Below are 55,635 nucleotides of genomic sequence, written 5' to 3'. Positions count from 1 at the left end.
AGCCTGGCATCGCAGGGCAAGTACAGCGCAGCCGAGGAGAAGAAGGCCGGCTGAGCGGCATCGGGCTGCCGGCAGCATGGAAGGGCCGCTCGCGAGCGGCCCTTTTTCGTGTGCCCGGCCGGAATGACCGACAATAGCGCGCTGGCCCACCGCACGGACGCACGATGCTGAACACCGGATCACCGAATGCCGTTCCGATCAGGCTCGCCCTGGCGCTGACGGTGTTCAACTTCATCGGTGCCAATGCCATGCGCGTGCTTGCCACGCTGTACGTGCTCGAGCTGGGCGCGGCGCCCTGGGTGGTCGGTGTCGTCGGCGGCCTGCTGTACCTGTTCCCGCTGCTGCTGTCATGGCCGATCGGTGCGATGGCCGACCGACGCTCGGCGCTCGGCATGCTCGCCTTCGCCGCGGTCTGCGCCATCGTCTCGCTGCTGCTGATCTACCTGTTCCCGGTGCTGCCGATGTTCTTCGTGGCGGCCGCGCTGAACGGGCTCGCGCTCGCGTTCTACCACGTGACGCTGCAGAACCTGATCGGCACCCTGAGCACGGCGGAGGACCGCGCGGCCAACTTCGCCAACTTCAGCCTCGCCGGTGCGCTGACCAGCTTCGTCGGGCCGCTGATCGCCGGCGTGTCGATCGATACCGTGGGTTATTCGTGGGCCTGCCTGATCATCGCCGCGACCTCGGTGATCGTGCTGGTCCTGCTGGGCATCTGGGGCAAGACCCTGCCGCGCCCGCAGCCCAGGGCACAGCGCGAGGCGGCGGCGCGGCTCGTGTTCGACCGCACGCTGGTCGTGATGCTCGTGGTCAGCGGCCTCGTGCAGCTGGGTTCCGACCTGTTCCAGTTTTTCGTGCCCGTGTTCGGTCACCAGATCGGATTGTCGGCCTCGGCGATCGGCGTCGTGCTCGCGTTGCACTCGTCGGCGTCGTTCATCGTGCGCTTCTTCCTGCCGCGGATGATGAAGCGGATATCGGCGAACCAGCTGCTCGTCTGGGTGTTCGCGACCGGTGCCGTCGGGTTCGTGCTTTCGACCTTCGCCGAGGGCGTGGTCACGCTGGGCATCACGGCCTTCCTGTTCGGGCTGGGCATGGGGATCGGCATTCCCCTGACGGTGATCCTCATGTACGAGGCGTCGTCGAAGGGCCGTTCCGGCCAGGCGCTCGGCGTTCGCCTGACCGCCAACAACCTGGTGCGCATGGGCGGGCCGATGGTGTTCGGCGCACTGGGCGCGGTCGTCGGCGTCAGTGGCGTGTTCTGGATCCTCGGCGGCGTGATGGCGATCGGCTGTCTGCTGGCCCGCTCGCAGCGGGCACCATCGCCTTGAGCCACGCGCCGGCGACCGCCAGTCCGTTGCCGGTTCAGCCCGATACCCCGGCCTCGCCCCGCGCGGTGGCCATTGCTGCCGCGGCAGCCGCTGTGTCGATGGCGATGGTGTTCGCGCCGGCGCCCGAGGGCCTTCCGGAAGCGGGCAAGCGGGTCATCGCAGTGGCCGTACTGGTCATCGCCCTCTGGTGTACCGAGGTGGTCCCGGCCGCGCTGACCAGCCTGATCCTGGTGGTAGCGCTGGTGCTCACCGGTGCGGTCCCGGGCTTCGCGCAGGCACTGGTCGGATTCGCCGATCCGGTGGCGTACTTCCTGATCGGCGTGCTCACCATCGGCCTGGCCGTGTCGCACAGTGGCCTGGCCGAGCGAGTCGCGCACTTCTTCCTGCATCGCTCCCGCGGCAGCGCGCACTCGCTGTTCATCCAGTTGCTGCTGGCCTTCCCCCTGATGACCCTGCTGCTGCCCTCGGCCACCACCCGCACCAGCATCCTCGTTCATGTGTACGAAGAAGCGCTGCAGCTCGGGGAGGTCCCGAAGCGCCACCCGCTGTCGCGCGCGATCATGATGGCGCTGAACTCGATCAACCGGCTGGCCTCGACCATCATCCTCACCGGCGGCATCTCGCCGATCGTCGCCGCCGCGCTGATCGGCGGCATCGACTGGAGCCGATGGCTGCTGCTGATGAGTGTGCCCTACCTCGCACTGCTGGCGATCGGGTCGCTCCTGATCTGGCTGCAGTACCGGGGCGGGTTCGGCATGACGCTGAAACAGGCACCCGCCGCCGAGCGGAAACCGCTGACTGGCCTGGAACGGCGCACGCTGGCGATCACCGCAGGCGCATCGCTGCTATGGCTCACCGATTCGCTGCATCACCTGCATCCGGTGGCACCAGCGCTCATTGCCTGGATCCTGCTGCTGTCGCCCCGCATCGGCGTGCTGAGCTGGGGCGACTTCGAGCGCCGGATCGGCTGGGGCAACTTCTTCGTGATCGCCTCTTCGCTGTCGCTCGCCCGTGCGCTGATCGACAGCGGTGCCAGCGGCTGGATCGCAGGGCTGATTGCAGGGGCGGTACCGCAGTTCTCCGGGCAACCGGTACTGGTGATCGTGATCCTGATGGCCGCGTCGGTACCGGTGCGCGTGCTGATCCCGAACATCACCGGCTTCCTGGCGACGACCATCCCGATCGCGATGTCGATCGGGACTGCGACCGGCGTCAATCCCGTGGTCTGCGGACTCGCGGTGATGATCGCCGGCGATGCGGTGCTCTACTACCCGGCACAGAGTGCGTCATCGCTGGCCGTCTACGAGCGCGGCTACCTGACGGCGCCGGAAATCTTCCGCTTCGGCGTGTACATGACGCTGGTCGCCTTCCTGGTGGTGGTGCTGGTCGCACTGCCGTACTGGAACGCAGTCGGCGAGCCACTGCGGGCATGACGATGCCAGCCATGGCCACCGGGCACCGCAGGCTGGCGATTGTTGTATAAAGCGGTGTGTTCCGTGCAGCGAGCAGAAATGGAAACGTCGAACGCGCGCAGCAAGTTCCGCCGCAACCTGGGTTACGGTCTGTCGGCGATCGCCATCGCGGTCGGGCTGAAGTACGGCTTCGACTTCGGCAACCAGATCAGCGGACCGCTGATGGGGGTTGTCGGAGCGATCAGCGGCGCGGTCTTCTGCGCGCTGACGCTGGACTTCATCATCGAGCTCGTCTTCCCTGAACGCAAAGACCGCCAGTAGAGTCAGTAGAGCCGGTGGGCCGGCCCGGCCAGTTTCGGCCAGGCCGACACAGTCATTGCTTCCGGCGGTTGTGCGCGCTGAACATGTTCAGAAGCCACATCGCGCAGACGACTACCCATGCCAACAACAGCAGTTGCCCGATTTCCACTCGAATCTCCTCATCCACGTTGATTGACTGATCACGATCCCGCGAAGGACACCCTGCGCTTGCCGCCGATGAGTGGGAACATCACGACCACCGTGGCAATGAGAAGTGCGATCTCGATGCAGTAGACCGCCATGTAGCCCGTGCTCGGGGCGGCCAGGCCGGCCCCGAACACCTCCCGCGCCGCCAGGGCGGCAACGAGATCGCGGATGATACCGCCAAGCGCGACGGCGACGCCGGCTGCGGTGGCCTGTGCGGCACCCCAGGCACCGAGCGCGAGGCCGATCTGGTCGCGGGGCGCGAGGTTCATGCTGGCAGTCAGCGTGCCGTGGCCGAAAACGCCGCTGCCGAAGCCGAGCAGGAACACACCCGAGACGAACGCGGCCAGGGAGTGCAGCGGACCGGCCGCGATCACCAATCCGAGGGCCGGGATGCCGATCAGCGCGGCCGCGACCGACATCCGGAACGGGTCCGAGCCACGGCTGAGCGTACGCGAGGCGAAGGCGAACCCGATCAGGCCGCCGCCGGCGAGCGTTGCGGTGAGCAGCGTCGTCTGTGCGACGGTCATGCCGAGCACCTGGCCACCATAGGGTTCGAGCAGCACGTCCTGCATCGTGAAGGCCATGGTACCCAGCGCGATGGCGGCCAGTCGGCGGATCGCATGGTCGCCAGCGATGAAACGGCGCCACGCAGCCTGGAAGCTCGGGGTAGCCGGGGGCGCGGCTGCCCCCGTGTTGCGCGGCGGCCGTCGCGTCTCCTGCTTCCACAGGGCGACCGTGTTGAGAACGAGCGTGGCGACGGCCGAGCCCTGGATCACCTGGATCAGCCGGCCCGGGCTGAACTCTTCCAGCAGCACGCCGAAGATGACCGCACTGATCACGGTGCCCAGCAGCAGCATCACGTACATCAGGCCGACGACGTTGGGCTGCGACTCGGCAGGCACCAGGTCGGTCGCCAGTGCGAGTCCGGCCGTCTGTATGGTGTGCAGACCGGCGCCGACCAGCAGGAAGGCCAGCCCGGCACACAGCGGGCCGATCCACGAAGGCCAGGCTGCGGCATTGCCACCGCCTGCCAGCACGAGCAGTGCGAACGGCATGATGGCCAGTCCGCCGAACTGCATCATCGTGCCCATCCACATGAACGGCACGCGCTTCCAGCCCAGTGCTGACCGATGGGTATCCGAGCGGAAGCCCACCAGCGTGCGGAACGGCGCATAGAGCACCGGCAGCGAGATCATCACCGCCACGACCGAAGCCGCGACGCCGAGTTCGACGATCATCACCCGGTTGAGCGTCCCGACGACCAGGACCAGTGCCATGCCGACCGAGACCTGGAACAGGGAAAGGCGCAGCAGGCGCGACAGCGGCACATCCGGCGTGGCCGCATCGGCGAACGGCAGGAAGCCGGACCCCAGCCCGGCCCAGGCGCGCATCACCTTCTGGCTGATCGAGTTCATGGTCCCTGGCGCAGGGTACGGATACCGCGTCCGGTACAGGGCTTCACGGGGGGTGTGCAGGAAATCGGGCGCAACGGCCAGCCTGGGCCGGCGGTTGCAGGACGCGCGGGACCGGGAACAACGGCTACCCGGTCACCGCGCAGTCGACGCGACAGCTACTTCTTCGCTGTCGGCGCGGCAGGAGCGCCAGCTGCGGAGCCCTCCGCCACCACCGTCTTGGTGTTGCCGTTCAGAAAGGCCTTCACCCAGGTGGTGTTCGTGAGCAGTGCGTAGTGCACTGCGAAGGAACCGATCGCACATGCGCCCAGGAACAGCGGCACACCCACGGACGGCTTCACTACGAGCCACAGTTTTCCATAGATCATTTCGTATGCCTCCGATTACTTGAGCCAGGGGGAATAGATGTACGCCAGCAGGTGCGCCAGCGCGGCGATCATCCCGAAAATCTGCGTGCCCTGGATGATGTTCCGGTGCAGCTCTTCCGATTCCCCAACAGTCAGCCCCGTCGGCCACACTTTATTTGGGTCGTCCATCGTGCGATCTCCTTAAGACAGTTGATTTCGTGCGGCGAGCCGCACGCGGGCAATCCGGAGCCATGCTGGCAACAGACCTGTGCCCGACTAGAACTTACTACGCACATGCGACAATGTCACTTGATCTTTACTATTTGTCGTGTCAGATATATATGACACCGAAGTCATTAAGGCGACTCCCGGCCCAGAAGCTGCGGCAGCAGAGCGAGTTCTCCCTAGGAGCGGGCCATCCCCGCTCTGCTCGCAGTGCCGAACCAGCCGTGGAGGCATTTTTGCAACAGGCCAGGCCACGGCGCAGTCCATGACGGGGCGTCGCCCGAGATCGCTGCCGGGCGGCAGGTCCTGCGCAAGCGGTGAAGGACGTCGACGATCCGCCGCATCGCCGAGGTCCTGGGCCTGCGCGGCGTGGTGGACCTGGTCGAGTCGCGCGACGACTCGACCGACCTCGCGCGCGGCTAGAAGGGTACCGAGCCCCTCAGGGTGGTGCGTTCCATCCGCCGCCGCAGCGGCAACTCGTAGTCGATCACGGCGCGATGCTGGGTCGCACAGTTGTCCCAGATCAGGAAGTCGCCCGGCGCCCAGCGGTGGCGGTAGACGAAGCGGTCTTCCTTGAGGTGCTCGAACAGCTTCGCGAGCAGGCTGCTGCTCTCCTCGGCCTCGAGCCCGACGAGCTCCGTCGTATAGGCCTCGCACACGAACAGGCACTTGCTGCCCGTCGCGGGATGGGTGCGTACCGCCGGGTGCAGCATGTCCGGCACCTTCGCGCGCTGCTCGGCGGTCAGTGCCGCGCGCGGCGCGCCCTTGCGCTCGCGCGTGTAGCCGGCAAAGTACGAGTTGACCGCCTTGCGGTCTTGCAGCGTGCGCTTCGTCTCGTCCGGCAGCGCGTCGTATGCGGCGGTCATGCTGGCGAACAGCGTATCGCCCTTCGGCTGGCCATCCTGCATCGGGATCTCGTGCGCATAGAACAGCGAACCCCGGCTCGGTTCGGCCGCGTAGCAGAGATCGGAATGCCAGAAGAACCCGGCGTCGGTGCTGCCGATCGGCTTGCCGTTCTCGATGATGTTCGACACCACGAACAGTTCGGGGTAGCCGGGGCGGCAGCGGTCCTGCCGCAGATGGTGTTCGAGTTCCCCGAACTGCCGGCTGAACGCGATGTGCTGCTCGGGCGTCAGCACCTGTCCCGGAAACACGACGACTTCATGCTCGTGCAGCGCATCCTCGATGGCCTTGAAGGTCGCCGCATCCACCGGCTTCGACAGGTCCACGCCGGTGATGCGTGCGCCGAGCGCGGCGCCGCTGGGAGTGACGGTGATCATCGGTTGCCTCCGGGATATCGTACGGACAGGCCGGTATTGTGGATCAGCTTGCGCCGGCATGCCCGGGCCAGCGCAGCCACCGGGCCAGTGCACCGCCCATGATGGCCTCGACGGACGCGCCGTCGAGCCACGGCATGTGCGCCGTCCACTGCAGCACGCTGTCGCGGTAGCCGCCGGGCAGCCGGGAGACATCCGAACCCCAGAACACGCGCTCGGGACCGTAGGCGTCGACGATCGCGCGCAGCGGCGCGTGCAGGCCGCGATGCGGGAACGGGTCGGTGGCGTAGGCCGGCATGCAGGTCGCCTTCACCGCGATGTTCGGATGGCGTGCCAGCGCCAGCAGGCCCGGCAGGTGTGCGAAGGCGGCGTCATCGGTCGCGCCCTGCGGGATGGCCAGGTGGTCGAGCGCCAGCTGCAGGCCTGGATGGCGGCTGGCGATGTCGGCGACCACCGGCAGCATCGGCGGCAGCGCCCGGATCATCAGCGGTATCGCATGCCGTTCAGCTGCCGCCCATACGCTCGCCATCGCCGGCTCCAGCAGCAGCGCGCCGCCGCGCGCCGAATGGAACGTGAAACGTACGCCGAGCATGCCTGGCTGGTCGCGCCAGCGTTCGAACGCTTCGAACGGGTTGCCGAGCAGCGGATCGAACCGGCCCATCACCGCGAAGCGGCCGGGGTAGTCGGCTGCCGCCGCCAGCGCGAGGTCGTTGCGCTCGCCTTCCCAGCCCGGCGGCACGATCACCGCGGCGTCGATGCCGGCGGCATCCATCCCGGCAATCAGCTCGGCAGCGGTCCAGGGCTCGGCCCGATGCGGCTTCGGGTTGCCGCCGCCAGGCCACGGGCGCGCGGGCGTATCGGCGCCCCAGACATGTACCTGGGCGTCGATGACCTTCATGCCGAAGGCTGCGCACCCCTGGCGCCGACGCGCAGCGCCACGAGGAAGCGCGACACCAGGTTGTATGCGCCGACGGTGGCGGTCAGCTCGACCAGTTCACGGTCGTCGAATGCGTCCCGCACCGCTGCGTAGACAGGGTCGGGTACGTCGATGCTGCGTGTCATCGCATCGGTGTAGGCGATCACCGCCATCGCGGTCGCATCGAAGTGGCCCTGCACCGCGCCGCTCGCCAGCGCGTCGATCTGCACGCTGCTGAGCCCGGCCTGCTCGGCATGGTGGCGGTGCGCCTCGAACTCGTAGGGCGCGCCGTTGAGCACGGCCACGCGCAGGATGACCATCTCGCGCAAGGCCGCCGGGAGGGTGGATTCTCGGCGCACCGCGGTGAGGAAATGCAGCCAGCCGTCCGCGATCGGCGGGCTGTGCAGCAACGTCCCGTACAGCGCGGACACGCGGCCGCGCTGCGCCTGGATGCGCGAGAGCAGGTCGGCATCGACGCTCGCGGCGGGATCGGCAACCGGCAGCAGCCGGGCGGGCAGGTCGGGACCGCTCATCGGGGTGTACCTTTCAGGGTAGATCGCCGGAGGTTCCGGCATCGGCGATTGTCCAGCCCGGTACCGCCGGCTGCAATCGCGAGAAGCGCGCGGGAAATGAACGCACCTTCGTGCGAACCTGCGCCTGATCGTGCGCAGACCCGGCCTCGCGCAGCAGGCCCAGGCTGGCGACCTGCGGATGCGCGATCGTCTCGTCGGCGCGCTGGTACACCGCGGCATTGCCGCTGTGCTTGCGGATCAACGCGACAAGGTCGGAGGCCCGATGGTTCTGGAATACCGCCTCATACAGCGGCCGCAGCGCGTTCACGTCGACGCCATGGCCGGTGGAGTTCCGGCCGTTGCGGTCGAAGCGCGGGTCTTCGCACATCCAGCCGCAACCGAGCTCGGCCACGAAGTCGGACCAGCCTGCCCGGCCTTCGGCACCGACCGAACCGCCGAACGCGAAGAAGATCGGTTCGTCGGCGGTCGCCCACCCGCGCTCCGGGGGATAGTTCGCGCCGCCGACCCTCGGTCCCGCGTAGACATCGGGATCGGTCTGCGCCGCGAGGTGGATGCTCTTCATCGACACCAGCGAATTGAGCAGCGACACGTCGACCCGCTGGCCGAAGCCGCTGCGGCTGCGTTCGAGCAGCGCGGCCAGGATGCCCTGTGCCAGGAACAGCCCGGTGCCGACCGATGCGACGTCCGCGCCGAGGCGGCGTGCCGGCCCGCCATGCTGCCCCAGGTAGCGCGTGTAGCCGGCCATTGCCTGCGCGACGAGTTCTGAGCCCGGCAGTGCGGCCAGAGGGCCCTGCCTGCCGAACGCGGACACGCTCGCGCGCACCAGCCGCGGCAACAGGGGTGGCTGCACCTGAGCGACGAGGCAGTCCAGGCCAAGCCCGGCGAGGCGCGGATCGTTGCCATCGAACACGACCACATCGCTCGCGGCCAGCAGCCCCGCCACCGTTGCCCGATCCGCATCCGGAACGCCGCTCAGCCGCACCAGCGCCTTGCCGCGGTTCAGGTCGCTGAACAGTGCGCTGCAGGCGGTTGCCGGCACCTGGGGCTGCGCGGTCCGCAGGTAGTCGCCGCCGGGCCACTCGACGCGGGTCACCGTCGCGCCCAGTTCCACCAGCCGCAGCCCGGCGAGCGGACCGGCGATGCCTTCGGCCAGCTCGACCACCTGCATGCCTGCGAGTGGCAGTGGCGCGTCATCCGGAACGCCGGCGCTGGCCTGCGGGGCCATCGCGTCGCCGCTCGAGCGCGCCGCCGCAGCCGTGGCCAACGCCATCGCATCGCGACCGAAGACCTCGTCCATGTGCTCGGCCGGCTTCGGTGCCCGCGTCACCTGTGCCGGCGTGTCGGAGAAGTGCCACGGCGGCCCCGCAACCGACAGCACGCCCCAGTCGCCGGTATCGACTTCGGCGATCATGCCGTTGGCGACGACCTGCGCGTGGTGGCGGAACGTCTCGAAGAAATGCGCCAGCCCGCACGGCACGCCGGCCCGTTGCAGCACGCGCAGCCACCAGATCGCGGGCCGGCCGCGCAGCACCGGTTCGAGCAGCGCATCGAGCGCGTCGCGATGGGCGACCCGGGCCGCGTTGTCCGCGAAGCGCGGGTCGCCGGCGAGCGCGTCCTGGCCGATCGCCTTGCAGAACGCGCTCCACGCGGCCGGGCGCTGCACCGAAACGAACAGTTCATGGTCGAGGGTTGCGTAGGCCCGGTCGGGCGCGAACGACGGGTTCGCACTGCCCATCGGCACGGGACGCAGACCGGCACCCAGCAGTTCGGCGAGGCGCGTGCCCTGGATCTCGAGTGCGGCCTCGAGCATCGATACCTCGACCTTCTGGCCCAGGCCGGTGCGGTCGCGATCCAGCAGGGCCGCGAGGATCGACATCGTCGCCACCGAGGCGGTGGTGAGGTCGAGGAAGCCGGTGAAGCGGAAGGCCTCGACCGGATCGCCCGGTGCGCCGTTGGCGCGCGCGAAGCCGGAGAACGCCTGCATGATCGGATCGGCACAGCCTGCTTTCGCCAGCGGCCCGGTCTCGCCGAAGCCGGAGATCGCGCAGTAGACCAGACGTGGGTTGGCCGCGCGCACCACGTCGTAGCCCAAGCCCAGCCGCTCGATCACCCCGCCACGGAAGTTCTGCACGAACACGTCGCAGGTGCCGAGCAGCTCCATGCCCTGCGCCCGGCCCTCGGGCGTCTTCAGGTCGATGACCACGCCCTTCTTGTTCACGTTCATCGACAGGTAGTTGGTGCCCATCCCGCGCTGGGTCGGCATCACCCATCGGGTACCGTCGCCGGCCGGCGGCTCGACCTTGATCACCTCGGCACCGAGCATGCCGAGCAGGGCCCCGGTCCACGGTCCCGCGGCCATGATGCTCACGTCCATCACGCGCAGGCCGGCCAGCGGCCCTGCACTCCGGGCGGGGCCGCTCACGAGCATGACCGGGACTGGAGCGGCGCGCTCACAGCGCCTCGAGCGCCTCGATGACCTTGCGCTCGACGACGATGCCTTCGACCCGGCGCCGCTCGCGCTCGCGGCGGGCACGCTCGGACGGGATGCGGATCTCGTCGACCCCGGGCTGCTTCGGCGTGGCCTTGATCTTTCGCACCAGTTCCGACATCTGCGTCTCGAAGTCCGGTTCGGTGAACATGATGGCCGGGTCGACCACCCAGAACAGGAAGCCGTAGTCCTGCACCTCGCCGCGCGCGAACGTCGCGCCGGCCAGCAGGCCCATGGCCTGGACCGCGAACGACAGGCCGTAACCCTTGTGGCCGCCGAACGGAACCACGCCGCCCTTGAGGGTCTCGCGCGCGTCGGTGGTCGCGCGTCCATCGGCATCGAAGCCGATGCCTTCGGGCAGCGGCTGCCCGAGGTGCGCATGCAGCAGCACGTCGCCCCACATCAGCGCGGCCGTGCCCATGTCGAAGATCACAGGGCCTTCCTTCGACGGGAAGCCGAAGCACAGCGGGTTGGTACCGAGCGCCGGGCGCGCACCGCCGACCGGCAGCACGCGCGGCTTGGCGCTGGCGATGTGGATCGCGACCAGGCCTTCGCGCGCGACCTTCTCGACGAAGTAGGCGTTGCGGCCGCTGTAGTAGCTGTTGTACGCACCCACGCAGGCGATGCCGCTGGTGCGCGCCTTGGCGATCGCGACCTCGGCCGCGCGGTAGGCGACGATGTAGCCGATCTCGTTGCCGCCGTCGAGCAGCGCCGATACCGGCGTCTCGCGCACGGTGGTGATCGGCTTGCGGCCGTGGCGCGCCTTCTCGTCGCCGGCGATTGCCATGATGCGCGGCAGGCCGGCGAAGCGGTAGCCGCACAGCGAGTTGTCGACCAGCTGGTCGACGATGATCTTCGCATCAGCCGGCTCGTAGCCGATGCGCCCGAGCGCCTTGATGCCGATCGCGCTCGCTTCCTCCGGGGTCAGGCGGACGGTCTCGGGGGAGTCCGCGTCGAGGAGTGGACCACTGCCTGCCGTGCTGCTCATGCCTGCTCCTTCGCCGGGCGGAACTGTACCAGCGTGATGTCGCCGGGGATCTCTTCGTAATCGACCTCGACCGGCATCCCGATGCGGATGTCGGACAACGCGCAGCCGAGCAGGTTCGTGGTGAGGCGGGGCCCCTCTTCGAGCTCGACCTGGACCACCGCGTACGGCACCCGGCTCTCGAAGTACGGCGTCCAGGCCTTGTGATAGACGACGTAGTTGTGCAGGGTGCCGCGGCCGCTCATCCGGCTCCAGTCCCACTTCGTCGAGAAGCAGTGCGGGCAGGCGGGGCCGATCGGATACCACGCGCGTCCGCAGCCGCCGCAGCGCTGCAGCACCAGTTCATGGCGGCGTGCGGCTTCCCAGAACGGCAGTTCTTCCGGGTAGACGAACGGCAGGTAGCGGCCGGTCTGCTCGTCGAGCATCTTGTATGCGGGCTTCATGCTCATCTCCGGAAGATCACCGATTCGCCCAGGAAGCTGCCGTACTGGATCACCTGCGCATCCTTCACCTGGCGCGGCCCGCATTCGTGGCGAAGCTGGCGCACCGCCTCGATGAACAGGTTCCAGCCGATCATGTGGCCCTCGGACAGCAGCCCGCCTCCGGTGTTGATCGGCAGCTCGCCACCGAGCTCGATGCGGCCGTCCTTCACGAACTCGCGCGCCTCGCCCGGACCGCAGAAGCCGAAGCGCTCGAGCGCAAACAGCACCAGCGGCGAGAAGGCGTCGTAGGTGATCAGCGCGTCGATGTCTTTCTGGGTGACGCCGGCCATCTCGTACGCGTAAAGGTCTTCGCGCGTCGGCCGGTAGGGGAAGACATCCTGCTGGGCGACGCCCAGCCCCGGCAGCGTGAGGTTGTGCAGCTGCCGTCCGGCGTGCACGCCCTGCATGCCGGAGATGTAGACCGGCGGCTTGCGCAGGTCGCGCGCGCGCTCGGCCGAGGTGACGATGATGCAGGCGCCGCCATCGTTGTTCTGGCAGCAGTCGAACAGCCGCAGTGGCTCGATGATCCAGCGCGACTTCAGGTAGTCGTCGCGGCTCATCGGGTCCTTGCGTACCGCGATCGGGTTGAGCTGGGCATGCTTGCGGAAGGCCATCGCGATCGGCGCGAGGTCTTCGTTGCTGCCGCCGTACAGGTGGAAGTAGCGCTGCGCGGCGATCGCAGCGCCGAAGGCCGGGCCGAGCGCGCCATAGGCCGGCGACTCGCCGTGCGGACCCAGGCCCTGCCGCCACATCTCGTGGTCGGCGGTCTGTCCGTAGGCCTTGCTGCGGCGGCCGTGCACGATCGCCACCGCCTTCGCCATGCCGGTGGCCACGGCCATCGCGGCATGCTGCAGCATCGGCGCGACGAAGCGGCCGTGGCTCCACCCCTGGTAGGCATAGCGCACGTCGGCACCGACCGCCTCGAGGAAGCGGTCGTAGTCGTAGCCGTAGGACAGCTGGATGATGCCGTCGACATCCTTGCGTTCAAGGCCGGCATCGGCGAGCGCGATGTCGTAGGCCTCGACCGCCAGCGACAGCGAGGTTCGCTCCGGGTACTTGCCGAGCAGCAGTCCGACGCCGCTGACGGCAGTCCTGTCACGCATGGCCTGCGCGGTTTCGGTCATCCGGGTCCCATCCGTGTCTCCTCCGGGCCGGGGCGCCTGGCAGGCGCCTCTCGAGGCTCCGATCAGCCGATCGTATGCGGCTACTTTACTGTCGTCAAGTTAGCGGATGTTTGGCGCAGGCCCCGACTTGCGCTAACCTGCGCCCCATGATGGGCAAGATCAGGGACAGTGCTAGAACCCGGGAGGCCGTGCTTGCGGCGGCCGCCGAGGAGTTCTGCGAGAAGGGCTTCGACGGCGCGACCACCGCGGGCGTGGCGCGCCGCGCCGGCGTGAGCAAGCAGCTGATCAACCACCACTTCGGCAGCAAGGAAGCGCTGTTCCGCGAAGTGCACGACCTGCGTTTCCGCCCGGGCATGACCTGGGAAGAGCCGATGCCGGACGACCCGCGCGACCTGATCGCCGAGCGCTTCGCGAAGCGGGTCGACGACCTCGATTACATCCGCTTCCTCACCTGGGAGGCGGCCAGTGGTCAGGCGCGCCGGGTGCCCGGGCGTGCAGGGCGGCAGAAGCGCATCGCGGACTATGGCAAGGCCCTGCAGCAGTTGCAGGCCGACGGCAGCCTGCCCGGCGATGTCGACCACCGCATGCTGCAACTCGCGATCCTGTCGCTGGCCACCTATCCGATCGCTTTCCCGCAGATCACGCTGCTGGTGACCGGCCGGGCCGCGACCGGGGCCGGCTTCCAGAAAGACTGGCAGGAATGCCTGCGCTGGATCGGCCGGCGCATCCTGGCGCCCGAAGCCGCACCGGCAAAGCCGAAGCGCAACGCGGCCGGACCCGCGCGCAAGGCGGGTGCCACGGCCCGCAAGACCGTAGCGCCTGCGAAGGTCGCGGCCAGGGCCGCGCCGCGCAAGCGGGCTGCCGCTACTCCGGCTTGATGCCCGCGCTCTTGATGATCATGCCGTAGCGCGCCATCTCGGAGCGCGTCAGCTGGTCGAGCTGTTCCGGCGAGCCCGGCCAGGGATCGATACCCATCGCCGCTCCGCGCGTCCTGAGATCGGGCGACTCCAGTGCGCGCAGCGCCTCGCGGTTGAGCCGCGCCACGACGTCCTGTGGCGTGCCGGCCGGGGCATAGAGGCCGTACCAGATCGACATCAGCAGCTTCGGATAGCCGGCTTCCTTCGAGGTCGGCACGTCGGGGACGGTCGACACCCGCGACTCGGACAGCACGACGAGCGGCCGGACCTTCTTCTCGTTGATCAGCGGCAGTACCGAGGCGACCGACACGATGACCTGGTCGACCTCGCCGGTGACCGCAGCCATCGTGGCCTGGGTCGCGCCCTTGTAAGGCACGTGCACCATCTCGATCTTCTCGAGCGTGCGCAGCAGCTCGTTCGCGAGATGGTTGGTCGTACCGCCACCGCCAGAGCCGTAGTTGAGCTTGCCCGGGTTGTTGCGCGCCAGCGTGATGAACTCCTTGAGCGTGCGTGCCGGTACCCGCGGGTTGACCAGCATCACGTTCTCGATCGTGGCCAGGCGGGCCACCGGCACGAAGTCGCGGATCGGGTCGAACGGCAGCTTCGCGTACAGGTGCGGGCTGAGCGAGATCGTCGGCGAGGTGATCAGGATGGTGTAGCCGTCCGCCGGGGACTTGGCGACGATGTTCAGCGCGAGCGTGCCGCCGGCGCCGACGCGGTTGTCGGGGACCACCCCCACGCCGAGGAACTCCCCCATCTTCTGCCCGACCAGCCGGCCGACCAGGTCGCTCGGCGCGCCCGGCGGGAACGGCAGCACCAGCCGGATCGGCTTCGACGGCCAGGCCTGTGCCGCCACGGTGCCTGCGCACAGCGCAGCCGCGACGGTGGCCGAGGCCAGGGCCAGCGCGCGCGCGGCGCGCGTCGTTGAACGCATCGTTGCTCCTCCTTCGCGCCCGGCATCGCGGGCTGCCACGCGGCGCCGGGTCGCGCGGACCCGCCGCTGGCGGCATCGACAGGCTCTCGCGCCCGCCTTGTTTGACGTCGTCTGCAGGTATCGTACCAGTGACTTTACGCGCGTCAAGTTATTGCGTATCGTCGCCCGACAGTCATGCACGACGGATCCGCCGCCCTCGCAGGCCATGCCCCTGCGACCCATGGCAGGCGAGTGTCCGCACGAAGGAGGAGCCAGTCATGCGACGGATGCGCTGCGTCCCGGAGGTCGTCCCGTCGGCGCCTTGCGCCAGGGTAGGGGCAGGGGCCGTGCTTGCACTTGTGCTCGTCCTTGTCCCGCCGCCGCCCGCATTGGCTCAGGCGTTCCCCGCGAAGCCGATCCGGATGGTCGTTCCGTTTGCTCCCGGCGGCCCGGTCGACATGATCGCGCGGGTGGTTTCGTCGCGCCTGACCGAATCGTTCGGCCAGACGGTAGTCGTCGACAACCGTGCCGGCGGCGGCAGCACGATCGGCACCGAACTGGTCGTGCGATCGCCCGGCGACGGCTACACCGTGTTGCTCACCAGTTCGTCGATCGCGATCAACCCGAGCATCTATCCGCAGATCACCTTCGATCCGGTGCGCGACCTCGCGCCGGTGACCTGGGTGGCGGCTTCGCCGCTGGTGCTGGTGGTTCATCCGTCCCTGCCGGTGAAGAGCGTGTCCGACCTCATCCGCCTCGCGCGCAAGCGTAACGGCGAGCTGGTGTATGCCTCCTCCGGCAGCGGCAGCGCTCCCCACCTCGCGGGCGAACTGTTCGCGTCGATGGTCGGCGTGAAGCTGGTGCACGTGCCGTACAAGGGGGCGGGCCCCGCCACCGGCGACCTCCTGGCTGGCCACGTGCAGGTCATGTTCAACAACATGCTCAATGCGGTCCCGAACGTCCAGTCGGGCAAGCTGCGCGCGCTCGGTGTCACCTCCGCGCAGCGCAGCCCGGCGCTGCCCGATGTACCGGCGATCGCCGAGGCAGGCGTGCCCGGCTATGAAGCGACCACTTGGTATGCCTACTTCGCGCCTGGCGGCACGCCACGGGCGCTGGCCGACCGCCATCATCGCGAGATGGCGGCCGTGCTCAAGCAGCGTGAGGTGCAGGGTCGCCTGTCGGCCCAGGGCGTCGACCCGGTGGGTGCCGGCCCCGACGAGCTCGCGCGCCACCTCGACATCGAGATCCGCAAGTGGGCGAAGGTCGTGAAGGCCTCGGGCGCCCGCGCCGAGTAGCATCGCCTTCGCCGCACGCCCCCCTGCAACAGGACATCGCATGACCCGCACCGACCGGACTGCCGGCGACACGCCGACCACCCTCTCCAGCCTGCTCTCGCCGCGCTCGATCGCGATCGTCGGAGCCTCGGACGACCCCGCCCGCCCCGGCCACGAGACGCTCAAGGCACTGATCGCGATGGGCTACCCGGGTGCGGTGTATCCGATCAACCCGAAGTATCCGGAGCTGCTCGGCAAGCCCTGCTTCCCGTCGCTCGATGCAGTGCCCAGTCCGGTCGACCTGGTGGTGATTGCTGTGCCGGCCGCCGCGGTGCCGGGCGTGATGGAACAGGCTGCGCGCCGGCAGGTGCGGATGGCGGTCGTGATGAGCGGCGGCTTCCGCGAGACTGGCGACGCCGGCGCGGCCCTCCAGGACCAGGTGGTGGCGACCGCACGCGCCGCCGGTATCCGCCTGATCGGCCCGAACTGCCTCGGCTTCGCGAACATCCCCGATCGCGTCTGTGCCGCGTTCGGCAGCATCAGCCGCGTGCCCAGGCTGGAGGCAGGCACGGTGTCGCTGGTCACCCAGAGCGGCGGTTTCGGCTACAGCCTGGCGCTCGCCTGTGCGGAAGAGTCGATCGGCTTCCGCTACGTGATCGCCACCGGCAACGAGGCCGACCTCGGCTGCGTCGACCTGATCGATGCGCTGCTCGACGATCCCGGCACCGAGATCGTGATGACCTACCTCGAAGGCCTGCCCGATGCGCGCGCGCTGATGCAGGTCGGGCGCAAGGCGCTTGCGCTGGGCAAGCCGCTGCTGGTCTGGAAGGGCGGCGTGACCGAGCAGGGCGCGCGCGCCGCCGCCACCCACACCGGCAGCATCGTCGGCCGGGCCGACGTCTACCGCGCGCTGTTCCGCCAGGCCGGCATCGTCGAACTGAACGAGATGAGCGACGCCCCCGACCTGGTGAAGGCGTTCCAGTGCCATGCGCGCTATCCCGGCATGGGCAGCGGGCGTCGCGCGGCGGTGATCGGCGGCTCCGGCGGATCGGCGATCGTGTTCTGCGACGCGGCGTCGCAGGCCGGCCTCGCGTTCGCCGAGTTCCAGCCGGCCACGGTCGACAGGGTCGCAGCCCTGCTGCCGCCGATCGGATCGCCGACCAACCCGGTCGACCTCACCGCCGGCTACATCGGCATCCGCGGGCCGAAGGCCTATGCCGACGTGATCCGCGCGGTGCTCGACGACTCGGGGGTCGACACGCTGTGCCTGAACTTCGCCAGTTCCAGCCCTGGCGGTACCGTCGCCGGCGCGAAGTTCCTGGTCGACATGGCCGCCGACCTGCGCAAGCCGGTGTTCGTGTTCTCGTCGATGCACAAGTCGCTGGCGCTCGAGGCGCACACGATGCTGCGCGACATTCGCCTGCCGATGCTGCCCTCGCCGGTACGGGTCGCGAAGGCGATGGGTGCGCTCGCAACCTGGGCAGCCGCTCGGGAGGCCGCAGCCCGGGCACCGACGGCAGGCCAGGCGCCAGCCGACGGCGGTGCCGCAGTCGCGCCAGTGTCGTTGCTGCAGGCCGACGGCCGCGCCCTCGACGAAGTGTCCTCCAAGGCGCTGCTGCGCTCGATCGGCGTGCGTACCCCGGGCGAGGTGATGGTGCCGGTCGATGCGCTGGCCGAGGCGTTGCACCTGGCGCGCGACATCGATGGCCCGTATGCGGTGAAGATCGTGTCGTCCGACATCCCGCACAAGAGCGACATCGGCGGTGTCAGGCTGTCGGTGCCGGCCGGCGCACCGCTGCAGGCGGCGATCGACGGCGTGGTGGCCGCCTGCCACGAGCGCGCGCCGACGGCCCGGCTGCAGGGCGTGCTGGTGTCCGAGATGGTCGCCGACGGCTTCGAACTGCTGGTCGGCGTGGTCGACGAGCCGGCGGTCGGCCCGGTGATCGTGCTCGGCCAGGGCGGCGTGTTCGCCGAGGCGATGGGCGACTCCACCTGCCGCGTCGCGCCGATCGATGCCGTCGAGGCACGATCGATGATCGACGAGCTGCGCTGCGCACCCATCCTGCGCGGCACGCGCGGGCTGCCGGCGCTGGACATCGATGCAGTCGTCGAGGTCCTCGTCAACGTGTCGGCCTTCGCCTGGGCGCATCATGGCGTGCTCGCCGAACTCGACATCAATCCGCTGTTCGTGCGGCCGGCCGGCCGCGGTGCGGTGGCTGCCGATGCGCTGGTGGTGACCCACGCGTCCGTGCAGTCCGCGCACTGAACCGTCTCCAATCCCGCCCCGACCCCGACCGGAACCCCGATGACCGACCACCTGCTTGTCGAACTCGATGGACACGTGCTGCGGCTGACGCTGAACCAGCCGCACAAGAAGAATGCCTTCAGCCCGGAGATGGTCGGTGCCCTCGCCGACACGCTCGACAGCGCGCTGAGCGACGATGACGTGCGCGTGGTGGTGGTGACCGGTGCCGGCGATGCCTTCTCCGCTGGCGGCGATCTCGGCCGCCGCGCACAGGAAGTCGCCGGGGGCGAGACGCCGACGCCGTTCGACCGGATGAACCGGCTGCAGACCGGCACGCACCGGCTGGCGCGCGCGATCGAGCAGTTCGACAAGCCGCTGATCGCGGCAGTGAACGGTGCGGCGGCCGGCGCCGGCATGGACCTCGCGCTGATGTGCGACATCCGCTTCGCCTCGACCAATGCGCGCTTCTGCGAGGCCTACATCCGGGTCGGCCTGATCCCGGGCAACGGCGGCTGCCACTTCCTGCCGCGGCTGATCGGCACCGGCCGCGCGCTGGAACTGTTATGGACCGGCGACTGGCTGTCGGCCACCGATGCGGAACGGGTCGGCCTGGTGAACCGCCTGCATGCGCCCGAGGCGCTGCTCACCGAGACACTTGCCTTCGCGCACCGGCTGGCCGGCGGGCCGCCGATCCAGCAGCGGCTGATCAAGCGGCTGGTACGCCATAATGAGCGCAGCGACCTGAAGTCGAGCCTCGAATACACCGCCGCCGCGATGGCCGCGGCGCAGGGTACGGCCGACTACCGGGAAGCGATCGAAGCCTACAAGGAGAAGCGGCCGGGACGCTACGAAGGCAAGTAGCGCGGCTGCATGCACGCGATGAGCCAGATGACCGACTACGGGATCGACCCGCAGGCCACGGCGCCTGCCGACTGGACGGCGCACGACCTCGAGCACGACCGCGGCTGGGTGTTCCGTCTCGATGACGATGCCCGCCACGACCTCGCGGCGGCGGTGCGCCAGGCGTACGATCCGGCGCGCACGCTGCTCGACTACCGGCGCGACGAATTCGACCTCGGTGCGGCCGCACGGCCGATCGCGGCAGCGGTGGCTGAAGCGCGCCGCGGCCGCGGGCTCTCGCTGGTCAAGGGCCTGCCGCGCGAGGGCCTCGACGAGAAGCAGTTCGAGCTGATGACCTGGGCGATCGGCCTGCATGTCGGCGTCGGCCGCCCGCAGGGCAAGGCCAGCCACTACCTGTCGGCGGTGCGCGACGTCGGCACCAACTACCGCACCTCGACCGGGCGCGGTTACTCGTCGAACGCCGAGCTCGACTTCCATACCGACTCCACCGATTTCGTGGGGCTCAGTTGCTACAACCAGGCGATCTCCGGCGGCATGAGCATCGTGTCGAGCTCGGTCACCGCGCATGCACGGATGGCGAGCGAACATCCCGACCTGGTCGACTACCTGCACCAGCCGATCCATTTCAGCCGCCAGGGAGAACAGGCCCCGGACGAAGAGCCGTCGTATCCGCACCCGGTGTTCGACGTCGAAGGCGGCCTGCTGTTCAGCAAGTGGAACCGCAACCGGGTGAACGGCGCGCAGACGATCGAAGGGGTACCGCGCATCCCGCCACGTCACCTAGAGGCGCTGGAGAAGTTCGATGCGCTGGTGCGCCGCCGCGACCTCGCCTACACGATGTTCCTCGAGCCGGGCGACCTGCAGCTGATCAACAGCCATGTGACGCTGCACTCGCGCACCGACTTCACCGACCATGAGGCACCGGAGAAGAAGCGCCTGCTGTTCCGGCTGTGGCTGTCGACGCCCGATGGCGATCGCCTGCCGGCCAGCTGGCTGCCGGTGTTCAAGACCACCGAGCCGGGCACGGTGCGCGGCGGCATCCTCGGCCAGCAGCACGACGCGCGCTGCAAGGCCTTCGAGCGGCGGCAGGCCGAGGCGATCGGGATGCGCGTGGTGGCGTGACGCCTTCGCTTGTCGGAGGCGCCTGCAGCTACTGCCGCAGCAACTCTTCGGCCATGCCATCGAGCCGCGCCTTCAAGGCGCGCCATCCCGGCATGTGCCGATCAAGCAGCCTGTAGAACCGAGCGCTGTGGTCATGGCTGGCCAGATGGCACAACTCGTGCAGCACCACGTAGTCGATGCACTCCCTCGGAGCCTGGACCAATGCCGGGTGCAAGGTGATTCGTCCGTGCGGCGAGCAACTTCCCCACTGGACCCGCATCCACTGCAGGCGCATCGGCGGCGGCTCCTTGACCCAGCGCAATCCACTGGCCACAGCATCGAGGCGATCGCGCAGCACCTCGCGGGCACGGTGGCGCAGCCACCCCGCCATCTCTGCCTGCACGTCCTGGGCAGCCCTGCGCTGGACAGCAACCTCCAGGTACGCGCCGCGCAGCCGGCAGGCGGGCGCTGCCGCTGGGTCCACCGTGACGCGCAGACGGTAGCGCCTCCCCAGGTAGTGAACGGACTCGCCACTCGTGTATTCCCGATGACGGACGTGCTCCAGGCGAGCCCTGGCCTGTGCCACGTGTTTCGCGATCCACGCCGCGCGCTTCCTCACGGCTTGTGCCACGGCCGCCTGTGTGGCGCCCACCGGCGCATCGACCAGGACGCGCCCGCTCGGCTCTACGTGGATGGCCACTTTCGAGGGCTGGCGCTGCGGCTGCAACCGCAGCGTGTAGGCGATGACGTCCTCGCCATAGCGAATGCTGAACCGGCCCGCGCTCGCGAGCCGATCAGCTACACCATCGCTCATTGCGATTTCCCGAGGCCGAGACGGGTGATCTGCACGATCTGCTCGACAGCCTCCTTGGCCCGGTCCAGCCCGAGCTTGCCGTACAGCAGCGGCAGCAGCCCTTTGCGAATGGCCGCTTCGATGCTCTGCGGGCTGAGCGAGTTCTCGGCTACCGCCGTCCGGACGACCTCGTCGATCGACAGGGCCTGCGACACCAGCGCCTCGCGCGCGGTATCGTCCATGGCCTCTGCGGCATCTTCGCCCAGTACGAGGCGCAGCACCCCGAAGTAGGCTCTCGCGTGCGGCTTGTCCGCCAGCAGGTCCGGTGTACCGGGCGGCTGGCGCGATTTCACCTGCTCCTCGAAGTCCTTGAACAGTGCGTACTGCTTGAGCGGGTGGTCGAACATCGCCTCGGCCTCGGCGATCGCCTGGCGCAGCAGCTCACCAAACACCTTCTGCGCATAGGGGTCGTCCGCCAGGTCCTGCTCGATGGTCTTGCGCAGCCGCGTTCGAATCAGGTCCGTCTCGTTGCGCGTCTTCTCCTCAGACCAGTCCTTCGGATCCTCGGCCTGGCCCAACTGGTGCACGAGGTACACCCCCTCGGATTCGCGAACCTCTTTACCGATCACCTGCTTGTCGACCAGCTTGCGGATCTGCTCTTCGTAGGCGCTGTAGTCCACCACCTCCATCGCATCGCGGCGGGCGGTCATGCGCAGTTCGGTGAAGAAGCGCAGGTCAGCCTTGTAGCGTGCGATCTGTGCCTCGGAGAAGCTTTTGTCCTCGAAGAAGCTGCGGCTCGACAGCGCCGTCTGCAGGCACAGGCCGAAGTCGGTCACAGCACCGCAGAACTCGTCGCGCAGCTTCTGCCGCTCGTCATACTCCTCGCCGTCCGGCGCCTTCACGAACCTGGGCGTCAGCACCTGCCGGAACTGTTCCCGGTCCAGCTTGTTCGCCACGTCCTTGAAGAACGACCACATACGGTCGTGCAGCCCCGGCAGGCGCTTGTACTCGGTATCGACGTTACGGTAGAGGCCCTCGATGTCGGCCACGTCAAAGCCGCCCTGGGTGCGCGTCTCCAGGTCCTGGTAGGCACGGATCGCCGAGTCCAGCTCTTTCAGGATGCCCCGGTAATCCACCAGCACGCCATAGCGCTTGTCGTCGTGCAGCCGGTTCACGCGGGCCACGGCCTGGATCAGATTGTGGCCCTTCAGCGGCTTGTCGATGTAGAGCACCGTGTTGCGTGGCTCGTCAAAGCCCGTCAACAGCTTGTCCACCACGATCAACAGGTCCGGTCCGTCGTCGGTGCCGAAGTCGGCCACCACCTGCTTTTCGTAGGCCTCGGCATCCAACCCGCTCGCCACCACCGTCTGCTTCCACCACTTCTGCACGTCAGGCAGGCTCTCCTCGTCCACCTCGGCGTTGCCCTCACGGGTGTCCGGCGGCGAGATGACGATCGCGCTGGTGACCAGACCCGTGTCGTCCAGCGCCTTCTTGTAGCGGATGGCATCGCGCTTGCTGTCGGTGGCCACCTGTCCCTTCAGGCCCAGGTCCAGCTTCTTGATGTTCTCGCTGAAGTGCGTGGCGATGTCCCACGCGATCAGCTCGATGCGCCCTGCTGCGCCATAGACAACGCCCTTCTTCGCGAGCTTCTTCTTCAGGTCGCCACGCTGGGCGTCGCTCAGCCCGGCGGTGATCTTGTCGAACCAGCGGTTGACGGCTTCCTCGTTGATCGTCAGCTCGGGCACGCGCTCTTCGTAGAGCAGCGGCGCCACGGTCTCGTCTTCCACAGCCCGTTGCATGGTGTAAGCATGCACGATGGGGCCGAACTTGTTGGACGTCTTTTCGTCTTTCAGCAGCGGCGTGCCGGTGAAGGCGATGTAGGCCGCACGCGGCAGCGCCTTCTTCATGCGCTCGTGGGTCTCGCCGCCGTGGCTGCGGTGGCCTTCGTCCACCAGCACGATCAGGTTAGGTGAGGGGTTCCGGCACTCCGGCAGCTTGGAGGCTGAGTTGAACTTGTGGACCAGCGTGAAGGTGATGCGCTCGGTGCCGCTGCCGATGCGGCGAGCAAGGTCACGACCGGTCATCGCCCGGCTCTTCTCGCCGTCCTTCAGCGATGCGATGGCCGATCCGAAGGCCCCACCGGAGATGAAGTTGCGCGACAACTGGCCTTCGAGGTCGACCCGGTCCGTCACCACCACCACCCGGCACTCCGCCAGCGTGTCCACCAACAACAGCGCCTTGGTGAGGAACACCATCGTGAAGCTTTTGCCCGAGCCCGTGGTGTGCCAGATGACCCCCCCCTCGCGCCCACCGTCGGGGCGCAGTTGCTGGATGCGCGCCAGCAATGCGCGTATGCCGAAGAACTGTTGATAGCGCGCGACGATCTTCCCCACCTTGCGGTCGAACAGCACGTAGCTGCGCAGGAACTCCAGCAGACGGGCCGGGGTCATGAGGGCGACCAGCAGGCGGTCTTGGTCGGTCGGCTCCATGGGCTGGGCCCACAACGCATCGAAGTAGCTTGCCAAGGATGCCGGCTTGCCGTCGAACAAGCTCGCGCGTACGGCCGCTGGCAGCACCGCGTTCTTGACCGAGGCCTGGTGGGCCGAGCCGAACTCTTCTTCGCGCCAGCGGGCCCAGAACTTGGCGGCGGTGCCCGTGGTGCCGTAGCGGGCTTCAGTCTGGCTCACGGCAAGCAACAACTGGGCGTAGCCAAAGAGCTGCGGGATCTCGTCGGGGCGCTGATTGCGTAGATGCTGACTGACACCTTCATCGACCATCGCCTTGTCGAGCCTGCCGGACTCCGGCCGCTTGGCCTCGATCACCACCAACGGCAGGCCGTTGACGAAACACACTAGGTCAGGTGTGCGGTGATGCGTGCCCTGGGCCGACAGCACCTCCAGCTCTTCAGTCACGTCCCAGCGGTTGGCCGCCGGGTTGGCCCAGTCGACGACGGGAATCGTCGGCTGGTGCTTCTTGCCGTCCGGCATGAATTCGGTGACCGTGACGCCCAGCGCCAGCTTGCCGTACAGCCGCTCGTTAGCGGGCAGCAGACCCTCGGCCAAAGTCAGCGCCGACAGCTCCCGCACGATCTGCTCGATGCCGCTGCTGGAAAGTGGGTACCACTGGCCCTTGTACTCGTAGCGGCGGCTTTGAAGTACCTCGACCAGACGCGAGCGGAGGATCACCTCACGCGTGCCGCCGCGCATGGCCAGGGCCTGGGCGGTGGTCAGGAAGCTCCAACCCAGGTTGCACAACAGGTGCAGGGCCGGGAGATGGGCGGCGTATTGTTCCTTCGAGTTGGGTGTGGCGGCGCTCATGGTGTGCTGTCTCCGTCGGAAACGCTGACGCGGCGCTTGCCAGTGAGTAGCTGCTGCATCAAGGCCTGCTTCTCGGAGCGCAGTGCATTCAGGCGCCGTAGTTGCAGCCGCTCCTCGGCCTTTGCTGTGTTGATGACTGTCGCGATGGCACCTTGCTCCTCGGCACCAGGAACGTGGAGCCGCAGCTTGAAGAAGTCGCCGATACCGACATTCAGCAGCCCGTGGTTGCGGGCTCCCTCTTGGGCGATGCCGCCAATGCCTTCGTTGAGCATGCCGCCCTCAAAGTAGTGGCGGAAGAAGTCGAACCTGGCATTGGCGCTGGGTCGCAGCCGAAAGCACAAGTACAGACTCGAGACCACACCCGCGTCATAGGTCATCAGAGGCTTGATAGCACCCATTGGGTAGCCAGCCGAATAGCTCTTGTTGTAGGCAAACTCACCGCGATGCAGCAGGGTGTATCCGGACAGATCGGCGCTGGCCACCGACTTGTTGAAGTACTCGCGCTGGCTGATGAGGCCATGCTCTCCAGAGATCGTGAGCACGTTGTCGTTGCCTGTTGTGTTCTTGCGTGCTACCCGTTCAAACACCTCATCGAAGTCGAGGTAGGTCCAACGGCTCGAGCGTGTTGCGAGCCGGCGCCTCCCGGACAAGAGAGAAGTCGTCAATGATCGATTTCGCTTCTGCGACGCAGAAACAATCTTCTCAGCCTTGATGATGGCCTCATCCCACACGCCGACGACATGCGCAATTCGCCGTTGCACCTCGATCGGCGGAACGGGCACCTCCACTGTTTTCAAGATGCCGCCGCTCAGATTCTGCTGAGTGCCAGCATTCCCCAGTTCCCGGATCGACTCGTAGTGCGCCGACAGGTATTGGAAGTAGAAGTCTGCATCGTGGCCTTCGTGGAGCAGGATCGCAGCGCAGGCTTGGTTCGTAGCAGCTTCGACGCCCAACTTCGCCACCTGTCCCCGTGTCTTGCCTTGTCCGTACATCGCCATCAGCAACGTACCCGGCGGGAACCGTTTGGCCGACGAGTTCTTGAGCCCGGCTTCGGTGATCTTCTCGACCGTATCAGTGATGGTGTTGAACTGGATCTCGCCCGTGGTCACCCAAGGGACCGAGCCGCCCCAGTAGCTGGCCTCGGAACGATCCGGCGTACCGCCTGACGTGATGCGGGCGATCTCGCCCAGCGTGCTTCGGCGCCATCCATCAGGCAGCATCGCCGCTCCCTTTCTTCGGTTTGCGCCCACGCTGTTCCAGATTCTCCAGCGGCGCAGAGGCGCCTTCACTGCCACCCGCCACCAGCCGATCAAAGTCTGATTGGAACAGCCGGTCCTGCACGATGCGGTACTTCTCGAACTCGCTCTCGGCATGGGCTCGCGCAATCTCGGCCGTGACCTTGCCCGCGTCCTGCAGCACCGCCCGGTCCGTGGCGGCGATGAATCGGTTCAGGCGCGTCTCCCAGTCCTGCATGGTCATCGGGATCCGGCGCAGGGCCATGTCTTCGGCCAGGTCCAGGTAAGCGGACACCAGGCGCTGCAGTTGCGCCATCTCGCCCTCGGTCAGGTAGTTCTTCGCCACGACGACATCGAACTTCTGGATCTTGCCCAGCGGCGCGTCCTTCCATGAGGTGAGCCCCATGTGGTCCTTGCTGGCGTCGGCGCGGCTGACGATGACTTCGGCTGCCGTCTGCCCGTGGATGGCCCAGTGCAGCTTGTTCTGAACCGTGGCGAAGAAGCGTTGCGTGGCTTGGGCCTCGCCGTCGTAGTCGATCGCCGTGGCGTACAGGTCGGTGATCTTCTGATAGAACTTGCGCTCGGAGAGGCGGATCTCCCGGATGCGCTGTAGTTGCTCTTCGAAGTACTGCTTGGTCAGGACGGAGCCGTCGTTCTTCAGCCGCTCGTCGTCCATCGCGAAGCCCTTGATGGTGAAGGACTCGACGATGGCGCTGGCCCACTTGCGGAACTGCACCGCGCGCTCGGAATTGACCTTGTAGCCCACCGCGATGATGGCGCTCAGGCTGTAGTGCTTGGTGTCGTAGCCCTTGCCGTCGGCGGCAGTTATTCGAAAACTTCGAATAACTGCCTCCTCGGCCAGCTCGCTGTCGGCAAACACCTTCTTCAGGTGGTAGTTGATGGTCTGCGTCTCGACGTCGTAGAGCAGGCCCATCATCTTCTGGGTCAGCCAGACGTTCTCGTCGGCATAGATCGCTTCCACCCCGCCTTGGCCGGCAGCCGCGACGAAGGTCAGGTACTCCGCTGCCGACGAGCGCATGAGGCTGCGACCTTGGTTCAAGGCCTTGCGATGGGGCTTGCCGGTACCACCTGAGCCCTCACTCATACCCCAGCTCCTTCAGGTACGCATCCATCTGGGTCTCGAGCCTTGCCAGTTCGGCCTTCAACTGCTCGCGCTCGCGCCGTACAGCCATCAGGTCGATCTCGGCCTCTTCCTCGAAGGTGTCGACGTAGCGGGGGATGTTCAGGTTGAAGTCGTTCTCGGCGATCTCGGCTGGTGTGGCCAGGTGGGCGTAGCGCTCCACCGGTTGGCGGGCTGCGGCGGTGTCCAGGATGCGCTGCAGGTCGGCCTCACGCAGCATGTTCTGGTTCTTGCCAGCCTCGAAGTCGCGGCTGGCGTCGATGAAGAGCACCTTGTCGTCGGCCTTGCTCTTGCGGAAGACCAGCACCGCCGCTGGGATGCCCGTGCCATAGAACAGCTTCTCGGGCAGACCGATGACCACGTCCAACAGGTTCTCTTCGATCAGCTTCTGGCGGATGCGCCCTTCGGCCGCGCCGCGAAAAAGCACACCGTGCGGCACCACCACGGCCATGCGGCCTGTGCCCGGCTTCATGGTCTCGACCATGTGCAGGATGAAGGCGTAGTCGCCCTTGGTGCGCGGCGGGATGCCGCGGCGGAAGCGGCTGAACTTGTCGGCCGCGGCGCCTTCGAAGCCCCACTTCTCCAGGCTGAAGGGCGGGTTGGCCACGACGATGTCGAAGTGCTTCAGGCTGGCCGCGCCGTCCAGCAGCTTGGGGTTGCGGATGGTGTCGCCCCACTCGATGCGGTGGTTGTCCTCGCCGTGCAGGAACATGTTCATCTTGGCCAGCGCCCAGGTGCTGCCGATGGCTTCCTGCCCGTACAGCGCATACTTGCGCGCGCCAGTGCGCTGACGGATGAGCCGGCTGCACTTCATCAGCAGTGAGCCGGAGCCGCAGGTCGGGTCGCAGATCTCGTCGCCGGCCTGCGGGTCCATCAGCCGTGCCATCAGCGTGGACACCTCGGGTGGCGTGTAGAACTCGCCGGCCTTCTTGCCACTGGTGGAGGCGAAGTTCTTGATCAGGAACTCGTAGGCGTTGCCGATCACGTCGAGCTGGCCGACGCGACTCTCGCGCAGGTTGAGCTCGGGCTTGGCGAAGTCTTCCAGCAGGTGGCGCAGGATGTCGTTCTTCTGCTGCTCGTCGCCCAGCTTGTTGCTGTTGAAGCTGATGTCCTGGAACACATCGCGCAGCTTGCCGAGGTTGGCCTCCTCGATGGCGTGCAGGGCCTTGTCGATGCGCTCGCCGTTGCCGGGTGTGTGCCGCAGCGCATGCAGGGCGTAGAAGCTCGCGCTGGCCGGCAGCACGAAGCGCTCGTTCTTCAACATCTCGACGATCAGTTCGGGGTGATCGCCGTACTGGGCCTTGTAGTTGTCGTAGTGGTCCTGCCAGACGTCGGAGACGTACTTCAGGAACAGCATCGTCAGGACATAGTCCTTGTAGATGCTCGGGTCCACGGTGCCGCGGAAGGTGTCGCAGGCAGACCAGACGGCGGCGTTGATTTCGTCCTGGCTGATGGCGGTGGTGTTCATGGTCTCGGGCTCCGTTAGGGCTTCAGGCCCGCGGCCTTGGCTAGGTCGGCAGCGATGCCAGCGAATATCTGTTCGCGGTTCAGGATCAATTGGGTGAGCGCCTGGCGCTCACGTACCGCGGCATCGGCTAACGCGACGATACGGCTCTGCTGATGGATGGGCGGAATGGCCAGCTGAAGACCTTCCAAGGCGGAAATGCGCACGCTCAGCTGACTGCTGCCCTCAGCTGCTGTCCGCAACTGGTGCTGGACCGGCGGCTGGTTGATCTGCCAGGCAAGAAAGCGTGCGCTGACGTCTACCCCGGGGCGCAGCCGCAGGAGCATCAGGTGAGGCCCACAGACCGCAGGGGCGGGCGGTTCTTCGATGCTGACGGAATAGAACCGTTGGCCCCGAGCGACGAAAAGGACGTCCTCGGCTTGCAACCAATCGGGTCTTTTGCGGCCGGGCAGCTCAGCACGTACCACCGAATTCCAGTTGAGGCCCCACGCCGGATCCACGTCCTTCATCTGGGCGACGAGCGCTCCGCCCGACGGAACTTCCGATAGAGGCCCGCGGAACGGGTAACCGGTTCGTATTGTGGCCAGATCGCCGAGTGCTTTTCGAAGTGCATCAATCACGGTGATGCGATCTTCCTTGATTCCTGGGCGAAACGGAAGCACAGTGCGGTTACTTGAATTGCAGCAACGTCGATGCTGCACACACTAGAGTCAGTATTCAGTTGGTACCAACAAACACACGCGTGCCAAATTCAGCCAGCAGCCCATCATCGACATCGCCCAGCGCTGAAGTGGCGGAATAGCAGACTGCGCGCCCGCGCGTCACTCCGCGCGCATGCCCGCCCGCTTCGCGATCTTCTGCCACTTCTCGATCTCGGTGCGCAGGAACGAGCCCCACTCGGCTGCCGTGCTGCCGACCGACTCCGCGCCCAGTTCGAGCAGCTTCGCGCGAAACTCGGGTGCACGCACGGCTTTCACCACCTCCCGGTTCAACCGATCGATGATCGGCGCGGGTGTACCCGACGGTGCCAGCAGCCCGCTCCAGATCGTGGCCTGGTAGCCGGGCACGCCGGCCTCCGCGATGGTCGGCAGGTCGGGCATCTCGGAGGAACGCCGCGAGTCGCCGATCGCCAGCACACGCAGCTTGCCCGACTTCACCTGCGGAATGGCGGAGATCGCCGCCGCGATGGACATCTGGATCTGGCCGCCGATCAGGTCGGCCAGCATCGGCGGCGAGCCCTTGTACGGGATGTGCTGCGCCTGGATGCCGGTCATCGCCTTGAACAGCTCGGTCGGCAGGGCAGTCGCGTTCGAGCTCGATCCGTAGTTGAGTGCATCCGGTTTGGCCCGGCCCAGTGCGATGAGTTCCTTCACCGTGCGTACCGGCAGCCCGGGGTTGACCACCAGGATCAGCTGCTGGTTCGCGGTGTGCGCGATCGGTGCGAAGTCCTTCAGCGTGTCGTAGGGCAGCTTGCGGCCGAGCGCGACGTTGATCGCATGGCTGGTCGAGACCTGGAGCAGGGTGTAGCCGTCGGGCTGCGAGCGCGCGGCGATCTCGGTGCCCACCACGCCATCCACCGCAGGGCGGTTGTCGACGACCACTGGCTGGCCCAGGTTCTCGCCGAGCTTCTGCGCGATCATCCGCGCCACCAGGTCGGTGCCGCCACCGGGCGTGAAGGGCACGATCATGCGTACCGGCCGGTCGGGATAGGCGGAAGCGGCATGGGCACCGGCCGCGCAGGCGAGCAGCGACGATGCGGCGATTGCGGTGTGTCGGGCAAGGGGACGACGACTCATGGGCGGGGCTCCGGTCTCTGAAGGGTGACGCCGAACTCGGTCGACAGCACGGCGGCGATCTTGTCGAAGCAGACGCCCGCCCGCTGCACGCGGAAGGTGGAGAAGTCGATCATCGTGCTGGAGAGGCCATCGGACGTGCTGTAGCGCGAACGCCCGTAGTCGACCACGATGTCGGCCAGTGCGATCACCTCGGGCTCGATGTCCGGCACCGCATAGCGGCTGCCCTTGAGCGAGGTGTTGGCGGACGAACCGACGAACAGCTGGCCGGCACCGATCGCGAGGTCGGCGATGCGATTGCGCAGGTCGCCGGCATTGAGCAGGATGTTCAGCGTGTCGCCCTTGACTGCATTGGACAGCACGAACGGGTCCATCGTCGCGAGAAGGGCGTGGTCTCGCCGCAGTGGTGCGATCACTGCCAGCGGCAGATCGTGGCCGAGGGTCACTGCGTCGATCATCGCCAGCCGGTCCGCTGGCAACTGGTGCAGTTCGCGGTGCAGCCAGTGGTTGCCGACGATGCCGGTGGGCTTGTCGAAGCTGCGCCGCTTGGCGGCGTAGATCCGGCGCACCGCATCGGCGGTGTATCCGAGGACCGCATAGCCGACGTCGAGGTGGATGACGGCGACGCCGCCTGCGCTGACGGTTTCGAACACCCGCCGTGCGTCGGCCGCGACGTCGTGTCCTTCGATCCGGATGGCCATGGCAGCCCGTTCTCCTCCTGGGGATGCCGGGCTTCGCCGGCTCGTTCACGGCGCCGATTGTGGCACGGCGCGCCCGCATTGCCAGCCGCACGCCGACCGTGCACCATCGATGCCATCGTCCAACATCGAGGGAGCAACGTCCCATGCCCGTACAGGACCTGCGTATCAAGGCCACCGGCGGTGGCGAGTTCGACTGCCATCTCGCGCTGCCCGCTGCGCCGGGTACGGTGCCGGCCATCGTGCTGGCCGCCGCGGTGCATGGCGTCGATGAAGACATCCGCAGCATCGCCGCCGAGATCGCCGCGATGGGTTACATCGCCGCCGCGCCGGACCTGTTCTGGCGCACCATCCCCGGCCCGCTGCCGCGCAGCGACAAGCGCACCAGCGAGCGCGCCGAACCGCGCAGGCAGGTGATCGGCGACGGCGAACGCGACTTGGTCGATACCCTCGCGATGCTGAAGTCGCAGCCTGCGTTCAACGGCCGTGCCGCGGTCGCCGGCTTCTGCTTCGGCGGTCCGTATGCGCTGATCGGCCCGAAGCGGCTCGGATTCGAGGTTGGAGTGTCCTGTCACGGCTCGGCGATGGAGGACTTCATCGCCGACGCCGACGGCGTCACCGCGCCGGTATGCCTGCTCTGGGGCGACCGCGACAATCGCGCGCCGCCGCCGGTGCTCGATGCCTATCGCGGGCTGGTGTCGCGCATGCCGAACGTCGAACTGCATGTGTTCCCCGGCGTGCAGCACGGCTACATGATGAAGGGCGACGAGCGGCACGACGCGGCTGCGTACGCGTTCTCGATGAAGCGCATCGGCGAACTGCTGGCCGGGCTGCGCTGAGGAGCGGGCCCGTCTGTCGCTCAGCGCGTATCGCAGCAGGCCGGCTCGCGCGGCTGTATCGCACAGCCCTCCGCGGAGCCCGTCTCGCAGCAATGGTCGGTGAGGTAGCCGAGCAGTGCGTCCATCTGCCCGAGCGCCGGCCGGTAGTGCAGGTGGCGCCCCTCGCGCACCGGCGCGACGAGCCCGGCGCGCGCAAGCCCCTTCAGGTGGAATGACAGCGTCGATGGCGGTACGTCGAGCAGCGCCGACAGCACGCCCGGCGTGAGCCCGGCCGGCCCCGCGCCGACCAGTGCGCGGAACACGCGCAGCCGCATCGGCTGCGCGAGCGCGGCGAGCGAGGCGACCGCGGTCGATTCATCCATCATGCCTGCGCGCGACCGGTCGGCAGCAGCAGCGTCACCGCCCAGCACACGGCCAGCATCGCCGCCGCGCCGCACAGCGTGTAGAGCAGCCCGCCCCACTGGTAGAGCAGGCCGGACAGCAGCGTGCCGCCGAAGCGGCCGAGGGCATTGGCCGCGTAGTAGAAGCCGACATCCTCGGCCGCCTTCTCCGATCCGGCATAGGCCAGTACCAGGTATGAATGGATCGAGGAGTTCACCGCGAAGGCGAAGCCGAACACGCCCAGCCCGGCGACCACCACCCATTCGAGCGCGGGCACGTCGAGCGCGACCGCCGCGACCAGTGCGAACGTGACCAGTGCCAGCAGCGCGGACCACAGCCGTGCGGCCGGCACCTCGGTGGAAAGCCCGTCGCTGCTGCGCCGGACCAGCGACGGCGCGATCGCCTGCACCAGCCCGTAGCCGATGGTCCACAGCGCGAGGAAGGCGCCGACCATGGTGAACGTCCAGCCGGAGGAATACAGGAACACCGGCACGCCCACCACGAACCAGACATCGCGCGCACCGAACAGCACCACCCGTGCGGCAGCGAGCAGGTTGACCCCGCGGTTCTTCGCGAACAGTTCGCGCAGCGACTTCGATGCCTTCGCGCGCCCCATCAGCGGTGGCACGAAGACTAGCACCCCAGCCAGTACGCAGCCGAGCAATGCGGCCATCGTCCACAGCGCACCGCGGAAGCCGAGCGCCTCGAGCAGCAGGCCGCCGAGGAAGAATCCGAACCCCTTCATCGCGTTCTTGCTGCCAGTGAACCAGGCGACCCAGCGGAACAGGCGACCGGACGCGTCGCCCGCGGTGAGCTTGATCGCCGACTTGCTGGCGGTCTTGGTCAGGTCCTTGGCCACGCCGCAGATGCCCTGCGCCAGTACCACCCAGGCCACCGACATCGCTGCGGTCCAGGCCGGCGACAGCAGCGACAGCAGCAGGCAGCCGGTGATCTGCAGCACCAGCCCGATCGACAGCATGCGCGAGATGCCGTAGCGCGTGGCCAGCCAGCCACCGATCAGGTTGGCCAGCACGCCGGCGGCTTCGTACAGCAGGAACAGGAAGGCGAGCGTGAACGGGGAATAGCCGAGCTTGTAGAAATGCAGCAGCACCAGCATGCGCAGCGCGCCGTCGGTGAGGGTGAACCCCCAGTAGGCGGCGGTGACGATCGCGTAGTTGCGGCTGCCGCTCATCAGATGCCGCGTACCTGCATGTGGCAGGCGAGGTCGACCATCCGGCAGGCATAGCCCATCTCGTTGTCGTACCAGGCATAGACCTTCAGCAGCGTGCCGTCGGTGACCATCGTCGACGGTGCGTCGACGATCGAGCTGCGCGTGTCGCGCGCATAGTCGGCGCTGACCAGCGGCCGTTCCTCGTAACCGAGGATGCCGGCGAGCGATCCGCGTGCGGCCTCTGCGAACAGCCGGTTCACCTCGGCCACGGTGGTTTCGCGCTGCATCTCGAACACGCAGTCGGTCAGCGATGCATTCAGCACCGGTGCCCGCACCGCATGTCCGTTCAGCTTGCCCTTGAGTTCCGGATAGATCAGCGCGATCGCGGTCGCGCTGCCGGTGGTGGTCGGCGCCAGGCTCTGCATCGCGCTGCGTGCGCGACGCAGGTCCTTGTGCGGCGCGTCCACCACGACGTTCGTGTTGGTCGGGTCGTGGATGGTGGTGATCTGCCCGTGGCGGATGCCGATCGCCTCGTGCACCACCTTGACCACCGGTGCCAGGCAGTTGGTGGTGCAGGAGGCTGCGGTCACGATGCGATTGCGCGCCGGGTCGTACAGGCCTTCATTCACGCCGACCACGATGTTCAGCACGTCGCCGACCTTCACCGGCGCGGCGACGATCACCCGCTTCGCGCCGCGGTCGAGGTGGCCCTGCAGTGTCTCGGGCGTGAGGAACTTCCCGGTGCACTCCAGCACCAGGTCGACGCCGAGGTCGCCCCAGGGGATGTCGGCCGCCACCGGATGCGACGAGAAGCCGAGCCGCCGCTCGCCGATGCGGATCGCCGCCTCGCCATCGGCTTCGATCGACTCGCGCCATCGGCCCTGCACCGTGTCGAACGCCAGCAGGTGCGCGGTCGCTGCGGCGCCGCCCTTGATCTCGTTCAGGTGCACGACCTCGAGCCGGTTGCCGGCGCGCGGATCGTCCGCCTGCCGCTCGGCCGCGCCGAAGGCGGCGCGCAGCGCGAGCCGGCCGATGCGTCCCATGCCGTTGATGCCTACTTTCATCGTGCTGCCTCCACTCGACGTTTCGACGATCGTCGAAATGTACCTGCCGGTTGTGACGCGGGCATGACGGCGCATGCGCGCGCCGACCCCTCGCGGGTCGGGCTGGGCCGGGACTCGGACTTGCGCCGGGTCGATCCAGTGGATACGATTCCTCTCAACGTAATTCGATTCCGTTCAACGGAACGCCCGTCCCGAAACAGCCGCGACCGAAGTCAGGAGGATCCATGCCCGCCCCGGCACCCGCCCCCGTGCGCAACGCGCCCCACATCGGGCGCCCGCTTCGCGCTTCCGATGTCACTCATGGCGAGGATGGCGCCCTTCGCCTGTCCGGCGCCGAGTGCACCGCCTGCGGCACCCGGTTTTTCCCGGCGGCGCCGGTCTGCCCCTCCTGCAATGCCGAGCAACTGAAGCCGCTGCCACTCGGCGCGACCGGCACGCTGTACGCCTACTCGACCGTGCATGTCGCACCCGCCGTCTGGCAGGTGCCCTACGTGATCGGCTATGTCGATCTGCCGGAAGGCGTGCGCGTGTTCGGCAAGGTCGCCGGCAGCGATGGCGTCGCTGCCGGGCTGGCGCCCAACCTCTCGGTGCGCGTGCATGTCGAGGAAGACGCCGCCGCGGACGCGAGCGCGGCTGCCCCCACCTACCGCTACTGGTTCGCGCCCGCCTGACCGGCGGCGCCCCTGGAGGACAGTCGATGAACGCCAACCTGCGTCCCGTGTCGGTGATCGGTACCGGCATGATCAAGTTCGGGAAACACCGCGACCTCACGGTACCCGCCCTCGCCCAGCCTGCCGTGCGCGATGCGCTGCGCGAAGCCCAGCTCGAGCCGAAGCAGATCGAGGCGATCTACGCCGGTACCGCGACGTCCGGCTGGATGCCCGGCCAGCGCGTCGCCCGCGACACCGGGATGAGCGGTGTCCCGGTGATCAACTGCGAGAACGCCTGCTCCAGCAGCGCAACCGCGTTCCGCGAGGCCTGGGTGGCGGTGGCTGCCGGCCTGTACGACTACGTGCTGGTGTTCGGCGTCGAGCAGCTCACCAAGCTCGGCGGTGGCACGCTGCCGCTCGACCAGGACGACATCGAAGTGTCGAACGGCATGGTGATGCCGGCGCTCTATGCGATGCGTGCGCAGCGCTACCTGCACGACTACGGCGCGACCGAGCGCGACCTGGCGGAAGTCGCGGTGAAGGCGCGCCGCCATGGCGCGCTGAATCCCGATGCGCAGTTCCGCACCGAGACCACGGTCGAGGAAGTGCTCGCCTCGCGCCGCATCGCCGATCCGCTGACCCTGCTGCAATGCTGCCCGACGGGCGACGGCGCAGCCGCGGTGGTGATCTGCCCGACCGAACGCGCGGCGGCGCATTCCGACCGCCCGGTGAAGGTGCTCGGTTCGCACCTCGCCTCGGGCAAGTACATCCCCGGCTTCCGCGACATGACTACGCCCGAGATCACCAGCCGCTGCTCGAGCGAGCTGTACGAGGAAAGCGGCATCGGCCCGGAAGACATCGACGTGCTCGAATGCCATGACGCCTTCACCATCGCCGAGCTGCTGTACTACGAAGCGCTCGGCCTGTGCCCGCGCGGCGAGGCGGTGCGGCTGCTGCGCGATGGCACGACCTCCCTCGGTGGCCGGGTGCCGGTCAACCCGAGCGGCGGCCTGCTGTCCAAGGGCCATCCGGTCGGTGCCAGCGGTGCGGCGCAGATCGTCGAGATCGTGCGCCAGCTGCAGGGGCGTTGTGGTGGCCGGCAGGTCGAGGGTGCCAAGGTCGGGCTTACCCATGTGACCGGCGGCGGTACCTCCGGCTTCGACCACGGCGCCTGCGCAATCCACCTGTTCGGGGTCTGACCCCGGGGTCTGACCCCGGGGCCTGACCCCAATGTCTGATGTCTGACCTCAATGTCTGAGCCGCAACGCCAGCCTGCAGATTCCGGTACCGTCGCGCGTGCCGTCGCGGTGCTGCGCGCGGTGGCTGAGTCGGGCGATGGCACGCAGATCAAGCGGATCAGCGCCGAGCTCGGGCTGCCCGCCTCGACGGTGCACCGGCTGCTCGATCTGCTGATGCGCGAAGGCATGGTCGAGCGCGATGAAGAAGCGCCCACTTACCGTACAGGCCGCGAATTCCTGAGGCTGTCTTCGGTGGTGGCGAGCCACCATCCGTTGCAGGCGATCGCCGCGCCGCTGCTCGAGCAGGCGGTCGCCTCGGTGAACGAGACCGCCTACCTGTGCCTGTACCTGCCGCGCGAGCGCCGGCTCACGTTCGCGTCCCACGTCGAATCGACGCATCCGCTGGGCTACCGCGTGCGCAGCCATGAACCGCAGACCCTGCTGACCGGCGCCTCCGGGCGCTCCATCCTCGCCTTCCTGCCGCCGGACGAACTGGCCGCGGTACTCGCGCGCGAAGGCCTCGCCGGCCATCTCGACCTCGCGCAGGATCTGGCGGCGATCCGCGCGCGCGGCTATGCGCTGTCGTTCGGGCAGCGCATCGCCGGGGCGGTCGGCATCTTCGCGCCGGTGTATGGCGCGGGTGGCCGCATCACCGGCTCGCTCGGCTTCACCATCCCCGAACAACGATTCGAACCGGCCCGCGAAGCCGAGTTCGCGCGCGAGGCCTGCCGCCTCGCCGCCGAACTGTCCGCGGGACTGGGCTACCGCGCCCGAGAGAGCGCCTGAGGAGCAGACCGATGCCAGAAGCCGCGCAGCCTGCCGCGCCCGCACCTTCCAAAGCCAGCGCAGCCCGCGGCGCACAGCCGCTGAAGGGCCTGCGCGTGCTCGACCTGACCCAGTTCCTGTCCGGTCCGTACGCGACGCAGATCCTCGCCGACCTCGGCGCCGAGGTGATCAAGGTCGAGCCGCATGGCGGCGATTCGTCGCGGCACATCCCGCCGCACTTCGTCGACCGCGACAGTGCCTACTACCTGAGCGTGAACCGCAACAAGCAGAGTGTCGCGGTCGACATGAAGCACGCAGACGGCAAGGCGCTGGTGCGCGAACTGGCGCTGAAGAGCGACGTGCTGATCGAGAACTTCCGCCCGGGCGTGGCCGCCAAGCTGGGCCTCGACCCGGCCGCGCTGTCGGAAGCGCACCCCGGGCTGGTCTGGTGCAGCATCTCCGGCTTCGGGCAGGACGGCCCGTATCGCGAGCTGCCCGCCTACGACATGATCGTGCAGGCTTTGTCCGGCGGCATGAGCCTCACCGGTGAGAGCGGCGGCCTGCCGGTGCGCTCCGGCATCCCGCTGGGCGACCTGGCGGCCGGGATGTTCGCGGTGATCTCGATCCAGGCGGCGCTGCTCGAGCGCACGCATACCGGCCGCGGCAAGCAGATCGACATCTCGATGCTCGACTGCCAGGTGTCGATGCTCACCTACCAGGCGGCCTACCACCTGATCGCCGGCGTGGTGCCTGGCACCCAGGGCCGGGCGCACGATTCCTTCGCCACCTACCGCACATTCATCGCCGGCGACGGCGTGAACGTGGTGGTCTGCGCGAACACCGACCGCATGTGGGAAGACATGGCGCGCGAACTGGGCGTCGCGCACCTGCTCGAAGACCCGCGCTACAAGACCAACGGTGACCGCCATGCCAATCGCGACACCCTGCTGCCGGCGCTCGACCAGGCCTTCCTGGCGCTGCCGGCCGAGCACTGGGTCAACCGCTTCCGCGCGAAGGGCATCCCGGTCGGCAGCGTGAACACGCTCGATCGCGCACTGAGCGATCCCCAGGTGCTGCACCGGCAGATGGTGCTGCCGCTCGACGATGGCCGTGGCCATCGCATCGAGGTGGCGGGCAACCCCATCAAGTTCACCGGTGAGACGCCACCGCCCGATCGTTATCCGCCGACATTGGGCGAAGACAATGCACGCGTCCTCGGCAACGTGCTTCAGTGGGATGCCGCGCGTATCGCCGCGCTGGTGGAGGCTGGCGTGCTGAAGGCGCCGGCGGCCTGAGTCGAGACCTCAGCCACGACCTGAGTCAAAACTCAAGACCTGACCCCCCGCTCGCTCGCCCGCTCGCTGCAAAACTCAAGACCTGACCCCCCGCTCGTTGCTGCATCCTTCCTGATTCCCTTCTGTTTTCCCCTGGAGACCCATCGATGGACCTCAGAATTTCCGGTAAGCGTGTACTGATCACTGGCGCCTCCCAGGGCATCGGCCTCGGCGTTGCACGCGGTTTCGCGGCCGAGGGCTGCCACCTGATCCTCGCCGCGCGCAACGGCGCGCTGATGGAAGCGGCAGCCACCGAACTGCGCACGCTCGGTGCCGCATCGGTCACCGTGCATGCGAGCGACCTCGCGGCACCGGGTGCTGCGGCGGCGCTGTCGACGGCAGCCGGCGTGGTGGACGTGCTCGTCAACAACGCCGGTGCCGTGCCGCAGGGCTCGATCGATCAGATCGACGAGGCGCGCTGGCGCACCGCCTGGGACCTGAAGATCTTCGGCTACATCAACCTCAGCCGCGAGGTCTACGCGGGCATGGCTGCGCGCAGGTCGGGCGTGATCGTGAACATCATCGGCGTGTCGCCGTTCCACCCGACCAACAAGAACGTGGCTGGCGCCGCCGGCAACGCCGCGCTGATGGCGCTCACCGAATGCATGGGCACCGGCAGCCTGGACGACGGCGTGCGGGTGGTCGGCATCAACCCGGGTGCCACGGAGACGGAACGCCAGGTCGTACGCTGGAAGGCACGCGCGCAGGCGGCATTCGGGGACGAGAACCGCTGGCGCGAACTGACCACCGGCTTCCCGCTGGGACGCCTCGCCCGCGTGGATGAAGTCGCCGACGTGGCGGTGTTCCTCGCCTCGGACCGCGCGTCCTATGTGAGCGGCACCATGATCAGCGTCGACGGCGGATCGGGGTCTTCGCGGTGAGCGGCGCGGGAAAGGCAGTTGCACCGTCGCCGATGATCCGCTCGCTGTCGGCCTACATGGCGAAGGCGATCGACCGGCCGCTGCCGGCGAAGGTGGCCGAGAAGACCAGGCACCATATCGCCGACTCGTTGGCGGCGATCGTCTCCGGCGCGAAGCTGCTGCCGGGCCGCAAGGGCATCGAGTACGTGTCGACGCAGGGCGGCGTGGCGCAGGCAACCGTGATGGGCACGACGCTGTCGAGTTCCGTGACGCTCGCTGCCTTCGCCAATGCGATGTCCGCCCATGCCGACGAGACCGACGATTCGCACCAGGGCGGCCTGTTCCATCCGGGCTGCGCGGTGGTGCCGGCGGCCTGGGCGATGGGCGAGCTCAAACGTTCGTCCGGCACCGACCTGCTGCGCGCGGTGGCGCTGGGCTACGACGTCGGCGCGCGCTTCTCGATGGCGCTCGGCGGCATCCAGTTCCTGCTGTCCGCGCATTCCTCGCATGCGTTCGGTGCGATCTTCGGTGCCTCCGCGGCGGCCGGTTCGCTCGCGCGCTTCGATGCCCAGCGCATGCGCTGGCTGCTGTCCTACACGGCGCAGCAGGCCTCCGGCCTGTCGTGCTGGATCCGCGACCCCGACCATGTCGAGAAGGCGTTCGACTTCGCCGGCATGCCCACCCGCAACGCGATGTCCGCGGCCACCATGGTCGATGCCGGGTTCAACGGCGTCGACGATTCGTTCAGCGGCGCGCGCAGCTTCTTCCTCGCGTACGACAAGCACACGGACACCTCGCATGTCGCCCGCGACCTCGGCCGCACCTGGGAGATCATGCGCTCCAACATCAAGAACTGGTCGGTCGGCTCGCCGATCCAGGCCGCGCTCGATTCGCTGATCGCGCTGATCCGTGCGCACGGACTGACGCCCGCGAACGTGAAGCGCATCCACGTGCAGGTGCAGGACACCGAATCCGAGATCGTTAACAACCGAGACATGCCGGACATCTGCATGCAGCACCTGCTGGCGGTGATGCTGATCGACGGCGGCCTCACCTTCGACTCGTCGCACGACGATGAGCGCATGCATGATCCGGCGGTGCTCGCGGTGCGCAAGTGCATCGTCTACGAAGGCAGCGCCGCGCTGAGCAAGGCCGGCGGCCGGCAGGCCATCCTGGAGGTCGAGACGACCGACGGGCGCAGGCTCAGGCACCACACCGAAGTGGTACGCGGTGCCTGGCAGAACCCGATGACCCGCGCCGAGGTAGACGACAAGTGCCTGCCGCTGATGGCCCCAGTGCTCGGACGCCGCCGCGCGCGCACGCTGCTCGACCGGGTCTGGGCGCTGGACGAAGTGCAGGACATCCGCTCCTTGCGCAAGCTGCTGCAGCCGGCGGCCTGAGCAAACACAAGAAAGCCTGGAACAGGCAATACCGGAGGAGACCATCCATGAATACTGCAACTGCTTCCGCGCTGCTGCTCGGCGGGGTGCTCGGCGCCAGCGCAATCGACGCCGCCGCCCAGGCGGCCTTCCCGGCACGGCCGATCCGCATGCTGGTCGGGTCCGCACCCGGCGGCGGGCTCGACGTGTCGGCGCGCGCGCTGTCCGAGCCGCTCGGTGCCGCGCTCGGCCAGCCGGTGCTGGTCGACAACCGGCCCGGCGCGGCGGGCAGCCTGTCGGGGCAGATCCTGAGCAAGGCACCGCCCGACGGCCACACGATCTGCCTCGGCGCCATCGGCAACTTCGCGGTCAACTACTTCCTGTACAAGGACATCGGCTACCACCCGCTGAAGGACCTCGCGCCGATCACCGGCATCGCCGATGCGACCAATATCCTGGTGGTGCATCCCGGCGTCCCGGCCTCGAGCGTGAAGGATCTGCTGAAGCTCGCGTCGACGCAGAAGGGGCTGACCTACGGCTCGTCGGGTACCGGCAACGCAGGCCATCTCGCCGGCGAGCTGTTCGCCGCCTCGACGAAGACCGACCTGGTGCACATTCCCTACAAGGGTGGTGGCCCGGCGATGATCGACCTGCTCGGTGGCCGCATCACCATGATCTTCGCCTCCCCCTCCACTGCGCTCCAGCATGTGAAGGCCGGCAAGATCCGCGCGCTGGCGGTGACCACCGCGAAGCGTTCGGTGATCGTCCCCGAACTGCCGACGATCGCGGAGTCGGGCGTCACCGGCTTCGACGTGAACAACTGGTACGGCATGGCCGCGCCGGCGCGCACGCCGCCGGCGGTCATCGCCCGCCTGAACCGTGACCTGGTCGCGATCCTCAAGACGCCCGAGGTGAACCGGGTGTTCATCGAGCAGGGCATCGAGCCGGCGCCGAGCTCGCCGGAAGCGTTTTCCCGGTTCATCCGCGCCGAGTTCGAGAAATGGGGCCGTGTACTGCGCGACGCGAAGGTCGTCGCGCAATGAGCGCCCCGCAACCATCCTGAAGGGAGCCACCACGATGGCCCGCGTGTTCCACTGCTCTTTTCCGGTGCGCGACCTCGAGTCGACCCGGGCGTTCTACGGCGAGGTACTCGGCTGCAAGGCGGGGCGTACCGAAGCCGACCGCATCGATTACGACTTCTTCGGCCACCACATCGTCGCGCAGGTGTCGGCGGAAGAATCGGCGCACCGCAGCGTCGGGGTGGGCAAGGAGTCGTACCCGTTGCGCCATTTCGGCGTGCTGGTGACGAAAGAGGAGTTCGAACGGCTGGCCGTGCGACTGCAGGCGGCCGGCGCACCCTGGGTGATCCCGCCCGAAGTGCGGCACCAAGGGACGGTGCGCGAGCAGATGACCATGTTCGCGCTCGATCCGTCGGGCAATGGCGTGGAGTTCAAGTCGCTGGCCGATCCGGCGAACGTGTTCAAGGCCTGAGCTGGATAGAGACGTAAACACCTAGGAGGAGGAACCCATGGCCAGCATCGTGCATCTCGCAGTCAAGGTAACCGACGTGGAACGCGCAGCGACCTTCTACGAAACGGTATTCGGCTTCAGGCGCTCCGAGACCACGCGCAAGCGCGGCCATGTGTCCTGCCACATGACCGACGGTCGCTTCGACCTCGCGCTGATCCAGTACGACACGGCCGATACCACCGAGTCGAACTGGGCCGGCGAGGGCCCGTGCATCCACCACTTCGGCATCGCGGTCGAGGACACCGAGGCGGTGCACCGCCGGCTCGTCGACGGCGGCTTCACCATCCTCAGTTCGCCCGGCGTGATGCCGATCAAGTTCCGCGGCCCGGACGGCGTGGTGATGGAAGTCGGACCGTCGTCGATCTTCCCCGGCGTGGACGAAGGCGCCGCCGCGGAACGCAAGGCCACCCTGGAACAAGCGGAGAAAGCATGAAGAAGTTCAGCGTCAGCCCCGAGGCCTATGTCGAGATCCTCAACCTGTATTCCGCCTACAACCTGTCGAGCGACTCGGGCGATGCCGAGTGGTACGCGAGTTGCTTCACGGAAAACGGCGAGCAGCACGGCACCTACGACATCGTCGGCCGCGCCAACCTCGTCGAGTACAAGAAGAAGGACTATGCAACCCGCACCCACCTGTACCGTCGCCACTGGAACGGCAGCATCCACCTCGAGCAGATCGACGAAGACACGATCCGCGGCCGCTGCTACCTGTTCGGCTACAACGGTGAGCCGGGGACGCTGCCGCACGTGACGCACGCCGGCGTGTACACCGACACCATCAAGCGCGTGGACGGCGAATGGAAGTTCGCGCATCGCAAGCTGGTGTTCGACGGGGTGAAGAAGTGACATCGGAAGTACCTGTCGCAGCGGTGGCTCCGGCCACGCATCCGCTCGACTACGCGACGGTGACCGGCCTGCTGGCGATGTACCGGCGGCGCGAGGTGTCGCCGGTCGAGGTCGTACGGCACCAGTTCGAGCGCGTCGCCCGCCATGAGTCGAGCCTGCATTGCTTCGTCACGCAGACGCCAGAGGTGGCGCTCGAGCGGGCACGTGCCGCCGAGGCGATGTGGATGCGCAGCGACGCCCATTCGATCGCTCCGATGCTGTGCGGCATTCCGTACGGCCTGAAGGACGTGATCTCCACGGCCGGCATCCTGACCACTGGCCAGTCGAAGATCCTGCAGCACAACGTACCCTCGAACGACGCTGCGGTCGAGGCGCGGATGAAGGACAGCGGTGGCGTACTGATGGGCAAGCTCACCACCTACGAGTTCGCGCATGGCGGGCCGTCCTGGGACCTGCCCTGGCCGCCGGCGATGAACCCGTGGAAGCCCGGCTACCTGCCGGGCAGCACCAGCAGTGGCGCCGGTGCTGCGATCGCCGCCGGGTTGCTGCCGGCCGCGATCGGCACCGATACCGGCGGATCCATCCGCATGCCGGCGGCGGTGTGCGGCATCGTCGGCGTCAAGCCGACCTACGGGCTGGTCAGCCGGCAGGGCGTGCTGCCGAACACCTTCACCTTCGACACCTGCGGCCCGATGGCCCGCACCGTCGAGGATGCCGCACTGATGCTCGGCGCCATCGCCGGCTACGACGACGAGGATGTCGCCAGCGCGGACCATCCGGTGCGCGACTGCATGGCTCACCTCAACCTCGGCGTGCGCGGCGTGCGCATCGGCTGGGTGCGCCACTGGTACGACGGCGATGCCAACTGCCATCCGGACGTCGCGCCGGCAGTCGAGCAGGCGATGAAGGTGCTGGCCGATGCCGGTGCGATCGTCGAGGAGATCCGGCTGTCCGACCTGCTCGTTTACCAGGACTGCAAGACCACGATTTCGATCACCGAGATGTTCAGTGCCTACGAGCATGAGTTCCGGACGCGGCCGCAGGACTTCGGCCTGATGTTCCGCAACAAGGTGCTGTCCGGTTCGCTGATCCGGGCGGAAGACTACTTCCAGGCACTGCGCCAGCGGCTGTGGCTGGCGCGCGAACTGTCGCGCGCGTTCCGGGAGTACGACGTGATCGCGACCGCGGGCTGGATGACGCCGGCAGACAAGGCGCGGCCGGACAAGCTCGACAAGTTCCTGCGTCCGCCGAACATCACCACGCCGTTCAACATCGGCGGCGGCCCGGCGATGAACATCCCGTGCGGATTCAGTACGGACGGCCTGCCGCTCAGCCTGCAGATCGCCGCCGACCATTTCGACGAGCCGATGATGTTCCGCGTCGGCCATGCCTACCAGCAGCTGACCGACTGGCACCTGCGTCGCCCGACCGAAGGAATGCAACAGTGACCCGATCGTTCGTGTTGCCTGAACCCGGCGCGAAGACGCTGGAACCGTTGCCGCCGTCCTCGCGCGAGGACATCGAGCGGATGGCGAAGCAGGCGGGCCTCGACCTGCCACCGCAGCTGATGGAAGAACTGTGCGTGTCCTATCCGGCGTTCGAGGCGATGGTGCGCCGGCTGCCCAGGATGCGCGCCCGCTTCGACGAGCCGGCGCATCATCTGGCCGACGTAGAGCGCATCCGGGCACTCGACTGACTTCAGGGAGAACGAAGCGATGGACTATTACGACTGGGTTGCCGGCCAACTGGGCAAGGCGCCTTCGGTAATCGACTGGAAGGACATTCCCGCCGAGGACGTGTCGGACCCGAATCTCACCACCCATTCCGGCACCGTGCGCCAGACCTGGGTCGGCGACAAGGTGATGATGACCCGCGTGGTGGTCAAGCCCAACTCGAAGGGCAAGCCGCACTTCCATCCGTCGGAGCAGGTGTCGATGATCCTGCGTGGTGGCGTGAAGGTGTACATGCATGGCCGCGAGCAGATCGCGATGGCCGGGTCGATCGTCCATATCCCGGGCAACGCGGTGCACATGTTCGAGATCCTCGGCGAAGAGACCGAGATCCTCGATGTCTACACCGTGCAGGCCTCGGTCGAAGAGCTGCGCAAACAGTATCCCCAGGAGACCTGAGCATGAAGCCGAAGCATCCGACGCGTACCTTCCGTGCCGCCGCCGGCACGCTGGCTGCCGCTGCGACCGTCGCCACCACGCTGGCCGCCGTGCCATCGCCGGCACAGGCGCAGTCGCCCGCCGCAGCCGAGTTCCCCCAGCGCACGATGCGCCTGATCCTGTCGGTGCCGCCGGGTGGTGCCGCCGACTTCACCGGCCGCGTGGTCGCCGCGAAGATGGGCGAGCTGGCCGGCCAGAGCGTGGTGGTCGAGAGCAGACCCGGCGCCGGCGGCATCGTCGCCTCCGAGTTCGTGACCAAGGCCACGCCCGACGGCCATACGCTGATGCTCAGCTCGAGCACCACGCACGGTGCGGCACCGGTGCTGTACAAGAAGCTGCCCTACGACGCGATCAAGAGCTTCACCCACATCTCGGGCGTGTCGCTGCTGCCGGCGATGATGGCGATCAACGCCGACGTGCCGGCGAAGACGGTGAAGGAGTTCGTCGCGGTCACCCGTGCCGCGCCAGGCAAGTACATGTTCAGCTCGTCGGGCAACGGCAGCGCACCGCAGCTGTTCGGCGAAGCGTTCAAGATCCGCACCGGCGCGAACCTCACCCATGTGCCGTACAAGGGCAGCGGCCCGGCGGTCGTCGACCTTGCGACCGGCCAGGTGCACATGATGATGGACGGCCTGCCTTCGCTGATCAACCAGATCAAGACCGGCCGGCTGCGTGCGCTGGCAGCCCTGGCCGACAAGCGCTTCTCGGTGTTCCCGGACGTGCCGACCATCGCGGAAGCCGGCTTCCCGGGCCTGGAGGACGGGGTCTGGTACGGCGTGTCGGCACCGGCCGGCGTACCCGCGCCGATCGTCGACGTGCTGGCGAAGCTCACCGCACGCACCATCACCAGCCCTGATGTGGTGGAACGCTTCCAGACCGTCGGCGGCATTCCGCTCGTGATCGGGCCGAAGGAATACGTGGCATTCATCCAGGGCTACAACAAGCGCTGGGGCGAGATCGTGCGCGCCGCCAGCGTCGTGCCCGACTGAGGCCTGCGTGGCGCGCGGGCGCCTGCGTTACGCTCGTGCAGGCACCGCGCTGCTGCCGGCTCAGGGCCGGCAGGTGAGCCCGAGCTGCTTGCGCAATGCAGCCGCTTCTTTCGCCGGCTCGCGCGTCATCAGTGCACAGGCCGTGAAGTTGCCGTGCATCCGCCGCAGCGGCCGGTCGACATACAGCCAGTCGACGATGTCGGACCGGGTGAACCCGTGGGTATCCCCCGCCTTCACCGCCTTCACGGTGCGCGGTTCGTTGTCGATGCGGCCGCTGAGCCGGTCACCGTCGATCGACAGGTTGCCGATCCACAGGTATTCGATGTCGGTTCCCGACCGGATGCCGACCTTCACCGCATAGCCTCCGGTACCCGTGGGCGGGGCCTTCAGCTTCACCAGGAAACCGTCGAGCGACGCGCGGGCGGCCTCGAACGCCTTGCGCATCGCCGGGTCTTCGTCCGGCATCGATGCCGGCTCATCCTTGCGTGCGCGGTCGACCAGGCTGGCCGCGTGCGACGGGACCGGCCACGCCGACAGCAGCGTGGCGTGCATGCCGCAAAGGGCGTAGAGCAGGAGGAGGCAGGTGCGGGTCACCGGTCGATCGTACGGGGTTTCACGCCTGGCCGGCGTGTCGGGTCAGAGGAACCCGCTGGCGATGGCCAGCGCGACGGCCGCCACCCACAGCGCGAACGCAACCAGCAGCAGCCGTCGCAACTGCGTTGCAGCCTGCAGCAGTGGCTCGCCAAGCGCCTGGAACGAGGCTGGTCGCGTCAGCAGCCAGATGCCGAACCTCGACGGCGTGAGCCAGCCGAGGGTGACGAAGTAGAGCGCGCCCGGGCGCCCGAGCTCCGCATGCAAGGAGGGCAGGTCACGCTTCACGCTGCGCAGGAAGCGCATCGACACCGCAGTCGCGGTGCCCAGCACCAGCAGCAGGACGATGCCCAGCGCCCATGCGTACGGAACCAGCGAAGCGCGCGTCACGACAACGGTCCGGCGATGCAGTACGTGCAGTACGTCATCCTGGGCCCTGAGGCTCAGTACTGCGCGAAGATCCGGCGGATCTCCGCGAGGTCGTGTGTTCGCGCGAGTGCGCACATCAGCAGGATGCGCGCCTTCTGCGGATTGAGGTTATCCGCGGGCACGATGCCCAGCTCGTCGTGTTCACCGTGCGCAAGCACACGGCCGTTGCCGAGCCGGTTCGAGCGCACGAAGACGATGCCGTCGCCCCGCGCCTCCGACTGCGCCACGATCTCCTTCTCGACATCCGACAGCATGCCTGCGCCCGTGCCGGTGAAGACGAAGCCCCGGGTACCGGCCGCCCGCAGCGCATCGATCACCACGCGCGCATCCGATTCGACATAGCCGTAGACGATCTCGACCTTCGGCAACGCGCCGACCGGAACGGTCGCGAACTCCGAGTCGACCGTGTGCCGCTTCTCGGGGCGCCGGTAGTAGGCCACCCGGTCAGCGTCCGCATAGCCGATGAAGCCAAGATCCCCCGACCTGAAGGTCTCGACCCGATAGGTGTTGGTCTTGGTGACGTCGCGCGCGGCGTTGATCTCGTCGTTGAGCATGACCAGCACGCCGCGGTCGCGCGAGTCCGGGCAGGCCGCCACGCGCACTGCGTTGACCAGGTTCAGCGGACCATCCGGGCTCAAGGCCGTCGCCGGCCGCTGCGAGCCGACCAGCACGACCGGCCGATCGTGGCGCACGGTGAGGTTGAGGAAGTAGGCGGTCTCTTCCAGCGTGTTGGTACCGTGAGTGACGACGATGCCCGCGAGCTCGGGATCGCCCGAGAACAGCGCATCGATGCGCGCAGCCAGCGCCCGCCAGACCTCGAACACCATGTTCGAGCTCGCGATGTTGCAGACCTGCTCGACCTGCACCTCGGCGACCCGGGCGAGTTCGGGCACCGCATCGACGAGCTCGGCGCCGGTCGCGGAGCCCGCCTTGTACTCATGCGACAGGCTGGAGCCGGCGCGCCCGGCGATGGTGCCGCCGGTGGCGAGGATGGCGACCTTGGGAAGGGATGTCTGCGTCATGGATGTCGATCGAGGAAGGGAAGCGCGCTGCACCGTTGCGCGGGCATGGCCGCTCCGAAGGCGCAGGGGCGATGGTACCCGCGCGGCGCATGCGCGACCTGGCGCTGCTCGCGCTCCGCTGCCAGACTGGCCGCCCACGCGTGGCATTTACAGGCGCCGCAGTACGTGATGCGGATGTCCATGTACGCTCTCCCGATCGAGAGCAGCTGGATTGTCCGGTTCGCCCGCGCGCGGCATCTTGTGCGAGCGAACCGGACAGGCGAGCCGCTTTCCCACCCGAGGAGGACAGAAGCGATGAATCGCTCGCCATCGAACACCCTTTGCAGCAGTGCCGTGCTGATCGCCATGGCCGCGTCGGCCCTGCCCGCCACCGTACACGCCCAGGCCTTCCCGAGCCAGTCGATCCGCATGGTGGTGGCCTTTCCGGCCGGCGGCGGCACCGACCTTACCGCGCGACTGGTCGCCGAACACATGCGCCAGACGCTCGGCGTGCCGATCGTGGTCGAGAACCGCGCTGGCGCCAGCGGCATGATCGGCACCCAGTTCGTCGCCAAGTCGAAGCCCGACGGCTATACCATCCTCGCCAACTCCGGCGAGGTGGCGGTGAACCCGCACCTGTACAAGCCGATGGCCTACGACTGGGACACCGACCTCATCCCGCTGACGATGATGGTGCGGGTGCCCAACGTGCTGGCGGTGAACCCGGACGTGCCGGCGCGTACCGTCGCCGAGTTGATCGCCTGGGCGAAGCAGCAGTCGGGCAAGCTCACGTTCTCGTCGAGCGGCATCGGCAATCCGCAACAGCTCACCGGCGAGCTGTTCAACCGGATGGCTGGCGTGAAGATCATCCACGTGCCGTACAAGGGCGCTGCACCGCAGATCGCCGATGTCGTCGGCAAGCACATCACGATGACCTTCGTGTCGATCGGAGCGGCCCTTCCGTTCATCGAGAGCGGCCGGCTGCGCGCGATCGGCGTGACCTCGTCCACGCGGGTCTCGGCGCTGCCCAACGTGCCGCCGATCTCCGACACCCCGGGCCTCGCCGGCTTCGAGGTGATCAACTTCTTCGGCCTGATGCTGCCGGCTGGCACACCGCCAGCGATCGTGAAGACCCTGAACGGCGCGGCAGTCGCAGCGCTGAAGGTGCCGGAGATCGTCGCCAAGCTGCGCGAGAACGGCTTCGAGCCGTCGCCGACCACGCCGGATCAGTTCCGCGAGTTCATCCGGGCCGAGTCGACGAAGTTCGGGAAGATCGTGGTCGAAGCGGGGGTCAAGGCCGAGCAGTGATGCGTAGGCGCGGTCAGACGCCCAGCGCGCCGGCTCCTCGATGCGCTTCGCCTGGGTCGCTGCGAAGGGGGTGGACGCTGGCCGTCATCGGAACGCCACCCAGAACATCGATAGGCCAGACACGATCATCAACGCATCGATCAGATGCCTGAACTCGTGCGGCGTCATCCGCTGCAGGATACGCCGCGAGACGAACGCGCCAGCCATCATCGAACCGCCGACGGCCAGCCCCTTCAGGATCGTATCTGCGCCCAGCGCATCCGCCATGCCGAAGGCCAGCACCTTCGTGAAGTAGACGATGCACGATGCCGCCGCCTCGGTGGCGATGAACGCGCCCTTCTCCAGCCCGGCGCCGATGAAGATCGGCACCTGTATCGGCCCGGTCGACACGACAATGCCGGTCAGGAAGCCCACCGGCGCACCGAGCAGCGCGAGGTCCCGGTGCGACAGGTGAAGCCGCCGCCGGTGGAACCAGCGCCGCGCCGGCACCATCGCGATGAAGAAAGCACCGAGCGCGACCTCGATCGCCCGCGGCGGCACCGCGAGCAGCGTCTTCACGCCCAGGATCGCGCACGGCACGGCGGTCGCGCTGTAGGCCCCGCAGGCGCGCCAGTCGACCACGCGCCACCACGCGAGCACCTTGCCGATGTTTCCCAGCACCGCGGCGATCGCCATGACCGGCACCGCCTGCTGCGGACCGAAACAGACCACCAGGATCGGCATCAGGATCAGCGACGCGCCGGTGCCGACGATACCGCTGATCGTGCCTGCCACCAGGCCGACGGCAAGGACGAGGATCAGTTCCAAGCGGGGTGGATCAAGGTCGGAGGCTCTGAAGGACGTCGGGTCAGCGTGGGAGACATTGCCAAGAGCCTGCCCAACCCATACTCAACTTTCGCCGCCAGACTCGTGGTCTGACTTCACGTGCCACCACCTTGGGCGACGAGAAGTGTATGAATGATGCCTTGGTGCAAATTCCTTCAGGTTCGGCTTGTCAAGGGCACCTGTGGCAATTGCGACGGTTTGCTCGTCGTCGATCGCGCCGATGGTGCTGCCGCAAGCGCTGCAGAACGGCTCGGCAGGAGTACGAAGAAGAGCGCCAAGCCGAAGGCTTGCCGCCGGGACCGATCCACTCAACGCTCTGCGCGGGGAACTCCACCCACGTGAGTGTGAGAGAGCCCGAATGCTTGCGGCAACTCTCGCACGAACACGTATGGGGCCTCCCCGGCTCGCCGGTTACCCGAAATCGGATGTGGCCGCAGATGCAGCCGCCTTCGTAGTGCTTGGGTTTCATTGAAACGACAGAGAAGAAACGTTGGTGATTGCGACGCCCTACGAATCTGCGAAAGAACCGCGGCTGCCATACTTGATCTCGTCGGCTAGAAAACCCCGCAGGAAAATGACGCACTACCGCGCTATATCGTGTGCCTTTGCTGAGTTGGAGAGCACCAGTAACCTGGGCATGCAAGTCGTCGCCGCTCCGCAACCCGCCTGAAAAGACCCCAGATCATCAGTCGCTTGACCGATGTTTCTAAAGAGATAGACAAAGGCGTCACTGTTCCGAAGGGGCCTATGGCTTCTTCGGGCGCCAGTCGGGCGGATACATTGCCAGCAGCTCAGCTCGCTCGGATTCAAGCAACGGGAAGAGTCGTGGCTCGTTGGACTGATAGATGTTTGGCCGACAACTGGCGGGTCGCCCACACATGAGAGCGGTGAAGTCGCTGTTGTGTCCCAGGCCAATTGCGTGCCCTAGCTCGTGTGCAATCAGGTTCACAGCAACATTCGGAAGGCTGAGAGGTGGCGCGGTCGCACTTCTGATGCCCAGTGTTCGGCGGCGTTGCGAATCGAACGGCCCAGCAAATGAAACGAAGCTGGAGTCACCCAGCACGATGCGTAGATCTCCAGGTAGGTCCTTGAGCGCGGAGGGCAGGTTGAACGGTGAAGCTCTCCCCTCCAAAACCTGCTTGCTGCGCTCCTGCAAAGCGGCCTCTGGTGGCGAGCCGATAACGCGTTCAGGCGGGTTCAGGCGAAAGCCGGAACCGATGTCCTCGAACACCCTGTTCCAGTATGCGATTGCAGCATCGACTTGATCGAGTCGAGGATCGCTCGCACTAGAGGCAATCACGACAACTCTTGGCGCAACCGTCCACGCTGAGTTGGATTGGGCTGCGGCCAACTGAGAGACAAACATCGCAAGCAGTAGGGCCGTGTGTCGTGCAAGATTCATGAGCAATTCTCTGGTCGCTAGTGTGGCAAGAAAGTCGGATGTCACAGAGAAGAAACGTTGGTGACTGCGAAGCCTTTCGAATCCGTGAATAACCCGCGGCGGTCATACTCGATCTCGTCAGCTAGAAAAGCTCACGCAGGAAATTGACGCACTGCTGCGCTACATCGTGTGCCTTTGCTGAGTCGGAGAGCGAGTCATCGTCGTTTCTGAAGTGAATATGTGATCCGTAGTTACCTAGATTGACAGTCAATTCGTCCCCGTCATCCAGTATGGCTACCTCGTCAATCTCGAGATGGTTGGGCGTGAACACTGCGAGCGTACGAGCGTTTGGGTGAAGTCGCATCGGCACGTGCGTGAAGGATTGTTCGAGCATTGGAATCAAGGCATTGCTGAGTGCTGAGGACGGCGCCCTGTCGGCGGTGCTCGCTTGGCGATGTTGTGACCTCATGCGCGGCGGATAGCGCCACCAGGCTACAACGACCAACAAGCCAAAGACCATGTAGCTCAGAGTGAAGACCCAGAACGGCGCCTCGTAGAAGAGAACTCGCTGAACCCAGTTTTCAATGAAACTCGTTGTGTAGGCCGACGCTCCTGCTCTTTCGCGCAACCACGACTCCAGAACGGTGAGTGGACACAGCTTGCCGAGTAAGGACTGAACAACGACGACACCGATGGCGGCAAGGTGCGCAAGCCGAAACCAAAGGCTGTTTACCCAGCGCCATGCTCGCAGATTCCCGACGACGACAGCGGCCAAGCCCCCGACAACGAACAACACGACGGCGAAATGCAGAAGCAGCACTGCATCCGCAAGGAGTTGGTAGGACAGCGGCTTGTCCATATGCAGCGCTTAACGTCTGAGGTGAGCCGCAGCGGGACGCCGCAGGGCGGAAGCGGTCGGCTCGAACGAACAGTTAGGCATTGCTGATTACCCGCTGCTCAATGCGCGATGGGATTGGAAGGGAAAGCCTAGTCGTGGTTCCGATCGTGTTCCATCCTCCGTTGGCGGGCGCTTGAAGTTCCGCCTTGATGCATCGCTTGCCCCGGTAATGCTCGAGAACGCGAAGGCGGCCGGAGATGAAGCCAGTCACAGCTTCAACATAGTATTCGACGTTCGCTGAATCAGTGCAAGGAAACCACGCCAGCCAGAACGACCCCACATTGAAATGAAGCTCGTCGATGTTCTGAAGGTTCAAGTGCACGTGATGCTTCATTCCCGGCTGAACCGGGATGTCGAGACTTACATCAACTTGGGTTGCTGTGTCTTCCACCACTTCGAGGCTCGGAAACGCCTCGCGAACACGCTCGAATGCGCCCTTTGCAATCTCTAAAGTGTCCACAGCGTTCATCGTACTGCCTCACGCAGAGTTGAGCGGTGGAACGCCAGGTCGCACGTTCACCGCTTTTGCTGGCTTGTGGGTCTTCAGCCAGCCCTGAAGCGCAGCGTCGACTCTGGTTTGCCAACCATCACCGGTAGCGCGGAAGCGCTGCACGACATCAATGTACGAAATGAACGGCCTGCCATAGCGCGTCCGGTTGAACGAGCGGCTAGGCCTCATTCGCGGCGGTGAGGGGTATGACCTAGACCGTCGTAAAGTTAAACGAAAGAGCGAGATTAAGCTCGCGAACGATATGGAGAGACCCGGGATCCACCGAGAGGACCGGATAGGGACTCTCAGAGAGACAGCCAAGGCAGATGTCAGCCCAGGCCGCGCATTGCAAAAGTTCTTGAAACTGCTGGTGGTGCGGCTTGATCTGATTCCACAGCCACTGGAGATGTTCGTCGTGGCTCGCGCGCTCACCCAAAGGGGATTCAAGAAGCCAAAGATCTTCTTTTCGGACCGAGCCGCGCCGACCAAAAGGATCGCCCTTGCGATGCGCGTGAGATGCGCTCAGTCCAGTCAGTTCGAAAACTGTCTCTTGAACGTCGCCAAGACCCCCAAGACGCAAGCAGGCATCGTAGCGAAAAGGCCATGTACTTCGTACGAGCGTGGGCGCCTCTCGTGTCCGGGTGCGACGATTTCGGAGCCGCGGTAGCCGGCGGCGAACTTGAGTGGGGACTCTCATGCGGTGTGAGGCCTAACGTGCGAGTTGAGAGGCCGGAGCCAGCGGCGCCCCGCGAGACGAAAAATAGCGGGGGTCGGCTCGCCGGGCGACGCTGGCGCAGGTCCTCTCGAACGCCAGGTCAGGCCGCACGTTCACCGCCCCACTTTTGCTGGCTTGTGGGTCTTCAGCCAGTCCTGAAGCGCAGCGTCGACTCTGGTTTGCCAACCATCACCGGTAGCGCGGAAGCGCTGCACGACATCGGGCGATAACCGGATTGTGATGCGTTCCTTGACAGGTGCTTTCTGCGCACCGCGCACCCCTACCTTCAGCCGCAATGAGGCAGGCAGAGCCTCAGCCGCCGGACGGAACGACTGGAGATCAGCGGCCTTGATCTCTCGGACTTCGCCACCTGCATCAACGAGAGGCTTGGACCTTGGCATAGCGAGCAACCTCACGAGGGTTTGCTTTCCGGAAGCTGATGACGCGGATTCCGTCGATCGCTTCAGTAAAGCAAAGAACATGCAATCGCTCGGCAAGATAGCCAAGCGCAACGTAGCGCGTTTCTCCGTATTCCCGCCGATCATCGACCAGAACAAGGGCCGAATCGAAGCTGAAGTCTCTCGCAAACTCGAACGAAAGCCCGCGCTCTCGTATGTTCCGCTCGTTCTTTTCGGGATCGAAGTGGACACGCATGCCATAGATTGTACATACAATCTGATCGCTGCTGTGTCCTATCCCGTCTACCCAGCGCGCTCGAGGATTGTGCGGCTTAACGATGGAGTTGAGCATACGCCACCAGCGGCGCCCCGTTCCAACGTCGGGTTAGGCATCAATCCGGCGCAGAGTGCATGGTGGGATCTGGCTAAGTTCCCGCAAGATACTTGGCACCAGCGGCGACAGGTGCTCAATGCGATTGCTGACTGCTTCTGCGACCAGCACAGCGATAGGCAGGGTCTGTAGGTTCTGCTGGTACTCGAGGTTCTGGTCCATGGTCACGAAGACATCGAACGTGTCTGCAGCCAAGGCAAGGAGCTTCCCATTCTTAATTCCTGCCCAACCGCAGCGCTGAACCGTCGTCACCTCGTGCCCAAGAATCAGGGCGCCGAGCCGGCGCGGAATGTCCTCGTCAAGCAGGATGCGCATCGGGCATCAATCCGACGCGGGCTTGCTCCAAAACCGCGATCGCCAGTTCCCTGCTAACCGAGGGAAAGTCGTCTAGGAAGACCTCAAGGGAATCGCCCGCTTCCAGATGATCAAACAGGGTCTTGACGGGAACTCTCGTGCCCCGAAAGACTGGCGTCCCACTGTGGATCTCTCGATCGACAACGATCAAGTCGGTTCTCATCTCGGGCCTCCTTCACATCGAATGCGGAAGTGTAGCGCTCCGACAGATAATTGATGCTTAACGGATAAGCTCAGCGGTTGACGCGGCCTTATGCGTCAATCCGCTGCAACACCGGGTTAGAAGGGGCTTACCTATAATGAAACGAATGACTGGCACGACAAGCACGGATGAAAAAGAAACTTTACACATAGCAAAAGTGACGAAGTTAAAACTACACAATAAACACGAACAGAAAGAACGCAAACTCCGATAGTCGATACTAGACCAAAAGATAGACAACTATAGGTGCACCGACTAGAAAAAACCAGCCCACGGCCGACACAAGAAAAGCAGGAGTATTGTGATTAATGTGGTGCAAGTTCCACATTCCTGTGTAATCACCAATCTTCTCTGGAAACCATATTAGTGTAAGACTGAATAAGAGTCCCAGAGTACCTATTGCCACGTCTTTCGTTATGCCATTAGCTGTGATTATCGTCAAAGCAAGGTAGCAGCAGGCGATGAAAGTGGCAATAATTTTTGAGGGTGTGAATTCCACTGGCCACCAAAAATGTCTAACGTGCAGGTGAGAGGCGGCCGGAGCGCGAAGCGCGAAGGGAACCTGAAAGCGCAGCTTGCAGGCCGTCCTTTTCGACCGCCAGGTTAGCCGTCATTTTGCTGGATACGACCGAGCCAATACTCGGGAAGCTGA

Annotated in this window: 60 protein-coding genes (1 of these 60 only partly in view); 25 read left to right on the top strand and 35 right to left on the bottom strand. The window is 66.7% G+C overall.

Features of this window, described 5'->3' with window-relative positions:
• The 4 genes from ING98_14465 to ING98_14450 all read left to right on the top strand — a co-directional run.
• A protein-coding gene (locus ING98_14465; GenBank protein MCA3103066.1) for a fructose-bisphosphate aldolase class I crosses the window boundary here: on the top strand, positions 1-54 show its 3' end. The gene continues 975 nt to the left of window position 1, outside the view; only the last 54 of its 1,029 coding nucleotides appear in the window; its start codon lies beyond the left edge, outside the window; it ends in the stop codon at positions 52-54.
• A gap of 110 nt (positions 55-164) precedes the next feature.
• Positions 165-1,325: an MFS transporter gene (locus tag ING98_14460; protein ID MCA3103065.1), complete on the top strand. Its 1,161-nt coding sequence runs from the start codon at positions 165-167 to the stop codon at positions 1,323-1,325.
• Positions 1,322-2,758, top strand: coding sequence for an anion permease (locus ING98_14455; protein MCA3103064.1), 1,437 nt, complete (start codon positions 1,322-1,324; stop codon positions 2,756-2,758). The genes ING98_14460 and ING98_14455 overlap by 4 nt, the downstream gene beginning before the upstream one ends.
• Before the next feature lie 78 nt (positions 2,759-2,836).
• A complete protein-coding gene (locus tag ING98_14450) occupies positions 2,837-3,058 on the top strand; it encodes a hypothetical protein (protein MCA3103063.1) in 222 nt (73 codons plus the stop codon).
• A 179-nt stretch (positions 3,059-3,237) separates the two neighbouring features.
• Here ING98_14450 and ING98_14445 read toward each other — a convergent pair whose 3' ends face one another.
• The 10 genes from ING98_14445 to ING98_14400 form a co-directional block, all read right to left on the bottom strand.
• Entirely contained in the window at positions 3,238-4,659 is a 1,422-nt protein-coding gene (locus tag ING98_14445) for a PucC family protein (GenBank protein MCA3103062.1), read from the bottom strand.
• Positions 4,660-4,814: 155 nt separating this feature from the next.
• Positions 4,815-5,024 carry a light-harvesting protein gene (locus ING98_14440; GenBank protein ID MCA3103061.1) on the bottom strand — a complete coding sequence of 70 codons (210 nt, stop codon included), beginning with the start codon at positions 5,022-5,024 and terminating at the stop codon, positions 4,815-4,817.
• A 15-nt stretch (positions 5,025-5,039) separates the two neighbouring features.
• On the bottom strand, positions 5,040-5,192 hold the full coding sequence (locus ING98_14435; protein ID MCA3103060.1) for a light-harvesting protein: 153 nt from the start codon (positions 5,190-5,192) through the stop codon (positions 5,040-5,042).
• A 455-nt stretch (positions 5,193-5,647) separates the two neighbouring features.
• Positions 5,648-6,508 (bottom strand): TauD/TfdA family dioxygenase, encoded by an 861-nt coding sequence (locus tag ING98_14430; GenBank protein MCA3103059.1) that lies wholly within the window; start codon positions 6,506-6,508, stop codon positions 5,648-5,650.
• A gap of 43 nt (positions 6,509-6,551) precedes the next feature.
• Positions 6,552-7,403 carry an amidohydrolase family protein gene (locus tag ING98_14425; protein MCA3103058.1) on the bottom strand — a complete coding sequence of 284 codons (852 nt, stop codon included), beginning with the start codon at positions 7,401-7,403 and terminating at the stop codon, positions 6,552-6,554.
• A complete protein-coding gene (locus ING98_14420) occupies positions 7,400-7,954 on the bottom strand; it encodes a carboxymuconolactone decarboxylase family protein (protein MCA3103057.1) in 555 nt (184 codons plus the stop codon). The genes ING98_14425 and ING98_14420 overlap by 4 nt, the downstream gene beginning before the upstream one ends.
• Before the next feature lie 13 nt (positions 7,955-7,967).
• Positions 7,968-10,376, bottom strand: coding sequence for a CoA transferase (locus ING98_14415; GenBank protein MCA3103056.1), 2,409 nt, complete (start codon positions 10,374-10,376; stop codon positions 7,968-7,970).
• 28 nt (positions 10,377-10,404) lie between these two features.
• The gene (locus ING98_14410) at positions 10,405-11,430 is read right to left on the bottom strand and encodes an Ldh family oxidoreductase (protein MCA3103055.1); all 1,026 of its coding nucleotides are present in this window, start codon (positions 11,428-11,430) and stop codon (positions 10,405-10,407) included.
• Entirely contained in the window at positions 11,427-11,852 is a 426-nt protein-coding gene (locus ING98_14405) for an OB-fold domain-containing protein (GenBank protein MCA3103054.1), read from the bottom strand. Before ING98_14405 ends, ING98_14410 begins: the two co-directional genes overlap by 4 nt.
• 20 nt (positions 11,853-11,872) lie before the next feature.
• Positions 11,873-13,033 carry a hypothetical protein gene (locus ING98_14400; protein MCA3103053.1) on the bottom strand — a complete coding sequence of 387 codons (1,161 nt, stop codon included), beginning with the start codon at positions 13,031-13,033 and terminating at the stop codon, positions 11,873-11,875.
• 149 nt (positions 13,034-13,182) lie between these two features.
• Between ING98_14400 and ING98_14395 the strand changes: the two genes are divergently transcribed.
• Entirely contained in the window at positions 13,183-13,911 is a 729-nt protein-coding gene (locus tag ING98_14395; GenBank protein ID MCA3103052.1) for a TetR/AcrR family transcriptional regulator, read from the top strand.
• Here the strand turns inward: ING98_14395 and ING98_14390 are convergent.
• Complete coding sequence (locus tag ING98_14390; GenBank protein MCA3103051.1) at positions 13,898-14,884, bottom strand: tripartite tricarboxylate transporter substrate binding protein; 987 nt, start codon at positions 14,882-14,884, stop codon at positions 13,898-13,900. The genes ING98_14395 and ING98_14390 overlap by 14 nt on opposite strands.
• 266 nt (positions 14,885-15,150) lie before the next feature.
• Between ING98_14390 and ING98_14385 the strand changes: the two genes are divergently transcribed.
• Genes ING98_14385 through ING98_14370 form a run of 4 tightly spaced genes read left to right on the top strand, consistent with a single transcriptional unit; the run spans position 15,151 to position 20,365 of the window.
• On the top strand, positions 15,151-16,158 hold the full coding sequence (locus tag ING98_14385; protein MCA3103050.1) for a tripartite tricarboxylate transporter substrate binding protein: 1,008 nt from the start codon (positions 15,151-15,153) through the stop codon (positions 16,156-16,158).
• Between the two features lie 40 nt (positions 16,159-16,198).
• Positions 16,199-18,403, top strand: coding sequence for an acetate--CoA ligase family protein (locus ING98_14380; GenBank protein ID MCA3103049.1), 2,205 nt, complete (start codon positions 16,199-16,201; stop codon positions 18,401-18,403).
• A gap of 39 nt (positions 18,404-18,442) precedes the next feature.
• Complete coding sequence (locus ING98_14375; protein MCA3103048.1) at positions 18,443-19,243, top strand: enoyl-CoA hydratase/isomerase family protein; 801 nt, start codon at positions 18,443-18,445, stop codon at positions 19,241-19,243.
• An 18-nt stretch (positions 19,244-19,261) separates the two neighbouring features.
• Positions 19,262-20,365 (top strand): TauD/TfdA family dioxygenase, encoded by a 1,104-nt coding sequence (locus tag ING98_14370; GenBank protein ID MCA3103047.1) that lies wholly within the window; start codon positions 19,262-19,264, stop codon positions 20,363-20,365.
• Between the two features lie 28 nt (positions 20,366-20,393).
• Here the strand turns inward: ING98_14370 and ING98_14365 are convergent, their stop codons facing one another.
• The 8 genes from ING98_14365 to ING98_14330 form a co-directional block, all read right to left on the bottom strand.
• Entirely contained in the window at positions 20,394-21,158 is a 765-nt protein-coding gene (locus ING98_14365) for a M48 family metallopeptidase (protein MCA3103046.1), read from the bottom strand.
• Positions 21,155-24,454, bottom strand: a complete 3,300-nt coding sequence (locus tag ING98_14360; protein MCA3103045.1) for a type I restriction endonuclease subunit R — start codon at positions 24,452-24,454, stop codon at positions 21,155-21,157. The genes ING98_14365 and ING98_14360 overlap by 4 nt, the downstream gene beginning before the upstream one ends.
• Positions 24,451-25,674, bottom strand: coding sequence for a restriction endonuclease subunit S (locus tag ING98_14355; GenBank protein ID MCA3103044.1), 1,224 nt, complete (start codon positions 25,672-25,674; stop codon positions 24,451-24,453). The genes ING98_14360 and ING98_14355 overlap by 4 nt, the downstream gene beginning before the upstream one ends.
• Complete coding sequence (locus tag ING98_14350) at positions 25,664-26,794, bottom strand: virulence RhuM family protein (GenBank protein ID MCA3103043.1); 1,131 nt, start codon at positions 26,792-26,794, stop codon at positions 25,664-25,666. The genes ING98_14355 and ING98_14350 overlap by 11 nt, the downstream gene beginning before the upstream one ends.
• Positions 26,787-28,298 carry a type I restriction-modification system subunit M gene (locus ING98_14345; GenBank protein ID MCA3103042.1) on the bottom strand — a complete coding sequence of 504 codons (1,512 nt, stop codon included), beginning with the start codon at positions 28,296-28,298 and terminating at the stop codon, positions 26,787-26,789. The genes ING98_14350 and ING98_14345 overlap by 8 nt, the downstream gene beginning before the upstream one ends.
• A 14-nt stretch (positions 28,299-28,312) precedes the next feature.
• Entirely contained in the window at positions 28,313-28,915 is a 603-nt protein-coding gene (locus ING98_14340) for a restriction endonuclease subunit S (protein ID MCA3103041.1), read from the bottom strand.
• 201 nt (positions 28,916-29,116) lie between these two features.
• Positions 29,117-30,091, bottom strand: a complete 975-nt coding sequence (locus tag ING98_14335; GenBank protein ID MCA3103040.1) for a tripartite tricarboxylate transporter substrate binding protein — start codon at positions 30,089-30,091, stop codon at positions 29,117-29,119.
• Positions 30,088-30,789, bottom strand: a complete 702-nt coding sequence (locus tag ING98_14330; protein ID MCA3103039.1) for a Sua5/YciO/YrdC/YwlC family protein — start codon at positions 30,787-30,789, stop codon at positions 30,088-30,090. The genes ING98_14335 and ING98_14330 overlap by 4 nt, the downstream gene beginning before the upstream one ends.
• Before the next feature lie 143 nt (positions 30,790-30,932).
• On the opposite strand from ING98_14330, the gene ING98_14325 reads away from it, so the two are divergent.
• Complete coding sequence (locus ING98_14325) at positions 30,933-31,625, top strand: dienelactone hydrolase family protein (GenBank protein ID MCA3103038.1); 693 nt, start codon at positions 30,933-30,935, stop codon at positions 31,623-31,625.
• A 20-nt stretch (positions 31,626-31,645) separates the two neighbouring features.
• Here the strand turns inward: ING98_14325 and ING98_14320 are convergent, their stop codons facing one another.
• Genes ING98_14320 through ING98_14310 form a run of 3 tightly spaced genes read right to left on the bottom strand, consistent with a single transcriptional unit; the run spans position 31,646 to position 34,241 of the window.
• Entirely contained in the window at positions 31,646-31,987 is a 342-nt protein-coding gene (locus ING98_14320; protein MCA3103037.1) for a helix-turn-helix transcriptional regulator, read from the bottom strand.
• Positions 31,987-33,198 (bottom strand): organoarsenical effux MFS transporter ArsJ, encoded by a 1,212-nt coding sequence (arsJ, locus tag ING98_14315; protein ID MCA3103036.1) that lies wholly within the window; start codon positions 33,196-33,198, stop codon positions 31,987-31,989. The genes ING98_14320 and arsJ overlap by 1 nt, the downstream gene beginning before the upstream one ends.
• A complete protein-coding gene (locus ING98_14310) occupies positions 33,198-34,241 on the bottom strand; it encodes an ArsJ-associated glyceraldehyde-3-phosphate dehydrogenase (GenBank protein MCA3103035.1) in 1,044 nt (347 codons plus the stop codon). The genes arsJ and ING98_14310 overlap by 1 nt, the downstream gene beginning before the upstream one ends.
• A gap of 323 nt (positions 34,242-34,564) precedes the next feature.
• On the opposite strand from ING98_14310, the gene ING98_14305 reads away from it, so the two are divergent.
• The 14 genes from ING98_14305 to ING98_14240 all read left to right on the top strand — a co-directional run bounded on the left by ING98_14305 (position 34,565) and on the right by ING98_14240 (position 46,000).
• Positions 34,565-34,912, top strand: a complete 348-nt coding sequence (locus tag ING98_14305; protein ID MCA3103034.1) for an OB-fold domain-containing protein — start codon at positions 34,565-34,567, stop codon at positions 34,910-34,912.
• A gap of 26 nt (positions 34,913-34,938) precedes the next feature.
• On the top strand, positions 34,939-36,090 hold the full coding sequence (locus tag ING98_14300) for a thiolase family protein (protein ID MCA3103033.1): 1,152 nt from the start codon (positions 34,939-34,941) through the stop codon (positions 36,088-36,090).
• A gap of 51 nt (positions 36,091-36,141) precedes the next feature.
• Entirely contained in the window at positions 36,142-36,915 is a 774-nt protein-coding gene (locus ING98_14295) for an IclR family transcriptional regulator (protein ID MCA3103032.1), read from the top strand.
• A gap of 11 nt (positions 36,916-36,926) precedes the next feature.
• Entirely contained in the window at positions 36,927-38,189 is a 1,263-nt protein-coding gene (locus ING98_14290; protein ID MCA3103031.1) for a CoA transferase, read from the top strand.
• A gap of 146 nt (positions 38,190-38,335) precedes the next feature.
• Positions 38,336-39,109: an SDR family NAD(P)-dependent oxidoreductase gene (locus ING98_14285; GenBank protein ID MCA3103030.1), complete on the top strand. Its 774-nt coding sequence runs from the start codon at positions 38,336-38,338 to the stop codon at positions 39,107-39,109.
• Positions 39,106-40,488: an MmgE/PrpD family protein gene (locus ING98_14280; protein ID MCA3103029.1), complete on the top strand. Its 1,383-nt coding sequence runs from the start codon at positions 39,106-39,108 to the stop codon at positions 40,486-40,488. The genes ING98_14285 and ING98_14280 overlap by 4 nt, the downstream gene beginning before the upstream one ends.
• A gap of 47 nt (positions 40,489-40,535) precedes the next feature.
• On the top strand, positions 40,536-41,510 hold the full coding sequence (locus ING98_14275; GenBank protein MCA3103028.1) for a tripartite tricarboxylate transporter substrate binding protein: 975 nt from the start codon (positions 40,536-40,538) through the stop codon (positions 41,508-41,510).
• Between the two features lie 34 nt (positions 41,511-41,544).
• A complete protein-coding gene (locus ING98_14270) occupies positions 41,545-41,958 on the top strand; it encodes a VOC family protein (protein ID MCA3103027.1) in 414 nt (137 codons plus the stop codon).
• A 37-nt stretch (positions 41,959-41,995) separates the two neighbouring features.
• Complete coding sequence (locus ING98_14265; protein MCA3103026.1) at positions 41,996-42,430, top strand: VOC family protein; 435 nt, start codon at positions 41,996-41,998, stop codon at positions 42,428-42,430.
• Entirely contained in the window at positions 42,427-42,843 is a 417-nt protein-coding gene (locus tag ING98_14260) for a nuclear transport factor 2 family protein (GenBank protein MCA3103025.1), read from the top strand. Before ING98_14265 ends, ING98_14260 begins: the two co-directional genes overlap by 4 nt.
• A complete protein-coding gene (locus ING98_14255; GenBank protein ID MCA3103024.1) occupies positions 42,840-44,291 on the top strand; it encodes an amidase in 1,452 nt (483 codons plus the stop codon). Before ING98_14260 ends, ING98_14255 begins: the two co-directional genes overlap by 4 nt.
• Positions 44,288-44,539 carry a hypothetical protein gene (locus ING98_14250; protein ID MCA3103023.1) on the top strand — a complete coding sequence of 84 codons (252 nt, stop codon included), beginning with the start codon at positions 44,288-44,290 and terminating at the stop codon, positions 44,537-44,539. Before ING98_14255 ends, ING98_14250 begins: the two co-directional genes overlap by 4 nt.
• A gap of 19 nt (positions 44,540-44,558) precedes the next feature.
• A complete protein-coding gene (locus ING98_14245) occupies positions 44,559-44,972 on the top strand; it encodes a cupin domain-containing protein (GenBank protein ID MCA3103022.1) in 414 nt (137 codons plus the stop codon).
• A gap of 2 nt (positions 44,973-44,974) precedes the next feature.
• Positions 44,975-46,000, top strand: a complete 1,026-nt coding sequence (locus ING98_14240; GenBank protein MCA3103021.1) for a tripartite tricarboxylate transporter substrate binding protein — start codon at positions 44,975-44,977, stop codon at positions 45,998-46,000.
• A gap of 60 nt (positions 46,001-46,060) precedes the next feature.
• Here ING98_14240 and ING98_14235 read toward each other — a convergent pair whose 3' ends face one another.
• Genes ING98_14235 through ING98_14225 form a run of 3 tightly spaced genes read right to left on the bottom strand, consistent with a single transcriptional unit; the run spans position 46,061 to position 48,042 of the window.
• Positions 46,061-46,594: a DUF2314 domain-containing protein gene (locus ING98_14235; GenBank protein ID MCA3103020.1), complete on the bottom strand. Its 534-nt coding sequence runs from the start codon at positions 46,592-46,594 to the stop codon at positions 46,061-46,063.
• A 42-nt stretch (positions 46,595-46,636) separates the two neighbouring features.
• Complete coding sequence (locus tag ING98_14230; GenBank protein ID MCA3103019.1) at positions 46,637-46,981, bottom strand: hypothetical protein; 345 nt, start codon at positions 46,979-46,981, stop codon at positions 46,637-46,639.
• A 53-nt stretch (positions 46,982-47,034) separates the two neighbouring features.
• A complete protein-coding gene (locus ING98_14225) occupies positions 47,035-48,042 on the bottom strand; it encodes an asparaginase (GenBank protein ID MCA3103018.1) in 1,008 nt (335 codons plus the stop codon).
• Between the two features lie 294 nt (positions 48,043-48,336).
• On the opposite strand from ING98_14225, the gene ING98_14220 reads away from it, so the two are divergent.
• Positions 48,337-49,329 (top strand): tripartite tricarboxylate transporter substrate binding protein, encoded by a 993-nt coding sequence (locus ING98_14220; protein ID MCA3103017.1) that lies wholly within the window; start codon positions 48,337-48,339, stop codon positions 49,327-49,329.
• Between the two features lie 84 nt (positions 49,330-49,413).
• Here the strand turns inward: ING98_14220 and ING98_14215 are convergent, their stop codons facing one another.
• The 10 genes from ING98_14215 to ING98_14170 form a co-directional block, all read right to left on the bottom strand.
• The gene (locus ING98_14215) at positions 49,414-50,136 is read right to left on the bottom strand and encodes a sulfite exporter TauE/SafE family protein (protein ID MCA3103016.1); all 723 of its coding nucleotides are present in this window, start codon (positions 50,134-50,136) and stop codon (positions 49,414-49,416) included.
• Positions 50,137-50,899: 763 nt separating this feature from the next.
• On the bottom strand, positions 50,900-51,385 hold the full coding sequence (locus ING98_14210; GenBank protein MCA3103015.1) for a hypothetical protein: 486 nt from the start codon (positions 51,383-51,385) through the stop codon (positions 50,900-50,902).
• Positions 51,386-51,677: 292 nt separating this feature from the next.
• Positions 51,678-52,394, bottom strand: coding sequence for a DUF2784 domain-containing protein (locus tag ING98_14205; GenBank protein ID MCA3103014.1), 717 nt, complete (start codon positions 52,392-52,394; stop codon positions 51,678-51,680).
• A gap of 73 nt (positions 52,395-52,467) precedes the next feature.
• Positions 52,468-52,902: a hypothetical protein gene (locus tag ING98_14200; protein ID MCA3103013.1), complete on the bottom strand. Its 435-nt coding sequence runs from the start codon at positions 52,900-52,902 to the stop codon at positions 52,468-52,470.
• Between the two features lie 9 nt (positions 52,903-52,911).
• Positions 52,912-53,112: a BrnA antitoxin family protein gene (locus tag ING98_14195; protein ID MCA3103012.1), complete on the bottom strand. Its 201-nt coding sequence runs from the start codon at positions 53,110-53,112 to the stop codon at positions 52,912-52,914.
• Positions 53,113-53,134: 22 nt separating this feature from the next.
• Positions 53,135-53,503: a DUF4279 domain-containing protein gene (locus ING98_14190; GenBank protein MCA3103011.1), complete on the bottom strand. Its 369-nt coding sequence runs from the start codon at positions 53,501-53,503 to the stop codon at positions 53,135-53,137.
• 248 nt (positions 53,504-53,751) lie between these two features.
• Complete coding sequence (locus ING98_14185; GenBank protein MCA3103010.1) at positions 53,752-54,039, bottom strand: BrnA antitoxin family protein; 288 nt, start codon at positions 54,037-54,039, stop codon at positions 53,752-53,754.
• Entirely contained in the window at positions 54,014-54,292 is a 279-nt protein-coding gene (locus tag ING98_14180) for a BrnT family toxin (protein ID MCA3103009.1), read from the bottom strand. Before ING98_14180 ends, ING98_14185 begins: the two co-directional genes overlap by 26 nt.
• Positions 54,293-54,421: 129 nt before the next feature.
• The gene (locus tag ING98_14175; GenBank protein ID MCA3103008.1) at positions 54,422-54,742 is read right to left on the bottom strand and encodes a DUF5615 family PIN-like protein; all 321 of its coding nucleotides are present in this window, start codon (positions 54,740-54,742) and stop codon (positions 54,422-54,424) included.
• Positions 54,726-54,944: a DUF433 domain-containing protein gene (locus ING98_14170; protein ID MCA3103007.1), complete on the bottom strand. Its 219-nt coding sequence runs from the start codon at positions 54,942-54,944 to the stop codon at positions 54,726-54,728. Before ING98_14170 ends, ING98_14175 begins: the two co-directional genes overlap by 17 nt.
• Between the last annotated feature and the right edge of the window lie 691 nt (positions 54,945-55,635).

The organism is Rhodocyclaceae bacterium (assembly GCA_020248265.1).
GTDB lineage: Bacteria > Pseudomonadota > Gammaproteobacteria > Burkholderiales > CAIKXV01 > CAIKXV01.
This window is presented reverse-complemented; position numbering and strand designations above follow the sequence as displayed.

Excerpts from the sequence above, each read along its gene's own strand:
- ING98_14460 (MCA3103065.1), top strand. The coding sequence starts at position 165 with ATGCTGAACACCGGATCACCGAATGCCGTTCCGATCAGGCTCGCCCTG.
- ING98_14450 (MCA3103063.1), top strand. The coding sequence starts at position 2,837 with ATGGAAACGTCGAACGCGCGCAGCAAGTTCCGCCGCAACCTGGGTTAC.
- ING98_14445 (MCA3103062.1), bottom strand. The coding sequence starts at position 4,659 with ATGAACTCGATCAGCCAGAAGGTGATGCGCGCCTGGGCCGGGCTGGGG.
- ING98_14440 (MCA3103061.1), bottom strand. The coding sequence starts at position 5,024 with ATGATCTATGGAAAACTGTGGCTCGTAGTGAAGCCGTCCGTGGGTGTG.
- ING98_14435 (MCA3103060.1), bottom strand. The coding sequence starts at position 5,192 with ATGGACGACCCAAATAAAGTGTGGCCGACGGGGCTGACTGTTGGGGAA.
- ING98_14430 (MCA3103059.1), bottom strand. The coding sequence starts at position 6,508 with ATGATCACCGTCACTCCCAGCGGCGCCGCGCTCGGCGCACGCATCACC.
- ING98_14425 (MCA3103058.1), bottom strand. The coding sequence starts at position 7,403 with ATGAAGGTCATCGACGCCCAGGTACATGTCTGGGGCGCCGATACGCCC.
- ING98_14420 (MCA3103057.1), bottom strand. The coding sequence starts at position 7,954 with ATGAGCGGTCCCGACCTGCCCGCCCGGCTGCTGCCGGTTGCCGATCCC.
- ING98_14410 (MCA3103055.1), bottom strand. The coding sequence starts at position 11,430 with ATGAGCAGCACGGCAGGCAGTGGTCCACTCCTCGACGCGGACTCCCCC.
- ING98_14405 (MCA3103054.1), bottom strand. The coding sequence starts at position 11,852 with ATGCTCGACGAGCAGACCGGCCGCTACCTGCCGTTCGTCTACCCGGAA.
- ING98_14400 (MCA3103053.1), bottom strand. The coding sequence starts at position 13,033 with ATGACCGAAACCGCGCAGGCCATGCGTGACAGGACTGCCGTCAGCGGC.
- ING98_14395 (MCA3103052.1), top strand. The coding sequence starts at position 13,183 with ATGGGCAAGATCAGGGACAGTGCTAGAACCCGGGAGGCCGTGCTTGCG.
- ING98_14390 (MCA3103051.1), bottom strand. The coding sequence starts at position 14,884 with ATGCGTTCAACGACGCGCGCCGCGCGCGCGCTGGCCCTGGCCTCGGCC.
- ING98_14385 (MCA3103050.1), top strand. The coding sequence starts at position 15,151 with ATGCGCTGCGTCCCGGAGGTCGTCCCGTCGGCGCCTTGCGCCAGGGTA.
- ING98_14380 (MCA3103049.1), top strand. The coding sequence starts at position 16,199 with ATGACCCGCACCGACCGGACTGCCGGCGACACGCCGACCACCCTCTCC.
- ING98_14375 (MCA3103048.1), top strand. The coding sequence starts at position 18,443 with ATGACCGACCACCTGCTTGTCGAACTCGATGGACACGTGCTGCGGCTG.
- ING98_14370 (MCA3103047.1), top strand. The coding sequence starts at position 19,262 with ATGAGCCAGATGACCGACTACGGGATCGACCCGCAGGCCACGGCGCCT.
- ING98_14365 (MCA3103046.1), bottom strand. The coding sequence starts at position 21,158 with ATGAGCGATGGTGTAGCTGATCGGCTCGCGAGCGCGGGCCGGTTCAGC.
- ING98_14360 (MCA3103045.1), bottom strand. The coding sequence starts at position 24,454 with ATGAGCGCCGCCACACCCAACTCGAAGGAACAATACGCCGCCCATCTC.
- ING98_14355 (MCA3103044.1), bottom strand. The coding sequence starts at position 25,674 with ATGCTGCCTGATGGATGGCGCCGAAGCACGCTGGGCGAGATCGCCCGC.
- ING98_14350 (MCA3103043.1), bottom strand. The coding sequence starts at position 26,794 with ATGAGTGAGGGCTCAGGTGGTACCGGCAAGCCCCATCGCAAGGCCTTG.
- ING98_14345 (MCA3103042.1), bottom strand. The coding sequence starts at position 28,298 with ATGAACACCACCGCCATCAGCCAGGACGAAATCAACGCCGCCGTCTGG.
- ING98_14335 (MCA3103040.1), bottom strand. The coding sequence starts at position 30,091 with ATGAGTCGTCGTCCCCTTGCCCGACACACCGCAATCGCCGCATCGTCG.
- ING98_14330 (MCA3103039.1), bottom strand. The coding sequence starts at position 30,789 with ATGGCCATCCGGATCGAAGGACACGACGTCGCGGCCGACGCACGGCGG.
- ING98_14325 (MCA3103038.1), top strand. The coding sequence starts at position 30,933 with ATGCCCGTACAGGACCTGCGTATCAAGGCCACCGGCGGTGGCGAGTTC.
- ING98_14320 (MCA3103037.1), bottom strand. The coding sequence starts at position 31,987 with ATGGATGAATCGACCGCGGTCGCCTCGCTCGCCGCGCTCGCGCAGCCG.
- arsJ (MCA3103036.1), bottom strand. The coding sequence starts at position 33,198 with ATGAGCGGCAGCCGCAACTACGCGATCGTCACCGCCGCCTACTGGGGG.
- ING98_14310 (MCA3103035.1), bottom strand. The coding sequence starts at position 34,241 with ATGAAAGTAGGCATCAACGGCATGGGACGCATCGGCCGGCTCGCGCTG.
- ING98_14300 (MCA3103033.1), top strand. The coding sequence starts at position 34,939 with ATGAACGCCAACCTGCGTCCCGTGTCGGTGATCGGTACCGGCATGATC.
- ING98_14295 (MCA3103032.1), top strand. The coding sequence starts at position 36,142 with ATGTCTGAGCCGCAACGCCAGCCTGCAGATTCCGGTACCGTCGCGCGT.
- ING98_14290 (MCA3103031.1), top strand. The coding sequence starts at position 36,927 with ATGCCAGAAGCCGCGCAGCCTGCCGCGCCCGCACCTTCCAAAGCCAGC.
- ING98_14285 (MCA3103030.1), top strand. The coding sequence starts at position 38,336 with ATGGACCTCAGAATTTCCGGTAAGCGTGTACTGATCACTGGCGCCTCC.
- ING98_14275 (MCA3103028.1), top strand. The coding sequence starts at position 40,536 with ATGAATACTGCAACTGCTTCCGCGCTGCTGCTCGGCGGGGTGCTCGGC.
- ING98_14270 (MCA3103027.1), top strand. The coding sequence starts at position 41,545 with ATGGCCCGCGTGTTCCACTGCTCTTTTCCGGTGCGCGACCTCGAGTCG.
- ING98_14265 (MCA3103026.1), top strand. The coding sequence starts at position 41,996 with ATGGCCAGCATCGTGCATCTCGCAGTCAAGGTAACCGACGTGGAACGC.
- ING98_14260 (MCA3103025.1), top strand. The coding sequence starts at position 42,427 with ATGAAGAAGTTCAGCGTCAGCCCCGAGGCCTATGTCGAGATCCTCAAC.
- ING98_14245 (MCA3103022.1), top strand. The coding sequence starts at position 44,559 with ATGGACTATTACGACTGGGTTGCCGGCCAACTGGGCAAGGCGCCTTCG.
- ING98_14240 (MCA3103021.1), top strand. The coding sequence starts at position 44,975 with ATGAAGCCGAAGCATCCGACGCGTACCTTCCGTGCCGCCGCCGGCACG.
- ING98_14225 (MCA3103018.1), bottom strand. The coding sequence starts at position 48,042 with ATGACGCAGACATCCCTTCCCAAGGTCGCCATCCTCGCCACCGGCGGC.
- ING98_14220 (MCA3103017.1), top strand. The coding sequence starts at position 48,337 with ATGAATCGCTCGCCATCGAACACCCTTTGCAGCAGTGCCGTGCTGATC.
- ING98_14205 (MCA3103014.1), bottom strand. The coding sequence starts at position 52,394 with ATGGACAAGCCGCTGTCCTACCAACTCCTTGCGGATGCAGTGCTGCTT.
- ING98_14200 (MCA3103013.1), bottom strand. The coding sequence starts at position 52,902 with ATGAACGCTGTGGACACTTTAGAGATTGCAAAGGGCGCATTCGAGCGT.
- ING98_14195 (MCA3103012.1), bottom strand. The coding sequence starts at position 53,112 with ATGAGGCCTAGCCGCTCGTTCAACCGGACGCGCTATGGCAGGCCGTTC.
- ING98_14185 (MCA3103010.1), bottom strand. The coding sequence starts at position 54,039 with ATGCCAAGGTCCAAGCCTCTCGTTGATGCAGGTGGCGAAGTCCGAGAG.
- ING98_14180 (MCA3103009.1), bottom strand. The coding sequence starts at position 54,292 with ATGCGTGTCCACTTCGATCCCGAAAAGAACGAGCGGAACATACGAGAG.
- ING98_14175 (MCA3103008.1), bottom strand. The coding sequence starts at position 54,742 with ATGCGCATCCTGCTTGACGAGGACATTCCGCGCCGGCTCGGCGCCCTG.
- ING98_14170 (MCA3103007.1), bottom strand. The coding sequence starts at position 54,944 with ATGAGAACCGACTTGATCGTTGTCGATCGAGAGATCCACAGTGGGACG.